Raw genomic sequence first — 41,626 nt, forward strand, 5'->3', positions numbered from 1 at the left:
AGGATCCCATGCGGGAAGGAGTGTGGGCTTTTGCTCGAGGAGCTTGAGGGTGGCCGCTGGCACATACTTCTTTTGCACCACAAGGCGGAAGGTGTATTCGTCGAACCATTTATCGGTCATCACCAAGTGGCCTGCTACACCATTGGTGGGGCCCCAAGAGTTTTCGACCTTCCACTTCAAAGGCTTACCCTCTTTGTCCAAATCTACGGCGCAAAGTGTCATGGCATGGCTAGAGGCAGAAGCAAAAGTCTGGATACGCTCAGCCTTGTTCATGGGGAAGGTGGTGTTGAAGAGGTTCTCGTAGTCAAAGTTGTCCATCGAGAGGAGGCCTGTCTTGCGGTCGTAGAACTTGCCTACATCGCAAGAGTAGTACATGCGCGTGCTGTCCTTAATGCTAGCAATGGCCATTTGTTTGATTTCCTCCATAGGAAGATTGAGGAACGTCCAGTTGTGACCATCGTAGGTGTGGCGGTCAAGATCAATGGTAAAGGTCTTATAATAAGGGCGTGAGGGATCGTTCATGAGCATCACGTAGTCGCTCACCAAGTTGAAGCCCACATAGCGGCGATAGAACTCTTGCGGAGTGTAGGTTTCAGTGCTGAGGGGCTTTCCTTTGGTATCACGCAGAGTGTAGGTGAACTGCATGGGAGGTTCGCCCAAACAAGCCACAAGGATGCGGTAAATAGTAGCCAGTTGTTCAGTCTTGCGTGCTTCAAGTTTCTTGCCACGTTCGCCAGCTGCATAGGCTTTGCGAAGAGCAAGACCATATTCGCGAAGCTTGAGGGCAATCACCTTTGCCATAGCACTGGTGTTGTTGGCATTGTAGCTCTCGGGCATCACTTCAGCAGGCACGACACCATATTTGCTAATGACGTCTTGCACACCGGTGAAGGTACCACCGTCGCTGATGGGATTGCGAAACAACCACTCTACGGTGAGATCACTCATGGGCTTATTGGCCTTGTCAATGACAGACTGAAGGAAGAGATTTGCCTTTTCGAGTTGGTCGTAGAAAGAATTGTAGCTTTGTGAAAACTCGAAACGTCCCAACTTTTGCTCACGAATCATGTGTGAGCGCATCACGTTGAGTCCAGTGAAGAGCCAGCAACGACCGCTGGATTGCTGGTCGGTGATTCCCTTAGAGGGAGCTTCGTTGGAGAAATAGGTATCGTTGGCTTGCGCTACATTGGGACGTACGGAAAGTGCTGCTACACCCGAGGTCATGAGTGCGTTTTGCAGAGCTTTGCTCGTAGCGTTGTTGGGCACGCTCTTGCGGAAGTTGCTGAGCATGTCGGGAGTGATGGCACCGCTTTGTGCAAAGTTGGGGAGCACAGCAGCTGAGAAGCAAAGTGCAAGAGCTGCACGAGTGAGAAAATGATGTAACATATATTTTTTAGATGTTAGAAGATAGACGTTAGAGGGCTTCGCAGTTGGACGTATCTTAGACGCTTTTAGACGTTAGATGTTAGGGCTGTACCTTTTTTGCTCGGCTTGCTAGCTTCGAGCTTTTTAGACGTTAGAATCTGTGACCCTCTAATGTCTAATGTCTAACGTCTAATATCTAATCTATATCCACCCTTCGGCTTTATACCAAGCCACTGCTTCGGGGACTCCACGATATAATGGCCATTGAGGAGAAAAACCTAAATCTTGTTGGGCGGGGGTAATATCGCAGATCCAGTTGCGTTGGCGCAAGAGTTGGAACTTGTCCATGTTGAGCGTTGACATCTTGCCAGTGCATTTGGAAATCCAGGTACTCACTTGGCATACTGCATGGAGAAACCACACTGGAGCTTTGATATGCGCCACCCATTTCACCCCCATCTCTTGTTGCAACAAATCACTAAAGGCGCGACTATCGTAGACTTCTCCATCACTGAGGAAGTAGCTACGACCGCGCTCTCCGCGATGAAGGGCAAGGAAACAGGCATCGACCAAGTCGCGAACATAAATGAAGGTAAGGGCTTGTGGAGTGTACCCCACCGCGAAATCTATGTGCTTCTTGATACTATCGGCCATGAGGAAATAATCTCGCTCACGAGGGCCATAGACTCCTGTGGGACGGAGGGTGACATAGTCCAAACCTTCGAGGGTGGCAAGGGCGCGCTCTGCATCAAGTTTGGAGCGGCCATAGGCGGTGTTGGGCTGGGGAGTATCGGCATCGGTGATAGCACGATAGCGTTCTAGCCCTTGGGCTATACTGCCATCTGGCTGGCGAACTGGATTTTCCGCCACAGCTCCTACGACAGAGAGCGAGGAGACAAAGACAAAACGTCCTTTGAGCAACTGCAACTCGAGTAGCGTACGCGCCAAACGAACTGTTCCTTCGGTGTTGGTGCGACGGAAAGCGGCTTCGTTGGGAGCTTTGGTGGCACCTGCTGCATGAATCACGTAGTCGAAAGCTCCGTGTTCAGCAGCATGAGTGCGGAGTTGCTGCGCAAGCACAGCATCATCGCCCAAATCAAGCTCGATGAAATGGATGCGCGGATCAGTGAGATACTCCTTGCTGCTCGTTTTGCGGAGCACTGCCCATGTGTCGAAACCTAATTCGAGTGCTTTTTCAACGAGGAAAGATCCTACAAAGCCCGAGGCTCCAGTGATAAGAATTTTAGACATTGGCGAGATTGGCTTGTAGCAGATTTTGTGTGTTCGAGAGGCTTTGAGAGTCTCTCTTAGAGATAATTTCGCATTCTGCTCGATACACCTGCGTGCCCTATAGTCAGCACACAGCGGCATCATTGGCAAAGATAATGATTTTCAGCGAAACAAGCAAGGTAGCTTTGCGCTTCTACCAGTTCTTCAACACGATGGTGATGGGCAGAAAAAGAAAAGGCTCACTTTTCGATATGAAAAGTAAGCCTTAGACTTCCTTAGTCGGGGTGACTGGACTCGAACCAGCGACCTCACGCCCCCCAGACGCGTACTCTAACCAACTGAGCTACACCCCGATTCTTTGGAGGAAGCAAGAAGCATTGCTGCATTCTTGCCGTTTGCGTTTGCAAAATTACGACGAAAATTCGGAATCACCAAATTTAACGACACATTTTTATGATATTTCGTCCCCAAAGGCTTATACTCGATGCTAAAAGCCTTCAACATAACCTCTACAAATCTTATGATGCAAGTGACGATTAGCAAGCTTCCCCCCACAAAGCCTTACCAGTGCACTCGATAAGCAAGCCCTGTGGTGACAAACATGGGGTGCAATTTCATGCTCACCGTGGTGAAACCTGGTTGGAAGAGATTGGTGAAAATGTAGCGAGCTTGTAAAAACACGGACCAGCGACTTGAAACCTGCCAATCTGCACCTACTTGCCACCCGAATCCCCATCGTGCCATGTCATTGCTAAAGTCGTAGGTGGGAGCTTCTTCTGGAGATGCACCAAATTCAACCTTGCGTCCAGTGGGTTGATCGACACGGAGATAACCATCGGTCACAGAACCTGTGAAACTTCTGTCGAAATACCATTCTACCACTGGCCCTGTGAAGAACGTACAGCGCGCAAGCGGTTGCCACTCTGCCTGAAGAGGAAGGGCAAAACCTTGTTGCGAAGCGCGTGTGTGATTGACACCGGAGAAATACCCTTCGAGGGTGTTGCCAGCTTGTACCACCTTCACTTGATAAGCTTTCACACGAGCTTCAGTGCGCATGCCGCGATCGAAATAGTGGATACCCACTGCTGCTCGCCATTGTGAGGAGACCTTCCGAGAGAAGTCAAATCCCCAGCTCAGACCATCGGTGGGATGGAAACGCTGAATTTCACGGATTTCTGCAGGTACCGGCACTGGAGTCATTCCTCCAATGGTGTATCCTAAATGTGGGGTGATTTGCCAAGCGGAAACAGATGGGTGGGAATGCTCGGTATCTTCAGCATGTAGAGTAGGTGCAAACGTGAGTGAAAGACACAAACTGAGCAAACTCAATATATAATGATTAGACATTGAACTTATGATATTAGAGCAGGGTAAAAACCAAGCTAAATTATACAGCTGCAAGTTATAATGAAATGAAAACTTCTCTTACTCTCATGCAGCGATTAATAATCTATGCTGCAATCATCAATGATGAGCGTAGAACCTAATGCGCCTTCAAACTGCGCCCCATTCTTACTGGAAGAGAACACCAACGCTAGACTATAACCACGCTTGGAAAGTAAGGGTATAGACAACTCTGTTTTATAGTCAAAAGGCACATCAAACGAAGCCCACCGACTCGTCTTTTCTACTCCAGTAACCACAAAATTAGGCACCATAGCAACAGCAACGACCTGTGTATGCGTCAACACATTGCTACCATCCAAGACGAGGGCTTTTCCTTCACCATCGGTGTTCCGATAGATGACGGCATATACTTGCGGGAGGTCGCTCCCATCTGTCGAAGGGCCAGGGACTACTTTCTGCGATTTATTGAGATATTGTGCTCCAGGTTGCCATTTATAATATCCTTTGAAACGCAGTGGTTTTCTCCGAATCGGACGTCCAAACTGAGTAGCAGCAAGGGCATCTACCAAAGCCTTTTGCAGATTAAATGTTCCTACAAAGAGATTACCAGCGGCAATGGGTTTCCCCACCAGTTGCCCCAGATATCCAGTACTCATCGTGGTGAGTTTTACGGCCATACCCGAACGGGCATCATCGGTAGATGTTGTGGGATATTCATGAGGTTTAGCCAAACTATTACTCAAGGCAAAGCCTGCATTTCCCGTTCCCCAAAAATCACCTAGTCCATTCTTGCTGTTTTGCGTGCCCTCAAGTGGCCAAACATAATACTGATGATGGCTTGCTTCTAACTGGGGATTATCAAAAGAAAACACGGGACCCAGGTCGGGAGCAGGAAGAAACTGTACAGTATAATAACGTTGATGGCGACCATCTTCAGAGGTCACTACATAGCGCACCACTCGCTGTGCACTAAACTTGGCGTCTTTCTCAGTAGCTAAGGCGAGATGCGCACCTTGTGAGAGACGAAAATCAAGTTTTACACTATCTAGTGTAGCCTCTTCAACACCATCGGCTAAATGAAAGACGATAGCGGTGTCTTGTGAAAGCACATTGCGCTCAGCATCAGACAGATTATCAAACAAACGAACAGCCGCTACACCTTGCACACTCACATGCTCGATGTCGGCTTCCATGGAAGGTAGCTCCTCGGTTATGCAAGAAGTTAATGATAACAATAGAAGAGAACTGCTCAAAGCAGCTATAGTATGCGAAAACAGAACTGAAAATTTCATGACTACATTTGGATTACGCATCTGAGCGTACCACAGCAAAGGTACTATATTTTCGGATAATATTCACTGCATTTGTAGTGGCTTTATCAATCATCTTTGAAGAAAAACAGAAAAAACATGCAGCAAAGAGGCTAAATCGAATAATATATATAATAAAAAGGTCGTATTTTTGCAGTTCATTATCTGCTAGTTGCAGAACTACAGACACAACTAAACTTTATTTACTCTTTATCTTAATTATATGAAGAAATTTCTACTCCTTGCTTTCGTGAGCCTCACTGCAATAGCAGGCATGGCACAAACTACAAAGAACTACGAAGACCAGCTTTCTGTAGACAAAGGTGTGGGCAAGTCTTACACCGCTACCGTGGAGCGCACGGCAGAAGGCAAGTTCAATCTCACCATCCGCAACTTTTATTATAAAGCCTTCTTTGTTAATTTCGCCATCGGCAACATCGAATTGAAGGATATCCCTTACACAGTCGAAGGCAAGATCATCAAGTTTGAGGGCGACATCAAGGGAACTATCGTGCCAGGCGACGACAACAAAGTAAAGTGGCAAGGCCCCACTTTGATGGCAAATCCCCAAATCAAGATTTCGGGTAAGGTGGATAGCGAGAAACTCTATTTCACTGCTCAAATTTCTACTCCCATTGGCAATGTCACCACCGTGTTTGGCACGGAATCTCTCGTGACTTCTCTCGGACTCGCTCCACGTGCTGCAAAGGCTGATGTCATCTATAGCCTCGATGGTCGTCGTCTTGAACGCGCCCCCGAACATGGAGTCTATATCCTTAATGGCAAGAAGGTCGTGAAATAAGCATTCAAACCAAATCTATTAGATGTTTATCTCTAGGGAAAAGGATATAGATGCGTAATTCCTACCCTTGCAGTGCCTCTCGACACTTCAATCCTCCTTATTAGGCTAACGTCTAATTTCTTATGTTCAATGCTTATTCTGCGTTATTTATCGTTACTCTCTTTCGATTCCCCGCAGAAGTTCGTATTTTCGCTAAAATGTTTAGCTGTTGCAGCTTATGAATAGACTACTCCGCATCATCCTTTTCTGTTGCACCCTCTTCTTGGGTGGAGCTGTATATGCTCAAGATGTTCCGAAAGATGTGCCCGAAATGCCCAAAGATACGAGCAAACTCAATGCAGCGATCTCCATGGATGTGGAGGTGGGTAAGGCATTTTACAAAGGGGACAGCATCCCTCATGTCATCATGCCTACGGTGTATAAGTATCCTCCTATGGAGTTTAAGTCACCCCAAGAACGGGAACGCTACAATCGCCTGGTTGCCAATGTAAAATACCTGCTTCCTTATGCAAAGACAGTGAGAATCATCATTGTCGAAACCTATGACTACGTGCAAACACTACCCAAAGAGGAACGCCAAGCACATATAGACAAGGTGGAGGAAAACCTGAAAAAGGAATACAAACCTGTGATTGAGAAATTGACACGCTCACAAGGCCGTCTGTTGGTAAAATTGATAGACCGAGAGTGTAACCAAACGGGGTATCAAATCGCTAAAGCCTTCATCGGTTCGCTCAGAGCCAATGTATGGCAAGGATTCTCGTTTATCTTTGGTCTCAACCTCAATAAACACTACGACCCCGAGGGGGACGACCGTTTCACTGAGCGAGTGGTTAGAATGGTGGAAAGCCACCAGATTTAATATTGCAAGATATACCCCTAAAAGCTCGAAGCTATCTACATAAAGTGGGAGACGTTTCAACAACTCTCCCACTTTTTTTGCATTTCCACGAAGGGATTTACTATAAAACGAGATAGCAGACTATTTCAGTCTTACAATATCTCTTGGATACACCTACCACTTCTATACATTATCGGCACAATTCTTCACCAAGAACTACCGAATAATCAGACAAACAAACAAATTATTCAGAATTAAAGTCGTATCTTTGTCCACAAATATAAGATTTACAACTAATGAGTTTACAATGCGGCATCGTAGGACTTCCCAACGTGGGAAAGTCCACGCTTTTCAATTGCTTGAGCAACGCCAAGGCGCAGAGCGCCAACTTCCCTTTTTGCACCATCGAACCTAATGTGGGTGTAATCACTGTGCCCGATGAACGATTGGCAAAACTAGCCGAACTAGTGAAAACTACGAAGATTATCCCCACCACGGTGGAGATTGTCGACATCGCAGGTTTGGTTAAAGGTGCATCCAAAGGTGAAGGCCTGGGCAACCAATTCTTAGGCAACATCCGCGAAACTGATGCTATTATCCACGTGTTGCGTTGTTTTGACGACGGCAACGTGGTGCACGTAGATGGTAGCGTGGATCCTGTGCGTGATAAGGAAATCATCGACACTGAACTCCAATTGAAGGATTTGGAAACAGTGGAAAACCGCATCAAACGCGTAGAAAAAATCGCACAAGTAGGTAGCGACAAAAACGCAAAGGTAGAATATCAAGTGCTTTCTGCCATCCGCGAAGCCCTCCTCGAAGGCAAGAACGCTCGCAGTGTGGAGTTCGACACCAAAGACGAACAAACGGCTGCTCGCAATCTTTTCTTGCTCACCTCTAAGCCCGTGCTCTATGTGTGCAATGTGGACGAAGGTTCTGCCGCAACAGGCAATGAATATGTGGAGCGAGTGCGTGAAGCTGTGAAGGACGAAGGAGCCGAAATTCTCGTTGTGGCAGCACAAACAGAAGCTGACATAGCTGAACTCGAAACCTACGAAGAGCGTCAAGAATTCCTCAAAGACGTGGGTTTGGAAGAAAGTGGTGTCAATCGTCTCATCAAGGCAGCCTATAAGATGCTTGATCTCGAAACCTACATCACTGCTGGTGAAATTGAAGTACGCGCTTGGACTTACAAACGCGGTTGGAAGGCTCCTCAATGTGCAGGTGTGATTCACACCGACTTTGAAAAGGGCTTCATTCGTGCACAAGTTATCAAATACGAAGACTTCATCAAATATGGTAGTGAAGCAGCCGTACGTGAAGCTGGTTTGCTCCACATCGAAGGTAAAGAATATGTGGTGCAAGATGGTGACATCATGCACTTCCTCTTCAATGTCTAACTCAGACCCTCTAACGTCTAGAGAAATCCACTCGTGATAACCCTCTAACGTCTAACCTCTAACGTCTAATTTCTAACATGCTAGTCCACTGGAACCCCGATCAAATTGCCCTGCAAATCGGCCCTATCGCACTGCGATGGTACTCCCTCTTTTGGACAATTGGTCTAGCCGCAGCCTATTATGTGGTACTGCGTCTCTATCGTCAACAAAAAATCTCGCAAGAAAAGTTTGATCCTCTTTTCTTTTACTGCTTCCTCGGTATCTTGTTGGGAGCAAGACTAGGGCACTGTTTACTCTACGAACCCCAGTATTTCTTGCAACATCCGCTAGAAATATTCCTCCCCATGCGACAAGATGGTTTAGGACATTGGCATTTCACCGGATTTGCAGGATTAGCCTCTCATGGTGGAACAGCAGGACTCATGGCAGCCTTGTGGCTATATGTGCGCAAGACGAAAGTGCCCCTCCTTCGTGTGTTAGACAACATCGCCATTGCCACCCCCATCACTGCTTGCTGCATTCGTCTGGGCAACCTCATGAACTCTGAAATTGTGGGTAAAGCCACAGATGGCACTTGGGGCTTTGTCTTTGAAAGACTAGGAGATACTTTTCCCCGCCATCCAGGACAGCTCTACGAAGCTATAGCCTATTTAATTTTCTTCTTCATCGGACTTTGGCTCTATCGCAAATACCCCAATAAGGTAGGTACTGGCTATTTCTTCGGATTCTGCTTGACCACAATCTTCACCTTCCGACTTTTTGTCGAATACTTCAAAGAGGTGCAAGAACCTTGGGAATTGCACATGCAAGACCTCATAGGCCTCAACCAAGGGCAATTGCTTTCTCTTCCTTTCATGGCGATTGGCATCTACTGCCTGCTCGGAGCTAAATTGCCTAAAGCCTGGAAAGGATAATTAGAGCAGAAAGTTAGTTTGCAGAAAAACGACAACTAATCTGCATGCTCTTTGCTCAAGTAGTCCATCTTTTCCTATTTTATTATTGCAAATCATTCATCAAAGACGCGAATACATCCATCTAGATGTTACGTCCCCTAACGTCATCATCCTATATGTGTCTAGCGTCTAAATATCTTACCACGATATGAAAACTACCTTTTATGTTTCTGCTGCAGCACTCGCATTAGCAGCATTGACCTCTTGCAATGGCAAGTTGGGCGCACTTTCCGCTGACAACTTCACTGTGACTCCCTCTCCTCTTGAAACAGTGGGTAATGATGTTCCTGCCACTATCAATGGCCGCTTCCCACAAAAGTACATGAAAAAGAAGGCTGTTGTCACTGTTATTCCTGAATTGCGCTATGCTGGCGGTAAAGCTGTAGGACAACCTGCTACATTCCAAGGCGAAAAGGTTGTAGGTAACGATCAAACCGTGAGCTACAAAGTAGGTGGAAACTATGTGATGAAGGCCAACTTCCCCTACACTCCAGAGATGGCTTCTAGCGAACTCTATCTCACTTTCGATGCACGTGTTGGTAAAAAGGCTGTGACCATTCCTGCTGTTAAAGTAGCAGATGGTGTTATCGCCACTTCACAACTCGTTTATCTCACTCTTGCTTCTGCCAACACAGCAACTGCAGCCGATGGTTTCCAACGTGAAATCTATCGTCAGCAGAATGCTCAAATCAAATACTTGATTAGCCAAGCCAAGGTGCGCACTAGCGAATTGAACACCACTTCTGTCAAGGACTTCATCAAAATTCTTCGCGACATCAAGGCCGATCAAAAGAGTCTTGCTCTCGACAATGTTGAAGTATCTGCTTACGCTTCTCCCGATGGTGCTTTGAAGTTCAACACTGGTCTTGCAGAAAATCGTAAGGGAAGTGCTCAGAAATATGTAAATGATCAGCTCAAGAAGACCAAGCTCAACACCAATGTTGATGCCAAATACACTGCTGAAGACTGGGATGGTTTCCAAGAACTTGTAGCTGCTAGCAACATCCAAGACAAGGAAGTCATTCTTCGCGTACTCTCTATGTACAAAGATCCAGAAGAACGCGAGCAACAAATCAAAAACCTCTCTGTAGCCTTCCGCGAGCTTGCTAATGAAGTTCTTCCTGAACTCCGCCGTGCTCGCCTCACCGTGAACTACCGCGTGATTGGCCGCAGCGATGACGAAATTCGCGCTCAATATGCTGCTGATGCTTCTCAGCTCTCTGTAGAAGAACTCCTCTATGCTGCCACTCTCACCAAAGATGCTGCTGAGCGCAAGGCAATCTTCACTAAGGCTACTCAACTCTATCCACAAGACAAGCGCGCTTACAATGGTCTTGCTCAGTTGGCTTATGCCGAAGGCAACCTCACTGATGCAGAAAACGCTCTCGTTCAAGCCGCAGGTCTCCCTGAAGCCAACGCCAATGCTGCCCTCATCGCACTTCGCCAAGGCAATGTGAACGGTGCAGAAGCTCTCTTAGGCAAGGCACTCACCGCTGGCAACTACAATGAAGTGCTTGGCAACCTCCAAATTGCTCGTGGCAATTACGCACAAGCTGCACAAAACTTCAAGGGCATCAACACTAATAGTGCTGCCCTCGCTCAAATCCTCAACAAGGATTATGTAGCCGCAGCACAAACTCTTGCTGCTGTGCCCAACGCCGATGCTCTCACCGACTACTTGAAGGCCGTTCTCGCCTCTCGCACGGGTGAAGTAGCCCAAGGTGTTCAAGCTCTCCGTGCTGCTATTTCTAAGAATGCCAACCTCCGCGACCTCGCTAGCAAGGATCTTGCCCTCAAGACCATCTTTGCAGCCCTCAATCGCTAAGCACACATCTATAGTCTAATCCACAGGAACGCAGCTCCAGTCTGCGTTCCTGTGACTTTCTATAATAACGCCTCGGTTTGTCTTCTTGCCCATCCCCATTTGTGTTCATGATGTTATCCACAAGGTGATATGAAACTTCCCCTCCTCTCTCTATGCTTTGCCCTGCTCGCATTAGCCAGTTGCGGCCCAGACAAGAAAACCGCACGCTTGTCAGGAAAAATAGAAGGCCTCGACCAAGCTGCCCTCCTCATCTATCCTGCCGATGCAGTGGAAGGTGATGGTGGTAGTCTAGACAGTATCAAGGTCAATCGTGGGAGTTTTTCCTACGATCGTCCCACCACCGTTCCACTACTCCTCACTTTGGTCTATCCCAACAACTCCTTCACCACCATCATAGCCCAACCAGGCAAGGAAGTCACCCTTTCTGGCGATGCCAATCGTTTGAAAGAAATGGAAGTAGTAGGCACAGATGAGAACAAGCAATTCACAGAATTTCGTCTTTCTGTGCTCAAACTGAGTGAGAAAGATGCCCAGATGAGAGCGGCCACCTACATCCGCACACATCCAGAGTCATGGACTTCCGTTGCACTGCTCTATCACTATTTCGATCGTGTAGCATCACGCAGTGAACAACCAACACTCTCGCTCCTCGATTTACTCAAAAAGCATCAACCCACCAACCAACAATTAGCGGCTATCGATGCTCGTTTGCGTCCGCAAGTACGCACTGCTATCGGCGGATTCCTTCCCAACTTCACCGCCACCACATTATCCCAGCAAACCCTCCGTTCAGCTGACTTCAAAGGACAACCCACTCTGCTCATTTTTTCTGCAAGCTGGGATAGCCACAACTATTATCTCCGTCAGCAACTCCGCAAACTCAAGTCAGCTAGAGGCAATCGCTTGCGCATCATCAATTTTTCCCTCGATGAATCACAACAGAAAGCCGAAGAACGCGCTAAAAACGACTCCCTCCAGTCGGTCGTATATCTCAAAAACATGCTAGCCAATCCTCTCGTCAAAACTTTAGGACTGCGCTACCCCTCAGGAAATATCCTCACTAATGCCCAAGGCCGCATCATCGGACGAGACCTTCCCACTGAAGAACTCGCCGACAAAGTCAATGAACTATTACACTAGACTTCATCTATTTTCTCTATAACAAGGACAAGAGTAGCCAGAGATAAGCTAAACACTTTAGCTTATACAGCAAAAAAACAATCAGCTCCCTCTCCTACTCTATCTGCCAATGCTTAATGTCTACCGCTAAAATGTCACAGCATCAGCATCTCACAGGACTTACTCCTCAAGAAGTAGAGGAAAGTCGCATCAAACATGGTGCCAACATCTTAACACCGCCAAAGCGCACCCCACTTTGGAAACTCTTTCTCGAAAAGTTTGGAGATCCCATCATCATCATTCTTCTTCTTGCTGGGTTCTGCTCACTAGGCATCGCTGCCTACGAATACTTTGGACTGCAACACGACTCCACAGTATTCTTTGAACCTGTCGGTATCTTCGTGGCTATCTTCCTTGCCACAGGACTCTCCTTCTACTTTGAACAACAAGCCGACAAGGAATTCAAGATTCTCAATCAGGTCAATGACGAAGAACCTGTGCGCGTAATCCGCGAAGGCAACACCACCGAAGTGCCTAAATGTGACATCGTGGTGGGCGACATCGTAATGCTCGGCACGGGTGAAGACATTCCTGCCGATGCCGAACTCCTCGAATCCACCCATCTCAGCGTGGATGAAAGCACCCTCACGGGCGAACCACTCTGTCGCAAAACCACTGTTCCCGAAGAGTTTGACGAAGAGGCCACCTTCCCCTCCAACCACGTGTTGCGCGGTACGAAGGTCATGGAAGGCCACGCCATCTGCCGTGTCACTGCCGTGGGTGATGCCACGGAGAATGGTAAAGTGCTCGAAGCAGCACAGATTGACGACAGCGTGAAGACTCCCCTCAATGAGCAGTTAGACCGATTGGGGAAACTCATCACCAAAATCAGCTACGCCATTGCCCTCTTGATTCTCGTAGGACGCACCGCTCTTTATTTTGTGAACCACACTGGCAGCATCGATTGGCTCGATTTCACCGCTAGTTTCCTCAGCACCTTTATGGTAGCTGTCACAGTCATTGTCGTAGCAGTGCCCGAAGGTTTGCCCATGGCCGTAACCCTAAGCCTTGCTTATTCCATGCGTCGCATGCTCAAGAGCAACAATCTTGTGCGTAAAATGCACGCCTGCGAAACGATGGGTGCTACGACGGTCATTTGCACCGATAAAACAGGCACACTGACCCAAAATCAAATGAGTGTCAGCGAAACACAATTCTATGGCCTTGCTACGCAAACTCTGGACAACTCTGACGAATGTGGCTTCATCACCGAAGGAATGGCGGTGAACAGCACAGCCACGCTCGACCTCTCTGGCGAAAAGCCCAGTGTCTTAGGCAACCCCACTGAAGGAGCTATCCTCCTCTGGTTGCACAGCCAAGGACTAGACTACCGCACCTTGCGTGGCAACACCACTACCCTCGAAGAACTTCCCTTCGCCACTGAGCGCAAATACATGGCGACCATCGTGGAGTCTGGAGTTTTCCCTGGTAAAAAAGTGCTCTATGTGAAGGGTGCTCCCGAAATCGTACATGGACTTTGCGCCACAACCTCGGGCAATGTAGACAAAGCCACCCTCGATGCACAACTCCTCGGCTATCAACGCAAGGCCATGCGCACCCTCGGTTTTGCTTATCAAATACTCAATGACGACGATGTCACCATTGTGGATCAGAAAGTTGTAGCCGAACGCTTGAACTTCCTCGGCATGGTGGCAATCTCTGACCCCGTGCGTGCCGATGTACCGCAAGCTGTTCAAGAATGTCTGTCAGCAGGTATTGATGTGAAAATCGTCACTGGCGACACCGCTGCCACCGCAGGCGAGATTGGTCGTCAAATCGGACTTTGGGGCGACCACCACTCCGACCACGCCATCATCACAGGCCCAGAGTTTGAAGCCCTCACCGATGAAGAAGTGTACAATCGTGTCGATGAACTGAAAATCATTGCTCGTGCGCGTCCTCTCGATAAGAAACGTTTGGTCGAAACGCTCCAAAAGCGTGGCCACGTCGTTGCGGTAACGGGCGACGGCACCAACGATGCTCCAGCTCTCAAAACAGCTCATGTGGGTCTCTCCATGGGCGATGGCACCTCTGTGGCCAAGGAAGCCAGTGACATCACCATCGTGGACAACTCGTTCTCTTCCATCGGTCGAGCCGTGATGTGGGGACGTTCACTCTATCAAAACATCCAGCGATTCATCCTCTTCCAAATGACGGTCAATGTGGCTGCCTGCTGCGTAGTCCTCGCTGGAGCATTCATGGGCACTGACTCTCCCCTCACCGTCACCCAAATGTTGTGGGTAAATCTCATCATGGACACCTTTGCTGCTATGGCTCTCGCTTCTCTTCCCCCTTCTGAAGGAGTGATGAAAGACCGTCCACGCCATCGTGAAGCCTTCATCATTGACTCTACTATGAAACGGGGCATCATCGGCACAGGAGCTTTATTCTTCCTCATCCTCATCGGTTTGGTCTATGTGTTTGAACATGCCGATGTCACCTCACTCACTGATCTTTGCACCCTCACACTTGGCGGTGCAGAAGGACTTTCTCGCACGGAGAAGAGCTACATCTTCACGATTTTCGTGATGCTCCAATTCTGGAACCTCTTCAATGCTCGCGCCTACCTCACTGGACGTTCTGCCTTCCACTTCAAAGGTTGCCAAGGATTCCTCCTCATCTTGTTGGTCATCCTCATCGGTCAATTCTTTATTGTGAGCTTTGGTGGCCAAATGTTCAGTGTCACACCCATCTCCATAACCGACTGGGCGCTCATCATTGGTTCCACTTCCATAGTAGTGTGGGTAGGTGAAATCTATCGCTTCCTCCGCCGCTAATGCTTCTTGGCTATTGTAGCAAGAAGTCATCACAACATGATACAATAAAATCGCTGGACGATCCTTATGGATTGTCCAGCGATTTTTGTTGAGGAGCATAGAGCTGCGCTAAAGGAAATGAGTTATGCAGAGGGATAAGAGTTTGCTTTTACCCCAAGCCTCAGCCCAAGGATTTATTCGTCTGCGCCTTTCACCACCTCACCTTTGAGCGTAGCACTCGAAGCAGCCAAGATGCGCACACGCACGGTCTGTCCGATGCGGTGATTACCGCGAGGGATGATGACCACCTTGTTTTGTTCGGTGCGGCCGAAGAGTTCTTCACGACTGCGCTTGCTCACTCCTTCAAGGAGAATGTCAGCTTCACGTCCCACCCAAGCCTCGTTGGCCTTGAGCGAAAGTTCATTTTGAAGCTCAATCATCTCATTGAGACGACGAATCTTGGTTTCTTCTGGGATGTTGTCTTCGAGATGGCGAGAGGCATAAGTGCCAGGACGTTCAGAATACTTAAACATGAAAGACGAATCATAGCCCACTTCGCGCATGAGCGAAAGACTGAGTTGATGATCTTCTTCTGTTTCTCCACAATATCCAGCAAAGATGTCGGTAGAAATGGCGCAATCTTCGATGATGTCGTGAATCGCCTTCACACGATTTATGTACCACTCGCGGTTGTACTTGCGGTTCATCTTCTTGAGGATAACATCACTACCACTCTGCACAGGCAGGTGAATGTGACGACACACGTTAGGCTCTTCAGCAATCACACGAAGCGTGGCATCGCTCATGTCTTTGGGGTGAGGTGTAGAGAATCTGATGCGCATATCGGGCACAGCACGCGCCACCGTACGCAAGAGTTCGGGGAAGAACACGTAGTCCTTGTTGAAATCCGCCTCAGCCTCTGTCGACTTAATATCCTTGGTCGCAATCGCCTTGTTGCGCGTTTGAGTTTCAAACTCCTCAAGTTCGCTATTGGGACGTTCGGTGTCTCCCGAAGCATCACGCTTCGCTTTGTAGGAATTCACGTTTTGTCCGAGGAGTGTCACCTCTTTGAATCCACGTTTCTGCAAGTCCAAGCATTCGTTGATGATGCTTTGCACATTGCGGCTACGTTCGCGACCGCGGGTATAAGGCACGATGCAGAAGTGGCAGAAGTTGTTGCAACCACGTGTGATGCTCACAAAGCCAGAAATTTTAGAACCGCAGAAGCGTTCGGGCATGATGTCGCCATAGGTTTCTGTGAGCGAGAGATCAATATTGATGGCCTTTTGTCCCACCTCAGCTTGTGCGACGAGGTCAGGGAGAGAAAGATAAGCATCTGGCCCAGCCACAAGATCGGCATGATGCTTTTCAAGCAACTCATCTTTCACACGCTCTGCCATACAGCCGAGCACACCAAGAATCAGACGGCGACCCTTTTTGCGCAGAGCATGAAGAGCCTGTAGGCGGTGGATAATCTTCTGCTCGGCGTTGTCTCGCACAGAGCAAGTGTTGAGAAACACGGCATCAGCTTGGTCGATATCTTCGCAGGGTTCGTAGCCAGCCATGCGCATCACGCTGGCCACCACTTCAGAGTCGGCCACGTTCATCTGGCAACCGTAAGTTTCTATCAGGAGTTTCTTCATGAGTTATGTCTATGTTGTAGAGATTGTGTTCTAATAAAAGGGAAAGAGCCTTACGCTAAGCCTCTTTGGCAGAAAGGTGCAAGAGAGCTTCAATCGCAAGGTGATAGCTATCGGCACCAAAACCAGCGATGACGCCTTGGCACACGGCACTAATGAGCGAAGTCTGGCGAAAAGACTCGCGCGCATGCACATTGCTGAGATGCACCTCCACCACTGGCAGCGGAGCTATGCTGCTGATGGCATCACGCAGTGCCACAGAAGTGTGGGTGTATGCACCTGCATTGAGCACCACACCATCTGTGCCATCGATGGCCGCTTGTTGGAGGGCATCTATGAGCGCACCTTCGTGGTTCGATTGGAAAGCGGCAATCTCCACTCTTCCAGCAAACTGCTGTTGCAGCGCATGGATGATGTCATCGAGCGTTTGCGCTCCATAGATGGTGGGTTCTCTGCGGCCTAGAAAATTGAGATTAGGCCCATTGAGTACAAGTATTTTCATACTAACCAAGCGATTCTTCGCTCTCATCACGCACTCCTTGTCCTTGGGGCATCCATTACAAAAGCGCAACACGACAGAGCGATGTGGAGAATTTGTCGTATATTTGTCTGCAAAATTACAAAATCGCAGGTGATTCTCAAAACGCGCGCGATAAAACTTTTGATAATCAGCTCTATGAACGACTCTTCGTCAGAATTTTCTAAATCTCTGCCTCATGATGCCGCTGCTTTGGTGGAGAAATATCGTCTCTACCTACTCCTCGAACAGGGTCTTTCTGAAAACACTCGAATGGCTTATCAACGCGATGTGGAGCGTTTCTTGGAATATCTCACAGCGGTGAAAGTTCCTGTGCTAGAAGTAAAATTGCCGCTCCTCCACGAATACACCCAACACCTGTTTGCACTAGGAGTGGCTGCGCGCTCCATGGCACGAATGCTCAGCGGTGTGCGCTCTTTCTATCGCTTCTTACAACTCGATGGCCACATAGCACAAGATCCCACAGAACTGCTAGAAAGCCCGCGCATCCCTAAACATTTGCCAGCTGTCCTTTCTCTCGAAGAAGTGGAAGCCATCCTTGGAGCTATCGACCAATCAAAACCCGAAGGCCAGCGTGACCACGCACTCATAGAAGTGCTATATAGCTGCGGACTCCGTGTGAGCGAAGTGTGCAACCTCAAACTCTCCGATCTCTTCTTCGATGAAGGGTTCATTCGTGTCACAGGCAAGGGCGACAAACAGCGCATTGTCCCCATTTCTCCACGAGCTATTCACGAACTCCACAACTGGTTTGATGCGCGCGCCGACATAGCCGTCAAACCTGAGGACGAAGATTTCGTATTTGTCTCTGCCAGTCGCGGACGTCACCTTTCGCGTATCACGGTGTTTCACAACATCAAGCAGTATGTCCAAGCGGCCAACATCGACAAGGTCGTTTCGCCACACACCTTCCGCCACACCTTTGCCACACACCTCCTCGAAGGGGGTGCTTCGCTCCGTGCCATTCAGGTGATGCTTGGACACGAAAGCATCGGCACTACCGAAATCTACACTCATCTCGATAGTCGTTTCCTCCGCCAACAAGTGTTGGAGCACTTTCCCCGCAATCGACATTCGTCCTAAACTATGCTCCTTGTGTTACCCTCTATATGTATAGGGGTTGAAACTAGGCAAAAGAGAGAAAAAACAACAGAAAAGTGAAGATTTTTATTCACCAACGCTATATTTTGCTATATACACATAACAAATTGCACTAAAATCGAATATATATCCCAGATAAAATGGTTCAGCATCCTGTCCTTGCATCGAGATAAAAATTGATTACCTTATCTCAAAACTACATTTAGGAGAAAATTTGCGCTACTCACGCGCACATAGCGCGTACGCATTACAGGGATTTCGCTCTTTTTGCTTTCACAACCTTCACAGACTGACTTTTTCTAACACGCCTTAGAAGACAAAAATCAAGGAGTTATCAAACAGAAATGTCGGAGATTTCGCGTGAAATCTCCGACATTTCTGTACAAGTCTCCGAGAAATGAGCAAAACTCTCCTAGTTTTTTACAGGACTATCCTTTCTCTCTGTCCTCCCTTTCCACTATTTTGGGCGCAAATATCTAAAAGTATGTTATAAAAAGGCGGTAACCCATTTATTACAAACTATTTACGAGGAAATCTGTGAAGGTTGTGAAAGCAAAAAGTGCAAAATTGCAGGGTGCGCGCGCCTACGCACGCGCGAGAAAGCGAATTACACATTTGTTAACAACACATTTTCGAGAGTAAACTGGCCTTTCTGAGGTCAGCTCATCAAGACTACGAAAAATGGGGTCATCATCGCTATCCCAAATTATCCCACGGTAGGTTTCACAAAATAAATGGGTGCAATGGGCAAACGCTTTTTATCCTCATCAGAAAGTTTGCTGTAATGCTCTATCCAGAGGGAAACAAAGAGCGAAAAATCAATCAGGGTGATGGCTCTGTGAGAACTTCGAGCTTCAGATTTGGCATCGTTCGTGAAACTACCCGAAGTGACCACCACTCCAGATTCACCTTCGTGAGAGAGTGTGCCTCTGAGCTGGCGCACTACGTCGGCTGAAACTGGATTATTGGGATAATGCTTCACTTGCACCTTGACTCGTGGAAATTCTAGTCCGAGAGCATCTCGATAAGCTATAATGTCAATGCCACCATCTTTGCCCTTAGGAGCCACAAAAGGAGTGTAGTAGCCCATGCCACGGAAGAGCGCAGCCACAAGGTCTTGAAACTCATAAGGGTTCAAAGCTGCAATGTAGCTGCGAAAACCTTCTTCTGCCTGATTACTGGCTTGTTCATAGTCGATTTCTGTTTCCACCACCGCATCTTCTTCCTCTATACTTTGAGGAGTTGATTCAGCTTTTTTCTTCTTAGCCAGCCATTTATTGTATCCCTTATGGAGAGCATCAGAAAACTCTTTGAGACTTAACTTCATCACTTGTTCTCCTTCGGGTGTAAGATGCCAAACTCCTTTGTTTTTCTGGATAAAACCAGATTTATAGGCACGAATAGAGTGAAATAACAGCTGGTTATACCAACGCAAGGATCCATCAGATTTCAATCTACCACGCTCATAGTCATTTTTTGGAAAAGAATTTTCCATCTCGGCTTTGATGTCGCGAATGTGCATTTCACCACCATTTTTTTGAATGAGTTGCATAGCACAAAGCACTGCTTCGTCTTTTCTCAGATTTTTTGCCATTGCGAGTTTATCGTTGAGGAAGGAAGAGAACAATTTGTGCGTATGCTGTGGGAAAACATACGCACAAAAATAGGAGAAAAAGGGTTTATCAAGTTATGCTCTTGCTGCGAGGACAGCAGCGTAGGTCTTGATGCGCTTGATCATGGCAAGAAGCCCATTGGCACGAGTGGGAGAGAGATGCTCACTGAGTCCGATGGCTTGCACAAAATAAAGGTCGGTGTCGCGGATTTCAGCAGCGGTGTGACCATTGACCACGCGGAGCAAGAGGGTGACAATGCCTTTCACTATGAGAGCATCGCTCTCGGCACGGAAAGTGAGGGTGTCATCTGCATTTTGATCGCAGACTATCCACACACGACTTTGGCATCCGTCGATGAGATTGGTCTCTACTTTTTCAGATTCGGGAAGATCACCAGCCTCACCTCCTAAGTCGATGAGGAGTTGGTAGCGATCCATCCAGTCATCAAATTCGTTGAATTCTTCGATAATTTCGTCTTGTATTTCGTTGATAGTCATGTGTGCAATATTGAATGTACAGGGTTGTGAAGTAGGGATAGCGGCAAGAGCTATGACACCTTATTTCTCTTGAGAGAGAAGTTGCAAAAGGCTTTGACCGACGGCACGCAGCGTTGCAGGGTCGAGATTGTCCATGGTGTCGTGTGTGGTGTGCCAGTGGGCAGGGAATCCTCCATCGGGATTGTAAGCTATCACATCAATGGTGGGAATACCGGCTATGGTGTTCATAGGTAGGTGATCGTCTGTGATAAAACCTCCATTATCGGCTACGAAGAAATTATCGGCTCCAGCATAGCGAGCGGCATCCCACAAGCGAACGGCTACTGACTGGGCGTACTTCATGGAATATCCTTCAAACCGGAACTGATTGCCGCGACCTCCTACCATGTCAAGGAGGATGCCGAAGCGAGGGCGATAGTTTTGCGCAGCAGCTTGTGCACTCCAATACTGCGAACCTAGGCAGAAGGTATTCTCATTGTTGCGCGCCTCTTCGGGTGCCCAGTAGGGTGCACCATAATCTTCAACATCGAAGCACACAAAGTCTACACCTATTGCAGGATTGAGGGCTGCGAGATTACGAGCTACTTCGAGCATCACTGCCACACCCGAAGCTCCATCGTCAGCAGCCAACACTGGTAAACGATGATTGGCAGAATCTGCATCTTGCTCCGCCCATGGGCGAGAATCGTAGTGTGCAGCAAGGACTACGCGCTCTTTGGCCTCTGGGCGATACTGTGCTAGAAGATTACGGCAAGGCAATTTTGTGCCATCCCAGCCCGTCACTGTTGTGGCTTGCACACTGGTGGTGAGACCAAAATGTGCAAACTGCGACAGAATGTAGTCTCCGCAAGACTTGTTGGCAGCAGAACCGGGAGTACGTGGGCCGAAACCACATTGTTTTTGGGCAAAATGATAAGCAGAATCTGCATTGAAGACTACTCGACAAACGAGTGAAGAGTCGATGGCAGCAGCATCGGCAGAAGATTTGCTACTTTTGCAAGCAGTGAAGCAGAGAGTTGCAGGTAGCAACCAAGAAAGAAGATGTAGAAATTTCATTGCATGAAGCTATTGAGAAAGCCTAGCCAAGGAGTTATTCCTATGGGTTAAGCTCACATTATCATTGAACAGCAGCTTGTGCTTGAGTCATGACACGGAGAAAATTTCCACCCCATAACTTTTTCAAGTCGTCATCAGTGAAACCTTCTGCCTGCAATCGTCGTGTAAGGTTGATCAATTCGGAAGCAGAAGCCAAACCAGGGACTCCACCATCGCCATCAAAGTCAGTGCCGATGCCGATGTGGTCCACACCTACCACCTTAATCATGTGGAGCATGTGTGCCACGGCATCATCAATCGTGGCATTTTCCTCATCGGTGCGGAGGAAACCGCAATAGAAGGTGCATTGCGCCACACCTCCAGTGGCAGCAAGTGCGCGAAGTTGATCGTCGGTGAGATTGCGCGGGTGATTGCAGAGCACCTTGGAAGAGGAGTGGCTACAAACGATGGGGACTTTGGACACTGCCAGAGCATCGTAGAAGGTGGATTCGGCAGCGTGGGAAAGATCGACCATCATGCCCACTCGGTTCATCTCGGCCACGACTTCACGACCGAAAGCAGAGAGTCCACCATGCTCGGCACCATTGGTGGCAGGGAATCGCTCTTTGTCGAGAGCATTGGGACGTGCTGAGTCGCAAATCTCGTTGTTGCCATTGTGACAAAGGGTGGTATAGACGACACCGCGCTGACGATAGCGGGCAATATTGGCTAAATCTGTGCCGAAAGCATAGCCATTTTCGATGCCAGGAAGGATGCTTCGATAGCCAGCGGCCTTATTGGCACACACTTCTTCGGGAGAAAATGCCATGCGCACGGAAGGACAACGCTCCACCATAGCAGAAAGACGGTCGAGAATGCTATCGGCTTTGGCTGTTGCAGCCAGATGAGCTTCTGGAGTGCGCTCTTTCTGCGCCAGATAAGCCACCATGATAGAGGCATCTAGGCCCCCTTCGGCCATTTTGAAGGAGTCGACAAGGATTTTCGGGTCGCGACGATTGAAATCAATGTCTTGATCGAAAAACATGGGGGTGTCGCAATGGGAGTCGAGAGAAAGATGCTGCTGGTGCCAACGACGGGCGCGCTGATAGCTTGCAGCCTCTTCCACGAGATGGCGGAACAGGCGTGCAGAGTCTTCGTTGTCCATGCACTCTGGATGCCACTGCACGCCGATGATGCTCTTGAAGGTGGTGCTCTCCATGGCTTCGATGGTGCCATCGCTAGCAAAACCCACCGCGCGAAACTGTGTACCAGTTGCTGATACGGCTTGGTGGTGAAAACTATTGACAAAAATGTCTTTGCCCAGAAGCTTACCTAACAGGGAGTCTTCCAGCAATTGCACACGATGGGTCGCCTCAGCACGAGGAGCGTTTTGACTGTGCTTGAGCAATGCCGCATCGGGACGCGCGGATGTCATGTCTTGCTCCACCTTTCCACCTAAAGCAGCTGCGAGCATTTGCATACCGCGACAGATGCCTAAAATAGGTATCTGGTAATCTGCTGCACGACGTATAAGCAACAACTCGAAAGCATCGCGCACTGGATTGATGCCCCCTAAAGCTGAATGGGGGTCTTCACCCACCCACAAGGGATTAAGATCGGCACCGCCCGAAAGCAAAAGGCCATCTACCCGATGCAACAGCGCATCTATCGTTGTGAGGTCGGAAGTAGGGGGCACTACCAAAGGAGTAGCTCCAGCACGGAGAATAGATTGGTAGTAACCTTCGGCTAGTTCACAACCTTTCTCACCAAAATTGCCAGTGATGGCAATGAGGGGACGCTCAGGCGCAAGCTGTTGCGTGGATTGGGCGTAGAGGTTTTCGAGATCGTAGAGGTTAGACATTAGAACGTAGACGTTAGATATTAGACGTTAGATATTAGACGTTAGAGGATCATAGACCCTTTTTCGCTCGCCCCGACAAGCGGGGTTCGGTTCTTCTAGCCTCTCTAGAGCCCCTAGTTTTTCTAGTTCAACCGCGCAGCCCTCTAACGGCTAACGTCTAATCTCTAACGTCTAAAATATATTTAGAGTTTTCCACCATAAGGGAGGCTGTCTTCAGGATACTCGTGTTTGCGCTTGGGATTCATCGGAAACCAGCCCTTGATGACGCGTTTGCGCTGATCGAAGATTTCGCCAATCGACCAAAGACTAGAAAAACCAACGATGGCAGAAAGCGCACCCCAAAAGAGACTACTGATGAAGAAGGGAACAACACCGCAGATGATGCCAAAGACGAGGAACACCCACCACGAACGTGTGCCGAAATAATATTCAGCCTTGACGACAAGGGGATGGAAGATGCCAATGACGAGGAAGGTGCAAAGCCCAAGAACAACACCTTGCCAATAGATGTCGATGCCGAAAATAGAAATAGCGTCCATAAATTAAAGTCTTAGTTATAGGATTAGTTAATGTGTAATCAGCGTAATTACATGGGAAAAGAATCAAGATTGAGAAGGGCAATGTGTCTTCGTCACAGGCACAGCCTAAGAGGACGTGTTCATTGCGCAAGGATAGTGTAGGCAACAAAACCAAGTGGGCATTGAAAAGCAATGTACTATCCTTTACAAGCCATTAGGACGTAGCGTGATGCACGCGCCACGTCCTCAGCTCAAAGATTTATAGATTTGCTGTGTGTCTTCAACGCGATGCTATACCCTAGCATCACCCTGTTGAAAACACAGCACAACATCTATCCAAGGAGTGGACAGATGTTGTAGAGTATTAATCGTCTACTTCATCCAAGAAATCAGCAACAGGACGGTAGTATTCCTTTTCGGGTTCTTCATACTCATGCTCTGTACTAATGGGGATGGTGCGTTGGATGCTTTGCTCCAAAGAAATCATGGTTTCTGTGGAAGTCACACCAGGAATCTCTTGAATCTTATTGTTGAGCAAATCGCGAAGATGCTCATTGTCACGAGAATAAAGCTTAGCCAACATGGTGTAAGGGCCGGTGGTGAAGTGACATTCCACAATCTCTGGGATTTCGTTGAGCTTCGCCACAGCGGTCTTGTAGAGTGAGCCGCGCTCGAGCTTGATGCCGATGTAGGTGCAAGTGCCAAAACCCAAGTATTTAGGATTGACTTGATAGCCGCTACCTACGATGATGCCACGTTGCACCATGCGCACCACGCGTTGGTGGATGGCAGCACGTGAAACACCACATTGTGCAGCTATTTCTTTGAAGCTGCGACGAGCATCTACAGAGATAACCTTGAGGATTTTGCGGTCTAAAAGATCTGCTTTTTTCATGAAATGATGAATTGAATATAATTTGTCACACCATGGTGTCACAACCATTGTGTTGTGAGCTTATGTTTGTCGGACAAATTTACTCATTCTTTTTGACAAATGACCAAGTCTTTCGTCACTATTTTCATGATTGTATAGTAAAATTCCTCATTTAGGTGGATTATTTGGCCGAATGTCACTTCTTACTTCCTCTTTTCTAGAAGGTTTACAAAAAAAGTCCAGCATTTCTTTCGCTTCTTTCTTTTTTTCTGCCTAACTTTGCCCTATGTGCCTCTTACAGGGTGTCCTTTCAATGATGAAAAAACCTACGAAGCACCCTTATTTTGCCCATCTATTATCATATCACACCCATAATTTCTGGTGGGTGCATTACTTTGTTTATGTGGATTGTAAAGCTTCTCACTGAACCCTCTGCCATTCAAGCTGTTATTGTATTATCGGCTGTCTGTGCTCTTGGACTTTCTTTAGCTAAATTCCGATTTAGAGGCGTTAGTCTTGGCATCACCTTCGTTTTCTTTGCAGGTATCTTGGCTGGAGCGTTGGGATTAAAACTAGACCCACAGATGGTGGCGTATGCCGAAAGTTTCGGACTCATCCTTTTTGTCTACACCTTAGGTTTACAAGTGGGACCTGGTTTTGTAACGACCTTCAAACATGGAGGTACGTGGCTCAACATCCTTTCCCTCACTGTCGTCATCATCGGTACTATCATGGCAGTGGGCATCGCACTGATGGGATGGTTGCCCTTTGCCGACCTCATGGGGGTGCTTTGTGGAGCCACCACCAACACACCGGCACTCGGTGCTGCACAGCAAACACTCAAACAACTGGGACAACCTTCGGCAGTGGCTGCCTTGAGTTGTGCCGTCACCTACCCCATCGGCATGGTGGGCGTCATCATTGTCTTGGTGATTATGCGAGGTTGGCTCCAGCGACACGACCATGGTGAAGAGAATGACCACAGTGAAGAAGCCTACATTACGGCCTATTGTGTGCGCAATCCTGCTCTCTTCGGCCAGGATATTCATGAAGTGGTGCATCATTCGGATCATGCAAAATTTGTGGTATCACGCATTTGGCGAGAGGGAAAAGTGATTCTTCCTAATGCTACGACTGTGCTGCAAGAGGGCGACCGTCTGCTTATCATCACACTCAAGTCGCAGGTAAACACACTTACCACCCTTTTTGGTGAACATGAAGAGCAAGATTGGAATAAGGACAACATCGACTGGAATGCGATTGATGCGCATCTCATTTCGCGACACGTGCTCATCACACGCCCTAGCATCAATGGTAAACGACTTCGCGACCTCAATCTCCGCCTGCTTCATGGTGTGACGGTGAGTCGTGTGAAACGTACCGACCTTCAACTTCTTGCCACTCCCGACCTTATGCTCCGCATGGGCGACCGCGTGACGGTGGTGGGCAACGAAGAGGGTATAGAAAAGGTGGTAACGCTTTTGGGAAATGAGGTGAAATCTTTGGAAGAACCCAACATGGTGACCATCTTCCTAGGGATTGTTCTTGGACTTCTCCTTGGCAGTGTGCCCATTCATTTCGGGTTGAGCTATCCCATCAGCCTCGGTCTTGCTGGTGGTCCCATCATCATGGGCATCATCATCGGAGCTTATGGACCGCGCCTCCACATGGTGGCTTACACCACGCAGTCTGCCAACTTGATGCTGCGCTCTCTCGGGCTTTCTATGTATTTGGCTTGCCTTGGCCTTGATGCAGGAGGAGATTTCTTAGCCACCGTCATGCAGCCTGCCGCTCTCAAATGGATTGGCTTTGCTGCCCTACTCACTGCTCTCCCCATGGCGATTGTAGCCGTGATAGCGGTGGTGTATCGTCGCAAATCCTTTGCCACCACTGCGGGTATGCTTTGCGGAGCTATGGCAAATCCCATTGCCCTAGGCTATGTGAACGACACTGTAGAGGGCGACCAAGCCTCATTAGCTTACGCTGCCGTCTATCCTTTGGCGATGTTCCTGCGTGTCATCATTGCCCAAATCATCGTCATGCTCTGGTTTGGATAGAGGGGGCTAGCGTTGCACGCTATTGATTGTATTTATTTTTGATGATTATCTGTCATCATTCTCCTTTCTTGAGGTGTTGCACTGTGTAGCACCTCATTTTATTTACTCTTATTTATCGGGTAATAAACTACAAATTTGCCAAACATACTTATCAAACCAAGATATAACCAAAGAAAAGTCTTCACTTTTTGGCCATTTTTTCTCTCTTTTGCGTCATATCAATCCATATATTTATAGAGGAGAATGGAAAACGGCATTACACACTTTTAGATAATAGTAGGATAGCATCTTGTGACATATAGAAATCCCCTCAACGAATCTTTCGCTGAGGGGATTTTTAAAAGAAAGACTTAGCTAAATTTGCGAGGGTAGCGCAAGAGGATGCTCAGAATGGCAATGGCAGCCAAGACGAAGTTGTAGTACATGTGAGGAAGAATCTCCACAGGACTGAGTTTGACTAAGCTGGCAGCAAGGAGGAGCTGCGCACCATAGGGCAATAGCCCCTGCATGACACAGGAGAAAGTGTCGAGCAACGAAGCACTCTTGCTTTTGTTCACCCCATAAGTTTCAGCAATCTCGTTAGAAATCTTGCCCACAGCAAGGATAGCCACCGTGTTGTTAGCAGTGACGCAGTTGATGATCGCCACAAGGGCTGAAATCACGCCTTCTGCTCCACGTTTGCCGTGGATGTGACGCGTGAGACTGTTGATGATAAACTGGATGCCTCTGTTGTGACGAATCACTTCCATCAATCCTCCTGCCAAGAGCGCAATGAGGATGGTACTGGTCATACCACCAATGCCCTTTGCCATAGATGCGAACCACCCCTCGAGACCAAAACTACCAGTGGTCATGCCCACTATGCCAGAAAGGATGTTGCCCATGAGCAGTACAAGAGTCACGTCGAGTCCCATGACAGCAGCGACAATGACGAGCAGATAAGGCATGATTTTCAAGAACTCTACGGCAGGAATCTGCGTGATGGGAGCACCGGTGTTGCCTAGGAAGTAGTAGATGACGAAGCACACCAAAGCTGCAGGAGCCGCAATGTAGATGTTGGTGCGGAATTTCGCACTCTGTTTCACCCCTTGCGTGCGTGTAGCCACGATGGTGGTGTCGGAGATGAAAGAGAGATTGTCGCCAAAGAAAGCCCCTCCCACCACAGCCGCTACCACAAGCGGCAGAGCGATGCCCGAAGAAGAGGCAATGCCGGATGCCATGGGCACGAGTGCCACGACCGTACCCACACTGGTGCCGATGCTGAGTGAGACAAAACAAGCAGCGAGGAACAATCCCGGCAAGAGCAACGATGAGGGAAGCAGTTGGAGGGTGAGCCCTACGGTGGAGTCGATAGCGCCCATGTCTTTTGCCGTTTGGGCGAAACTTCCTGCGAGGATGAAGATCCAGAGCATCATCATCAGATTTTTATCCCCCGCACCGCGGCTAAAGACCATCACACGGTCGGCAATGGAAAGTTTGCGCGGTTTATTGTTCTTCTCCACCGCCATTTCCGCAGCATGATTCTTGTTGGTGATGAAGAGAGCATAGGCAGAAGCGATGACAAAGACCACCACGAGTGGCACTTTGTCGAAATTGCCCCAAGCAATGCTCAGCGTGAGGAAGAGTCCGATGAGCACGAAGATGGGACTGAGGGCTATGAGTCCCTGACGAATGGTGATTTTAGTCATGCTGCGTAGAGTTGTGGGTCATCAAAGGCGCAAGATAGTGTGCGGTATATCCCTTGCCAGCTTCCACCAGTGCTTCGGGGGTGCCAGCAAAGACGAGTTCTCCACCAGCGGCTCCACCTTCGGGACCAAGGTCAATAACATGATCGGCAGTCTTCACCACATCGAGATTGTGCTCAATGACCACGAGGGAGTGTCCACGTTCGAGCAGAGCGTTGAAGGCATGGAGCAATCGGCTGATGTCGTGGAAGTGCAATCCCGTGGTGGGTTCGTCGAAGATGAAGAGTGTGGGCACAGCGCGTTCTTGCCCGAGATAGTAAGCCAGTTTGACACGCTGATTTTCACCTCCAGAGAGGGTAGAGGAAGACTGTCCGAGTTTGATGTAGCCCAGTCCCACATCTTGCAAGGGACGGAGGCGATTGACAATCTTTTTCTTGCCATAGTTGTCGAAGAATTCGATGGCTTGGTTCACCGTCATCTCTAAGATGTCGTAGATGTTTTTGCCTTCAAACTTCACCTCCAACACCTCATTCTTGAAGCGATGTCCATGGCAGGTTTCGCATTCAAGTTCGAGATCCGCCATAAATTGCATCTCCACCTTCACGGTGCCTGCACCCTTACACTCTTCGCATCGTCCGCCATCGGCATTGAAAGAGAAGAACGCAGGTTTCATCTCCATCTGCTGTGCGAGAGGTTGCTCAGCCATGAGTTTGCGAATCTCGTCATACGCCTTGACATAGGTGACGGGATTGGAGCGCGAAGAGCGTCCGATGGGGTTTTGGTCCACAAAGTCTACCGCGCGAATAGCATCGAGATCGCCCTCCAACGCCACAAATTCGCCAGGGCGTTCGGCTGTTTCGTCCAAGTGTCGCTGAATGGCAGGATAGAAGATGTTGCGCACGAGGGTAGATTTGCCCGAACCCGACACACCTGTCACCACGGTGAAGACATTGAGGGGGAAATCCACGTCGATGCCTTTGAGATTGTTTTCACGCGCTCCCTTGATGGTGATTTTGCGGTTCCATTTTCTGCGCGAATTGGGGAGTTCGATGCGCTCACATCCGAGGAGATAGTTGAGTGTGTGGCTCGTCAGGGGCGATTCACCTGAGGTAGGCTTCTTATTGTCGGTTTTACTCTCGACCAGGTGTCGATAGTCGCCGCTCCACACCACTTGTCCTCCATGTCGTCCTGCTTCTGGACCGATGTCGATAATGTGGTCGGCAGCGCGCATGATGTCTTCATCGTGCTCCACCACCACCACGGTGTTGCCCACATCGCGGAGTTCTTTCAAGACGTGAATTAGGCGATCGGTGTCGCGTGAGTGCAAACCGATGGAGGGTTCGTCGAGGATGTAGAGACTACCCACCAAACTGCTGCCGAGGGAGGTGGAAAGATTGATGCGCTGGCTTTCTCCACCCGAAAGACTGTTGGAGAGGCGGTCGAGGGTGAGATAGTTGAGCCCCACTTCTTCGAGGAAGTGCAGGCGGCTATTGATTTCAGACAACAGACGTTGTGCGATTTGGGCTTCGTGCTCCGTGACTTCAAGAGCAGCAAACCATGCCGCGAGATCTTTGACCGACATTTTCACGAGGTCGGCAATGGTTTTTCCTCCCACTTTCACGTAGAGTGCTTCGGGACGTAGGCGACTGCCTCGACAATCGGGGCAAGTGGTTTTGCCGCGATAGCGAGCGAGCATCACCCGATTTTGGATTTTGTATTGCCCCATCTCGAGGGCTTTGAAAAATCCATCGATACACACATCCACATCACCTTCTTCCCAAGCCATGCCTTCGCCACCATGCCAGAGCAAATCGCGCTGTGCTTCGGTGAGGTTGAAGTAGGGTTCAAAGATGGGGAAGTTATGTTGTTGAGCACGGCGTAAGAACTCTTCGCGCCACATGCCCAGTTTTTCTCCACGCCAGCACATCACTGCGCCATCAAAGACGGAGAGGGAGCGATTGGGGATGACCAGATGCTCATCGATGCCCATCACCTTGCCGAAGCCTTCGCAACGCGGACAAGCGCCCACGGGAGAGTTGAAAGAGAACAGATTATCGGAAGGGTCTTCAAAGGTGATGCCATCGGCTTCAAATCGTGTGGAAAAATGCTCCAAATTCTTTTCGGGATAGAAGCGCAACAAGCATTCTCCATCGCCTTCGAAGAGTGCCGTTTCCACAGAGTCGGTGAGTCGCGACACCCCATCCTTGGAAGCATCTACGGCAAGGCGGTCGAGGAGGAGGAATAGACGTCCTTCGCGGAGGGCTGTTTCGTAGCGCAACATCGCGGCTTCGCTCTCTATGGCTTCGTCCATGCGCACCATCTCTCCATCACAGTCGAGGCGCGAAAGACCTTGTTGCATCATCACCTCCATTTGTTGCTGGAAGGTGCGGTCATCTCTCTCCTTGAGGGGAGCGAGAACAGTGAATCGGGTGCCAGGGTTGTGTTGCAAAGCAGCTGCCACTACATCATCGGCACTACAACGTCGCACTTCTTTGCCACTCACGGGGGAGTAGGTGCGTCCGATGCGCGCAAAGAGCAGGCGGAGATATTCGTAGATTTCGGTGCTGGTGCCCACGGTGGAACGTGGGTTGCGGCTGGTTACTTTCTGTTCGATGGCGATGGCAGGTGGCAAGCCTTTGATGTAGTCCACCTCGGGCTTGTTCATTCTGCCCAAGAATTGTCGGGCATAAGCCGAGAGACTCTCTACATAACGACGCTGACCTTCGGCATACAGTGTGTCGAAGGCCAACGATGATTTACCAGAACCGGAAAGTCCTGTGATAACAATGAACTGATTGCGCGGAATCTTCACCTCAATGTTCTTGAGATTATTGACGCGCGCTCCTTTCACCTCGATATATTGGTTCATAAATTAGTTGATGTCGATCAATTCGAGTTGGAAAATCAGGGTGCTGTGCCCTGGAATGTCGCGACCTGCTCCGCGTTCTCCATATCCAGCTTCGGCAGGAACGTAGATTTCCCACTTCTCGCCGATGTGCATGTTGACTAAAGCTACTTGCCAACCGGTGATGAGCTCATTGACACGGAACACTGCGGGTGCACCGCTCCCTCTGCGTGAGGAATCAAACTGCTTACCGTCGATAAGTTTGCCTTCGTAGTGCACAGTGACCACGCTGCGAGGTTGCGGGGTGGACTGGAGTTTGCGGAGTGTGCGCTCTGTGGCACCTTCTGGTGCTGGAGGAGCTGGAGTGATGACACGATATTTCACGCCACAACGGAGGGTCTGGATGCCAGGCTTTCCTTCGAGGTTGGCGAGAAAGTTGATATTTTCTTCGCGATAAGCTGCAAGAGCTGCCGCGTTCATTTTCTTTTTGTGAGCCATAAGTTGTAGTTTTTCTGGGGGACTAGAGGGCCTAGTTTTTCTAGATGTTCTAGGGGGGCTAGCGTCTATCTCGGTCCTAGCCACGTTTGTCGTGGCGAGCATAAAAGGGTCTATGACCCCTATCGTCTAGAAATTGCGTAAGCAGCGATGACGACGAAGCAGACGAGAGGAACGATGAAGCCCAATGCCATGCTGTGACCATCTGCCACAATGCCCATGAGCAAGGGAGCGACTGCACCACCCACGATGCTCATGATGAGCAGGGAGGACGCGATTTTGGTGTGCGCGCCCAGACCACGAAGGGCAAGGGCAAAGATGGTTGGAAACATGATGCTTTCGCAGAGATATACCACCAAAAGTGCAGCAAATCCTATGCCTCCAGGAGCCAGCACCACGGCACTAGTAGCGAGTGTGGCAATGATGGCTAATATCGCCAAAAGATGTTCGGCGCGGATGCGACCCATCGCCCAACTGCCACCAAGACGTCCGAGCATGAAGAGTCCCATGCCTCCAAAACTCAGGAGGGTGGCTGCCATGCTGTCGGTGATGGCGATGTGCTCTGTGGCGTAGTTGATGAAGAAACTGTTGACACCCGTTTGTGCGGCTACATAGAGGAAGAGGGCTACCCATCCAAAGACAAAAGCACTCTTGCGCGAAAGGATGCGAATCTCAGACAGCGTAGAGGTTTGTGGTGTGTCAAGAGTAGCATCTTTTGTGGTGAGGCTTTGCGCTTCACCTGTGGTTTCGGAGGAAGTGGAGGAGCTGATTTCGGGCAGACGCACAAAACAGAAGACGGCACCGATGATGAGCACCGTCACCCCAATGAGAGCGTAGGGAAGAGCGATGTTAGGAGCGCTTTCTGGAGAAAACAAGAACCAACCTCCCACGAGTGGACCAAGAATCCACCCGAGCCCATTGAACGACTGGGAGAAGTTGATGCGTTGTTCGCTGGCATCGGCATCACCCAAGACGGTGACATAGGGATTGGCAGAGGTTTCGAGAAAAGTCAAGCCACAACCGATGACGAAGAGCGAGAATAGGAAGAAGGGGAAAGCCATGATTTCGGCTCCCGGAATGAAAAGCAAGGCACCAATGCCATAGAGAAACAACCCCGTGAGCACTCCGGCACGATAGCCCCAGTGACGAATCACAGCGCCTGCAGGCAATGCCATGAGAAAATAGCCTCCATAGACCACCACTTGAATGAAAGCAGACTGCGTCTTGCTGAGGTGCATTTCATTTTGAAAGAATTTGTTGAGCACATCAAGGATGCTATGGGCAAACCCCCAGAGGAAGAAGAGGGAAGTAACTAAGAGAAAAGGCACAAGGTAGTTGCGCCCATCACGAGTTTTAACGAGTTTCATTGGCGTTCTGAGAATTATATATGAGCCCTACTGGCTATCATAACAACTTTAAGTAAGACCTTTTATGAGTGGGCTGCGAGCAGGGTGCACAAGTGTGCAATACCCTCTGAAGCACCTTGCTGAATAAAGGTGAGATAATGTGAAGAAGGAACATTCACCTCATTGGGATCAATCAAATAGATGGGAATATCTTTGCGAGCATAGTGCACCAATCCTGCGGCAGGATAGACCATTAGTGAAGTCCCCACTATGACAAAGACATCAGCTTGTGCCACTATTTCGGCTGCAACTTCAATCATAGGTACAGCTTCCCCAAACCACACAATATATGGACGTAGCAAACTCCCATCAGTAGCACATTGTCCTGGTGCAATTTCTAAATTAGGCGACTGGAGGGTGGTGATGAAAGCAGGATTTTCTGGATTACGAGAAGAAGTGACCTTCATGAGTTCACCATGCAAATGTACTACTCTACTACTACCAGCTCTCTCATGCAAATCATCTACATTCTGTGTCACAATAGTCACATCCCAGTCCTGTTCTAATGCAGCCAATAATTCATGTCCGCGATTGGGATGCGCAGTCACTAACTGCCGGCGAAGTCCATTGTAGAAGCCATTGACATAATCTGGATCGGCAGCCCATCCTTCGGGAGTCGCCACGCGCTCCACGGGATGTGTCTCCCACAATCCTCCACTATCACGGAAGGTGGCAAAACCACTTTCTGCACTCATGCCAGCTCCCGTCAAAACTACTAATTTCCGTTTCATACCGTCTATGTGTTTGGAATGAATCATCACTGCCCTCTCTTTTCTCTAATACTAATAGATAAGGCAAAAAGATGCAATGTAGCAATTGGCAAATGTACTCATTTCTTCCGACATAGCTGCGGATTTACAGGTCTTTTCGTATGATGTCTTAACTTTTTCACCAGTGTTGAAAAGAGAGAGGTTCAGGCAAGACACGAGATTCCCCTCTCTCGAAGTAGCATTGCACTATCGAAAGAGGGGAAAGAAGAATGAAACTACATATACAAGGAAGCACTAGCTCCAAGTATACATGTAAGTCTTAGTCCAAACAAGTGCGTGAAGCTATGATATACTTCCCTCCACCAGTAAACACAAGTGCTACAGCAGGGAAGAAGAAGAGCATGGGAAGCTCAATCGCCCATCCTCCCATAGGAGAAAGGGAGAAAACATCTCCGCAGTGGGCCATTGCCACAGCTACAAGCATATTAAAAGCAATCACGGCAGCAGCAGGACGGATGAGAAGTCCTACAATGAGCAAAAGAGGAGCTACCACTTCTCCTACCAAAGCACCGTAAGCCAAAAACTCAGGCAAACCCATACCAGCAAGCATGCCTTTGATTCCTGCAAAGCCATTAGAAATCTTAGCAAAACCATGGAGTAATAGCATAAGTCCGATGCTTACTCGAAGAATAAGGATACCAATGTTTAAATTACGAGACATAAGTTTAGTGTGTTGGATGAATAAAATGTAAGTTCTGTACCCCTTTTAATGTTTATCGGGATGTGCTTCAATGCAAAGATACAACATTTTAGAGAAATCATAAGATTCTTTTCTCTACATATTTTTAAGGAGTCAATTATCACTCTCCTATGTTTAAGCCCCATTGTTCATGAATTCATATTTGTCTAATATGTAGTTTCAAGAACAGTGGGGCTTTTTTTGTTATTATCGCTTCGCAGTTTTCATATCCTCTCGATCAGAACATGGATTTTTAGGAGTCACTACCTTTAGTTCAATCCTAAAAGTTGTCTGACGATCGGGAGTACCACTCGGCTTAACACTTTGTCATTAAGCGAATGCTCTCCATCGAAGACTACGAAATGCTCCTTTCCATAGTATTTTACATAGTCTTTTTGGTGATTCACTCGCTTGTCTTTATCTCCAAAAAGTCCCCATACTAATTGCTTATCTTCGGCTGTAACTCCCTTACCAGTGGACTTTTCGATGGCTTTGAACTCAGCCACCATCTCTTTATCCACCTTAAAATCCTTAGCTCCATCAGCACGCTTGTTGTAAAACTCACGACGTCCCATCCCTCCAAAGGTGAGAAGACGTGACATAGACCATGCAGGATTAATGAGCACCCGAGGAATACCACGCAATTGCTCTCCAAAAAGTCCACCCATCGAGGAAGTCACCACTACATCAGGCTTTTCTTCTTCGATGATCTGCGCTATGAGTGTCATCGCAGCTTGCGGCATCACAGGCAAATCTGGAGCTATCACCGACACTCCATCAGCATAAAGAAGTTGGCGCAGTGTCATCACCGTGCCAGAGTGGCCGCTAGAAGCAAAACCATGCAAGAAAAGTATCTTTTTCATTGAGCAATTGCAAGATTATAAATGAATTATAGCTTCAGAAATACTTATTACTTTCAACATTCCTATCACAGAGCAGGCTATATAATAGCCTAGAAGATTGACTACTCTACCTCCTCTATACAAACATATCACAGCCTCTCCTTGACTTATTCCACCACGATTGTGGAGCATCCACCAGCACCTTGTTTCACTATTTTGACTTGTGGAGCAATCTGTGCGCGAATCTGTTCGGTGTGACTCACCACACCCACTTTGCGCCCTTGTCCATCTTCGAGAGCAGCTAAAGCATCAAGCACCAAGGCTAGGGAGTTCTCGTCAAGATGGCCAAACCCTTCATCAATAAACAGGCTGCCTATGTTTAGCGTAGTGCTCGAAAGCGAAGCCAATCCTAAAGCGAGCGCAAGCGAAACAATGAAAGTTTCTCCTCCCGAAAGAGAATTCACATAGCGATGCTCATCGAGCATATCGTGATCCACCACTTCCAGTGTGAGCGAACCAGGAATCACCTTCAAACCATAGCGAGGAGTAAGGCGGCGCAAATGGAAATTGGCATGTTCCACCAAGAGCGAGAAGGTGTAACTCTGCGCCATATCACGAAATTTCTTACCATCTTTCGAGCCAAACACAGCACTCAATCGCTTCCATTCAGTAGCATTTTCTTCTGCACGCTCCACCATCGCTCTTTGCGACTCCGACTCACGAATACTATCTTCGTGTCGGCGCAAACGATGTTTCAATTCTTCTTGCTCCGACTGTTGTTGGAGCAATTTTTCTTCTAGGAGAGGCAAAGCTTCCTGCAAGGCTTCAGGTTGCTCATCTTCAGCATCTGAAGGACGATTAGGCTGACCTTGCCAAGCATTGTATGCATCAGAAGCCTGCTGCATCGTCTGCTGTGCCAGCAACATACGCTCTTTGCTCGTAGAAATCTCAATGCGTAGAGCTTGCCAGTCGCGAGAATCTTGAAAAATCCGATTCAACTCTGTCTGCTGCAAAGGCTCATTGTCACGATTGAAGCGCGTAATAGCCATGTCAAGATCTGTGCGTCGCTGACGTAAATCACCCTCCGATTTCACTCGGTTTTCCGCCAAACTTTGTTGCTGTCCCACAGTTTGTTGCAACTGAGCATTGAGCGATTCGTGTGCCCCTTGGAGTTGCTTGAACTGCGCAGCAGCTACATCAATGTTACGTTGCAGCGTCTCAGCCAAACTTTTTGGTGTATCGTGTCCAAAGAGGCGCACGATTTCCTCACGGCGTTCCGCAAGCAGCTCACGCAACTGGCTACACTTTCCACGCAATGCGTTCGTCGCATTATACTGATCCTTCACTGTCTGCTGCAAAGTCTCAATCAAATTGCGCAACACGCGTTGTTCTGTCGAGCCAGCATCAATTCTATCATTGATCAATCGCCATTCTTCATAGATTTCGCTCAATCGCTTCATATACGCTTCGATCGAATCATCGCGCCATCCAGCAAGGGTGAGCAAATCATCGAGCGACTTGTAGAGCCCTTCGATGCGCGCATCGCTTTGTACCATCAACTGGTGGATACGTTCGCGATTTTGTGCATGAATACGAAGATTCGTTTCCAAATCACCACGTTGTTTCATCACCACTTCCAAAGTCTCTTCCAGTTTTGCCACCTTCTCATTCACCTCTTTCAGAGCAGTACTATGGAAACGATAGACTTCAAGATCCTTTTCACTCTGTTTCATCTGTCGCTCCACCGCATCAATGAGCATCTCGATGGTAGTTCTTCGAGCTTGTCGGTTCACTTCTGGCGAGCACTCCACAAACGAAGGGTCTAGATGAGCAAACTTCGCCCAGTAAGCCACATCATTTTGCTGTTTCTCCTCAAGTGCTTTCAGCACCTGCGCTTCACTGTTTTGCTGCGCTTGCTTGTTGCGTTTCTCTTCTTGGAGCAAAGTGAGCATCTCACGTTGCGCTTTGTAGTAGCGTTCAGCTTCGCGAAAATCTTTTTCGAGTTGTTGTTGTCGTTCTCCCGACACTTGTTCCACCTCGGTGTGATAAGGGTGGTGTGCACTCCCACACACAGGGCAAGGAGTCCCCTCTTTGAGCAGTGTGCGAAGCAACTCCACATCCTTCACTTGCGCCAACATGAAAGCCTCTTTCAGTTGATCAAAGCGTTTGAAACGTGATTGTTCTTCCTTTTCGGCCAAGAGTATTTCAGCTTCTTTTTGCTCAATCTGTCGTTTCCATCGCTGCTGCTGTGCACGAAGCTCCGACATCCGCTCATAGCGTTCCGTAATCTCTTGCCACATGCGTCGTGCTTCTTCCAAAAGCACACGACGCTCCGTGTCACGATTGTAGGAATCATATAGTTCTGTCTCCGAGATGTGTGCTATCGACTGCTGGTGTCCCAAGCGATTAGCACGAAGACTCGACAGAGCACCCTCTTGCGTAATCACTGTTGCTTTCACCTTTTCAAACTGCTCGGTCAGTTCTTGCAACAGATGATTCTCCTGACGATGCTCTCGGTCCAACCTATCATTGTAGCGCATTTCCTCAGCATACTGCTTGAGCTTCTCCGTGATAGTTTGATAGTTATCAAACATCGTGCGGTGAATCTCCAGCGACTGACGGCGCAAATTCAGCTGTTCAAGCTCCTTTTTCAATCGTTCTTCATCTTGCAAGCGTGTGCGCAGATCCAACTCTGTTTTTTCTTGTGTGAGCACAGCCTGCTCTTTGGCAGTTTCCGCCTCACTTTGTTGTTTCTCTAACGAAATGATTTCACCTTGCAGAGTGTGTCCTCGAGATATGTCGCCGCTACGCAAGCGCATTTGCTCTTCCGCAGCCGACTTGCGCTCAGTAGCCTGTTGCAATTCTTGATCGGCGGTTTTCATCTGAGCTTGCAACTGTGCTATCTCTTGTGCGATTTCGCTCTCTTTCTCTTTGATCAGCTCTATTTGGTTTGACAGCTCATTGATGCGCTCATAGGCAGGACGAAAGGGCAACACTGCATCATAGCGCGACAAAGCTTTTTCCTTATCACGCATCAGCAGATATTCATTGTTGGCAGCAGTGTTGCGCTTCATCGCCTCATCATATTGCGCCATCAATTCTACATTCTTCGCGTGCCACTGCAAGAACTGTGTGGTACGCTCTTTGCGATGCTGCAAATCGAGCAGCACACTGGCCAACATCTGTCCACGATGTTGCAACTCCACCACATCTTCCTCTGAAAGACGACCTTGTGCCAAACCCTCATATTTGGCTCTTTCATTGAGCACCTCTTGTTCCGCATCCTTGCACATGTCAAAGATTTGGGTAGATATGCGCCCATAGATAGCCGTTCCAGTGAGTTTTTCCAGCAGCACACTCTTCTCCTTAGACTGGGCTTTGAGGAAACTAGCGAAACTGCCTTGTGCCAATATCACCGTTCGTGAGAATTGTTCGTAGTCCAGTCCTATCACACGTTCCACAGCAGCTTGAGTGTCGGTCTTTCCCGAAGCCACACGTGTCACCTTACCTTTGGATGATATTTCATCCAAACTGCGTTCCACAGATTTGAAAGTTTCGTTGCGCGTCAATCCCACTTCCCAGCTCGCCTCGTAAGTGCCCCCACTAGGCACCGAAAATCTCACTCGGGCATATCCCTGCTTCGCACCACGGCGCAAGTAAGCACGTGGATCATTGAGCGATAGTTGAGCATTGATGCCCGCCGCTAATTCTGTTTGACTTTCAGTGAGTCTATCAAACTTCTCGTCCAGACGTGGGGTTTTACCATAAAGTGCCAAACAAATGGCATCGAGCAAACTACTTTTGCCCGCTCCAGTGTCGCCCGTGATGGCAAAAAGCCCAGCAGAACGAAGAGGTTCGGCCGTAAAATCTATGAAGTGCTCCCCTTCAAGAGAGGTGATGTTGCAAATGGTGATGGATTCTATCGTCATGTCGCCTAAAAAATGAGGGATGCGGTGAGAATTGATGTGGGATAAATGAGGCTATTAAAGCCACTACAGATTAGGACTCTTGAAGGGCTTGTTCGGCCTTTTCAAATCGTTGCACCAAAGCAGGCGACATCTCATCACCAAATTGGGCTTGATAGCAGCGTTGTGCCAAATCTAAGGGAGATATTTGCTCCAACTGGGTTTCGAGCGAAGGTAGATTGTCCGCATCTTGTGCCTTACGATGTGCCGTTTCTGTGGTGACACGGCAGAAGCGCACCGCCTTGTCGCTCAGCATTTGTGCTATCTTGGCGCGCAACTCAGGTTCGGGTTGTGAGAGTTCCACATGAAGTTCAAGATAAGGCCAACTCTCTCTTGGAGTCACTCCATTGTCTTTAGGCAAATCTGCCAAGAGCGACAATAACTTCTCGGGCGAGGCATTTCCATATTTGGGCAGTGTGAGCAACTCGCACAGCGGTGTGTAGTCAATGGCACTCACCTCAGCACGGCCACGCTCATCCAATTCTATTGCCATCACGCAACGCTGATAGTCGCGCTCCGAAAATGAAAGCGCAATCGGGCTTCCAGAATAACGCACAGTCTCTATGTCGGCCACCGCTTGTGGCTTGTGGATGTGTCCCAATGCCGTGTAAGCATAGCGTTTGCCCATATCATTCACCGATACGCAGTCTTGGCCACCCACAACCAATCGCTCACTATGTTCCTGCTCATTGACAAAAGCTCCCACAGCATAGAAGTGGGCAGCAACCACCACGGGAAGTTTTTTGAAATCACTCCCTTTGTGCCACTTATCCATCTGTTGAAGATGATATTTGATGCCTTCTTCCACACTCATTCCATGAGGATAATCCATCGGACGCAAAAACGGAAGTGCATAACACACCACAGCCGCTTCGGAAGTGTCACGAGGTGAAAGGGGAAGGATGTTGCGCTCAAAATCATAAACATCCTCCTTACGCTGCACTGTGCCACGCACGTAAATGTTGTGCTGTCTCAACAACTCTTCGGCAGCTTCGATGCGTGCTCCCGAATCGTGATTACCAGCTATCACCACCACCTGCATGTCCTCATTTTCACTCGTACACTGGGTGAGAAAATCAAAAAACAATCGCTGCACTTCCACACTTGGATTGGGTGAATCGAAAACATCACCACTGATGATGAGTGCATCGGGCTTTTCGGTACTCAGCGTTTGGAGCAACCATTGAAAAAAATGGCGATGTTCAGCCACACGACTATGTTGGTGAAAGACGTTGCCTAAGTGGAGGTCGGCTGTATGGATGATTTTCATTGCAATTGTGCTGATGAAGAAGTGGATGAGAAGGAGTAAATACAATGTTGCGAAATTACGATTTTCTTGTTGGATAAGCAATGTTTTTGAGCAAAACATCTCTGTGATTTATCTAGTTCTTCGTACAAGTCTATTTCTGCTTTTCAACGATAAAAAGATGAATGGAAACACTTGAACTAAAATGCAGTTGAACTGATTCCGATACATTTTTGCATTTGGGATTGCCCCACATAGATATAGGGGTAGAAATCATGGTAAAGAGTGAAAAAACAGCGAAAAAGTGAAGTATTATTTTGAAACACTTATTATTTTGCTATCTCTATAAAACAAATTGCTGGTATAATTTCATTTTTAGGAAAGACTACCTCGACGCACTTTATGCCCCCAACTGCTTCACGTCTATCCTCATTCTCCATCCGCTTGATTCTTGACTCTCACCGTTATCCAGTCCTCGCTCCAAAAATGGAGAACTTAATCTCAAAAAATCGCACATGAGTGTAGGCGAATGAATCAAGAATGAAGGAAGAAAGATAGATGCCCCATCAAACAATAGACAATCCATCAAGTAGAAACTCTTGCGCTACGCGCACACGCAAGAGTACGCGTGCGCGCCTGTCAGGGATTTTGCACTTTTTGCTTTCACAACCTTCACAGAATATCCCTATCTACTCCTTCTTTTGAAATCAAAATCAAGGAGATAGCAAATAAAAAGTCGGAGATTTCACACGAAATCTCCGACATATTTTGAAAAGTCTCCGAGCGATTTTCAAAACTCTCCCAGTTATTAGTCTCAATTTTTCTGGCTTTCTTGGTCTTTTTTCGCTCCTTCTGGCTTGACTATCTAAATAGATGTTATAAAATCGGGATAATCCGCTTATAACAAATCATTTACCAGAGATTTTGTGAAGGTTGTGAAAGCAAAAAGTG

At 48.3% G+C, this 41,626-nt stretch carries 30 protein-coding genes and 1 tRNA gene (1 of these 31 running past the window's edge); 9 read left to right on the top strand and 22 right to left on the bottom strand.

Annotation, left to right across the window (positions count from 1 at the left end; translation table 11 throughout):
- The 5 genes from HMPREF9999_RS02895 to HMPREF9999_RS02915 form a co-directional block, all read right to left on the bottom strand.
- A protein-coding gene (locus HMPREF9999_RS02895) for a C1 family peptidase (protein ID WP_009436828.1) crosses the window boundary here: on the bottom strand, nt 1-1,386 show its 5' portion. 21 nt of this gene lie to the left of the window's left edge; the window shows 1,386 of its 1,407 coding nt (coding positions 1-1,386); the start codon lies at nt 1,384-1,386; its stop codon lies beyond the left edge, outside the window.
- A 180-nt stretch (nt 1,387-1,566) separates the two neighbouring features.
- Nucleotides 1,567-2,616 carry an NAD-dependent epimerase/dehydratase family protein gene (locus HMPREF9999_RS02900; RefSeq protein WP_044063008.1) on the bottom strand — a complete coding sequence of 350 codons (1,050 nt, stop codon included), beginning with the start codon at nt 2,614-2,616 and terminating at the stop codon, nt 1,567-1,569.
- Between the two features lie 258 nt (nt 2,617-2,874).
- Nucleotides 2,875-2,948, bottom strand: a tRNA-Pro gene (locus HMPREF9999_RS02905).
- 208 nt (nt 2,949-3,156) lie between these two features.
- Nucleotides 3,157-3,942, bottom strand: coding sequence for an outer membrane beta-barrel protein (locus HMPREF9999_RS02910; RefSeq protein ID WP_044063009.1), 786 nt, complete (start codon nt 3,940-3,942; stop codon nt 3,157-3,159).
- A gap of 95 nt (nt 3,943-4,037) precedes the next feature.
- On the bottom strand, nt 4,038-5,135 hold the full coding sequence (locus HMPREF9999_RS02915; protein ID WP_009436831.1) for a PCMD domain-containing protein: 1,098 nt from the start codon (nt 5,133-5,135) through the stop codon (nt 4,038-4,040).
- 340 nt (nt 5,136-5,475) lie between these two features.
- On the opposite strand from HMPREF9999_RS02915, the gene HMPREF9999_RS02920 reads away from it, so the two are divergent.
- The 7 genes from HMPREF9999_RS02920 (at nt 5,476) to HMPREF9999_RS02950 (ending at nt 15,029) form a co-directional block, all read left to right on the top strand.
- The gene (locus tag HMPREF9999_RS02920; protein ID WP_009436833.1) at nt 5,476-6,054 is read left to right on the top strand and encodes a calycin-like domain-containing protein; all 579 of its coding nucleotides are present in this window, start codon (nt 5,476-5,478) and stop codon (nt 6,052-6,054) included.
- A 217-nt stretch (nt 6,055-6,271) separates the two neighbouring features.
- A complete protein-coding gene (locus tag HMPREF9999_RS02925) occupies nt 6,272-6,916 on the top strand; it encodes a DUF4294 domain-containing protein (RefSeq protein ID WP_009436834.1) in 645 nt (214 codons plus the stop codon).
- A 275-nt stretch (nt 6,917-7,191) separates the two neighbouring features.
- Complete coding sequence (ychF, locus tag HMPREF9999_RS02930) at nt 7,192-8,295, top strand: redox-regulated ATPase YchF (protein ID WP_009436835.1); 1,104 nt, start codon at nt 7,192-7,194, stop codon at nt 8,293-8,295.
- Nucleotides 8,296-8,372: 77 nt separating this feature from the next.
- Nucleotides 8,373-9,209, top strand: a complete 837-nt coding sequence (gene lgt, locus HMPREF9999_RS02935; protein WP_009436836.1) for a prolipoprotein diacylglyceryl transferase — start codon at nt 8,373-8,375, stop codon at nt 9,207-9,209.
- Nucleotides 9,210-9,396: 187 nt separating this feature from the next.
- Entirely contained in the window at nt 9,397-11,073 is a 1,677-nt protein-coding gene (locus HMPREF9999_RS02940) for a tetratricopeptide repeat protein (RefSeq protein WP_009436837.1), read from the top strand.
- A gap of 129 nt (nt 11,074-11,202) precedes the next feature.
- Nucleotides 11,203-12,213 carry a DUF4369 domain-containing protein gene (locus HMPREF9999_RS09900; protein ID WP_009436838.1) on the top strand — a complete coding sequence of 337 codons (1,011 nt, stop codon included), beginning with the start codon at nt 11,203-11,205 and terminating at the stop codon, nt 12,211-12,213.
- Nucleotides 12,214-12,344: 131 nt separating this feature from the next.
- A complete protein-coding gene (locus tag HMPREF9999_RS02950) occupies nt 12,345-15,029 on the top strand; it encodes a calcium-translocating P-type ATPase, PMCA-type (RefSeq protein WP_044063010.1) in 2,685 nt (894 codons plus the stop codon).
- Between the two features lie 173 nt (nt 15,030-15,202).
- Here the strand turns inward: HMPREF9999_RS02950 and HMPREF9999_RS02955 are convergent, their stop codons facing one another.
- Nucleotides 15,203-16,651 carry a MiaB/RimO family radical SAM methylthiotransferase gene (locus HMPREF9999_RS02955; protein ID WP_009436840.1) on the bottom strand — a complete coding sequence of 483 codons (1,449 nt, stop codon included), beginning with the start codon at nt 16,649-16,651 and terminating at the stop codon, nt 15,203-15,205.
- A gap of 55 nt (nt 16,652-16,706) precedes the next feature.
- Nucleotides 16,707-17,150: a type II 3-dehydroquinate dehydratase gene (gene aroQ / locus HMPREF9999_RS02960; protein WP_044063011.1), complete on the bottom strand. Its 444-nt coding sequence runs from the start codon at nt 17,148-17,150 to the stop codon at nt 16,707-16,709.
- A 174-nt stretch (nt 17,151-17,324) separates the two neighbouring features.
- Here aroQ and xerA point away from each other — a divergent pair, with 174 nt between their 5' ends.
- Nucleotides 17,325-18,269 (top strand): site-specific tyrosine recombinase/integron integrase, encoded by a 945-nt coding sequence (xerA, locus tag HMPREF9999_RS02965; protein WP_044063012.1) that lies wholly within the window; start codon nt 17,325-17,327, stop codon nt 18,267-18,269.
- A gap of 724 nt (nt 18,270-18,993) precedes the next feature.
- Here xerA and HMPREF9999_RS02970 read toward each other — a convergent pair.
- The 6 genes from HMPREF9999_RS02970 to HMPREF9999_RS02995 all read right to left on the bottom strand — a co-directional run bounded on the left by HMPREF9999_RS02970 (nt 18,994) and on the right by HMPREF9999_RS02995 (nt 24,706).
- Nucleotides 18,994-19,881: a restriction endonuclease gene (locus HMPREF9999_RS02970; RefSeq protein WP_009436844.1), complete on the bottom strand. Its 888-nt coding sequence runs from the start codon at nt 19,879-19,881 to the stop codon at nt 18,994-18,996.
- A 93-nt stretch (nt 19,882-19,974) separates the two neighbouring features.
- A complete protein-coding gene (locus HMPREF9999_RS02975) occupies nt 19,975-20,397 on the bottom strand; it encodes a SufE family protein (protein ID WP_009436845.1) in 423 nt (140 codons plus the stop codon).
- 60 nt (nt 20,398-20,457) lie between these two features.
- Nucleotides 20,458-21,453: a M28 family peptidase gene (locus HMPREF9999_RS02980; protein WP_009436846.1), complete on the bottom strand. Its 996-nt coding sequence runs from the start codon at nt 21,451-21,453 to the stop codon at nt 20,458-20,460.
- Between the two features lie 61 nt (nt 21,454-21,514).
- Nucleotides 21,515-23,293, bottom strand: a complete 1,779-nt coding sequence (locus HMPREF9999_RS02985; protein WP_009436847.1) for a fused gamma-glutamyl-gamma-aminobutyrate hydrolase/peptidase — start codon at nt 23,291-23,293, stop codon at nt 21,515-21,517.
- Nucleotides 23,294-23,475: 182 nt separating this feature from the next.
- Nucleotides 23,476-23,832 (bottom strand): DUF4491 family protein, encoded by a 357-nt coding sequence (locus HMPREF9999_RS02990; protein ID WP_009436848.1) that lies wholly within the window; start codon nt 23,830-23,832, stop codon nt 23,476-23,478.
- A gap of 343 nt (nt 23,833-24,175) precedes the next feature.
- Nucleotides 24,176-24,706, bottom strand: coding sequence for an Lrp/AsnC ligand binding domain-containing protein (locus tag HMPREF9999_RS02995; RefSeq protein WP_009436849.1), 531 nt, complete (start codon nt 24,704-24,706; stop codon nt 24,176-24,178).
- Between the two features lie 380 nt (nt 24,707-25,086).
- Between HMPREF9999_RS02995 and HMPREF9999_RS03000 the strand changes: the two genes are divergently transcribed.
- The gene (locus HMPREF9999_RS03000; RefSeq protein WP_009436851.1) at nt 25,087-26,742 is read left to right on the top strand and encodes a putative transporter; all 1,656 of its coding nucleotides are present in this window, start codon (nt 25,087-25,089) and stop codon (nt 26,740-26,742) included.
- Nucleotides 26,743-27,092: 350 nt separating this feature from the next.
- Here the strand turns inward: HMPREF9999_RS03000 and HMPREF9999_RS03005 are convergent, their stop codons facing one another.
- The 9 genes from HMPREF9999_RS03005 to HMPREF9999_RS03045 form a co-directional block, all read right to left on the bottom strand.
- On the bottom strand, nt 27,093-28,430 hold the full coding sequence (locus HMPREF9999_RS03005; RefSeq protein WP_009436852.1) for a Na+/H+ antiporter NhaC family protein: 1,338 nt from the start codon (nt 28,428-28,430) through the stop codon (nt 27,093-27,095).
- The gene (gene uvrA / locus HMPREF9999_RS03010) at nt 28,423-31,296 is read right to left on the bottom strand and encodes an excinuclease ABC subunit UvrA (RefSeq protein ID WP_009436853.1); all 2,874 of its coding nucleotides are present in this window, start codon (nt 31,294-31,296) and stop codon (nt 28,423-28,425) included. Before uvrA ends, HMPREF9999_RS03005 begins: the two co-directional genes overlap by 8 nt.
- Before the next feature lie 3 nt (nt 31,297-31,299).
- Nucleotides 31,300-31,770 carry an FKBP-type peptidyl-prolyl cis-trans isomerase gene (locus tag HMPREF9999_RS03015; RefSeq protein ID WP_052316472.1) on the bottom strand — a complete coding sequence of 157 codons (471 nt, stop codon included), beginning with the start codon at nt 31,768-31,770 and terminating at the stop codon, nt 31,300-31,302.
- A 119-nt stretch (nt 31,771-31,889) separates the two neighbouring features.
- Nucleotides 31,890-33,134 carry a sugar MFS transporter gene (locus HMPREF9999_RS03020; RefSeq protein WP_009436855.1) on the bottom strand — a complete coding sequence of 415 codons (1,245 nt, stop codon included), beginning with the start codon at nt 33,132-33,134 and terminating at the stop codon, nt 31,890-31,892.
- 62 nt (nt 33,135-33,196) lie between these two features.
- Nucleotides 33,197-33,904 carry a Sir2 family NAD-dependent protein deacetylase gene (locus HMPREF9999_RS03025; protein WP_044063072.1) on the bottom strand — a complete coding sequence of 236 codons (708 nt, stop codon included), beginning with the start codon at nt 33,902-33,904 and terminating at the stop codon, nt 33,197-33,199.
- A gap of 298 nt (nt 33,905-34,202) precedes the next feature.
- Nucleotides 34,203-34,604, bottom strand: a complete 402-nt coding sequence (locus HMPREF9999_RS03030; RefSeq protein ID WP_009436858.1) for a DoxX family protein — start codon at nt 34,602-34,604, stop codon at nt 34,203-34,205.
- Between the two features lie 287 nt (nt 34,605-34,891).
- On the bottom strand, nt 34,892-35,485 hold the full coding sequence (locus HMPREF9999_RS03035) for a YqiA/YcfP family alpha/beta fold hydrolase (protein ID WP_009436859.1): 594 nt from the start codon (nt 35,483-35,485) through the stop codon (nt 34,892-34,894).
- Nucleotides 35,486-35,631: 146 nt separating this feature from the next.
- Entirely contained in the window at nt 35,632-39,393 is a 3,762-nt protein-coding gene (locus tag HMPREF9999_RS03040) for an AAA family ATPase (protein ID WP_009436860.1), read from the bottom strand.
- Between the two features lie 70 nt (nt 39,394-39,463).
- Entirely contained in the window at nt 39,464-40,699 is a 1,236-nt protein-coding gene (locus HMPREF9999_RS03045; protein WP_044063074.1) for an exonuclease SbcCD subunit D, read from the bottom strand.
- Nucleotides 40,700-41,626: the final 927 nt, after the last annotated feature.

Origin of the sequence: Alloprevotella sp. oral taxon 473 str. F0040 (assembly GCF_000318095.2) — a bacterium.
GTDB lineage: Bacteria > Bacteroidota > Bacteroidia > Bacteroidales > Bacteroidaceae > Alloprevotella.

What these genes read in the sequence shown, in the direction of transcription:
- HMPREF9999_RS03035 (WP_009436859.1), bottom strand. Translation starts at nt 35,485, where the DNA reads ATGAAAAAGATACTTTTCTTGCATGGTTTTGCTTCTAGCGGCCACTCT.
- HMPREF9999_RS02920 (WP_009436833.1), top strand. Translation starts at nt 5,476, where the DNA reads ATGAAGAAATTTCTACTCCTTGCTTTCGTGAGCCTCACTGCAATAGCA.
- HMPREF9999_RS02925 (WP_009436834.1), top strand. Translation starts at nt 6,272, where the DNA reads ATGAATAGACTACTCCGCATCATCCTTTTCTGTTGCACCCTCTTCTTG.
- HMPREF9999_RS02910 (WP_044063009.1), bottom strand. Translation starts at nt 3,942, where the DNA reads ATGTCTAATCATTATATATTGAGTTTGCTCAGTTTGTGTCTTTCACTC.
- HMPREF9999_RS02915 (WP_009436831.1), bottom strand. Translation starts at nt 5,135, where the DNA reads ATGGAAGCCGACATCGAGCATGTGAGTGTGCAAGGTGTAGCGGCTGTT.
- HMPREF9999_RS03015 (WP_052316472.1), bottom strand. Translation starts at nt 31,770, where the DNA reads ATGGCTCACAAAAAGAAAATGAACGCGGCAGCTCTTGCAGCTTATCGC.
- HMPREF9999_RS02900 (WP_044063008.1), bottom strand. Translation starts at nt 2,616, where the DNA reads ATGTCTAAAATTCTTATCACTGGAGCCTCGGGCTTTGTAGGATCTTTC.
- HMPREF9999_RS02970 (WP_009436844.1), bottom strand. Translation starts at nt 19,881, where the DNA reads ATGGCAAAAAATCTGAGAAAAGACGAAGCAGTGCTTTGTGCTATGCAA.
- HMPREF9999_RS02955 (WP_009436840.1), bottom strand. Translation starts at nt 16,651, where the DNA reads ATGAAGAAACTCCTGATAGAAACTTACGGTTGCCAGATGAACGTGGCC.
- xerA (WP_044063012.1), top strand. Translation starts at nt 17,325, where the DNA reads ATGAACGACTCTTCGTCAGAATTTTCTAAATCTCTGCCTCATGATGCC.
- HMPREF9999_RS03020 (WP_009436855.1), bottom strand. Translation starts at nt 33,134, where the DNA reads ATGAAACTCGTTAAAACTCGTGATGGGCGCAACTACCTTGTGCCTTTT.
- HMPREF9999_RS02940 (WP_009436837.1), top strand. Translation starts at nt 9,397, where the DNA reads ATGAAAACTACCTTTTATGTTTCTGCTGCAGCACTCGCATTAGCAGCA.
- HMPREF9999_RS02985 (WP_009436847.1), bottom strand. Translation starts at nt 23,293, where the DNA reads ATGTCTAACCTCTACGATCTCGAAAACCTCTACGCCCAATCCACGCAA.
- uvrA (WP_009436853.1), bottom strand. Translation starts at nt 31,296, where the DNA reads ATGAACCAATATATCGAGGTGAAAGGAGCGCGCGTCAATAATCTCAAG.
- HMPREF9999_RS02995 (WP_009436849.1), bottom strand. Translation starts at nt 24,706, where the DNA reads ATGAAAAAAGCAGATCTTTTAGACCGCAAAATCCTCAAGGTTATCTCT.
- ychF (WP_009436835.1), top strand. Translation starts at nt 7,192, where the DNA reads ATGAGTTTACAATGCGGCATCGTAGGACTTCCCAACGTGGGAAAGTCC.
- HMPREF9999_RS02975 (WP_009436845.1), bottom strand. Translation starts at nt 20,397, where the DNA reads ATGACTATCAACGAAATACAAGACGAAATTATCGAAGAATTCAACGAA.
- lgt (WP_009436836.1), top strand. Translation starts at nt 8,373, where the DNA reads ATGCTAGTCCACTGGAACCCCGATCAAATTGCCCTGCAAATCGGCCCT.
- HMPREF9999_RS03025 (WP_044063072.1), bottom strand. Translation starts at nt 33,904, where the DNA reads ATGAAACGGAAATTAGTAGTTTTGACGGGAGCTGGCATGAGTGCAGAA.
- HMPREF9999_RS02990 (WP_009436848.1), bottom strand. Translation starts at nt 23,832, where the DNA reads ATGGACGCTATTTCTATTTTCGGCATCGACATCTATTGGCAAGGTGTT.
- HMPREF9999_RS03045 (WP_044063074.1), bottom strand. Translation starts at nt 40,699, where the DNA reads ATGAAAATCATCCATACAGCCGACCTCCACTTAGGCAACGTCTTTCAC.
- HMPREF9999_RS03040 (WP_009436860.1), bottom strand. Translation starts at nt 39,393, where the DNA reads ATGACGATAGAATCCATCACCATTTGCAACATCACCTCTCTTGAAGGG.
- HMPREF9999_RS09900 (WP_009436838.1), top strand. Translation starts at nt 11,203, where the DNA reads ATGAAACTTCCCCTCCTCTCTCTATGCTTTGCCCTGCTCGCATTAGCC.
- HMPREF9999_RS03005 (WP_009436852.1), bottom strand. Translation starts at nt 28,430, where the DNA reads ATGACTAAAATCACCATTCGTCAGGGACTCATAGCCCTCAGTCCCATC.
- aroQ (WP_044063011.1), bottom strand. Translation starts at nt 17,150, where the DNA reads ATGAAAATACTTGTACTCAATGGGCCTAATCTCAATTTTCTAGGCCGC.
- HMPREF9999_RS03030 (WP_009436858.1), bottom strand. Translation starts at nt 34,604, where the DNA reads ATGTCTCGTAATTTAAACATTGGTATCCTTATTCTTCGAGTAAGCATC.
- HMPREF9999_RS02950 (WP_044063010.1), top strand. Translation starts at nt 12,345, where the DNA reads ATGTCACAGCATCAGCATCTCACAGGACTTACTCCTCAAGAAGTAGAG.
- HMPREF9999_RS03000 (WP_009436851.1), top strand. Translation starts at nt 25,087, where the DNA reads ATGTGGATTGTAAAGCTTCTCACTGAACCCTCTGCCATTCAAGCTGTT.
- HMPREF9999_RS02980 (WP_009436846.1), bottom strand. Translation starts at nt 21,453, where the DNA reads ATGAAATTTCTACATCTTCTTTCTTGGTTGCTACCTGCAACTCTCTGC.